The sequence below is a fragment of the Paenibacillus gyeongsangnamensis genome, from assembly GCF_027533625.1.
GTDB lineage: Bacteria > Bacillota > Bacilli > Paenibacillales > NBRC-103111 > Paenibacillus_G > Paenibacillus_G gyeongsangnamensis.
In genome coordinates this window covers 111,770-169,297 of record NZ_JAQAGZ010000019.1, presented here as the reverse complement: position 1 = coordinate 169,297, position 57,528 = coordinate 111,770, and the positions used below count along the sequence as shown (strand labels likewise).

Here is a 57,528-nt window from a genome sequence, read left to right as displayed (position 1 = left end):
CACGACAATCTGTTCTTCATCGGCCGCGGCGTAGACTATGCCGTTGTGCTGGAGGGCTCGCTGAAGCTGAAGGAAATCTCCTACATTCACTCGGAGGCTTATGCTGCGGGTGAGCTGAAGCACGGTACGCTTGCTCTGATCGAAGAAGGCATTCCGGTCATTGCGCTCGCGACCCAGCACGACCTGTTCGAGAAGACGGTCAGCAACATCAAGGAAGTGAAAGCCCGCGGCGCGCATGTGTTCGGCATTCACGAAGCAGGCAATGAAGAGATGGCGAAGGTCGTGGACCAAGTGTTCGCGGTACCTGCGACTCATCCGCTGCTGACTCCGGCTCTGTCCGTCATACCGCTGCAGCTCCTGAGTTATTACGCGTCTCTGGCGCGCGGCAATGATGTAGATAAGCCGAGAAACCTAGCGAAAAGTGTAACGGTAGAGTAATAGAGAGAGGCGAAAGCCTCTCTCTTTTTTGACTCATTACAATAAAGTATTGGTCTCAACAATAAAGTGTTGTTCTCCAAAAATAAATATAATAAAGAATTGTTCTGTTCAAAATAATGCGGTTCGGAAAGTTGTAAAATAACTTCTAAGAGAAGTCCCGGTGAAAATGGCCTCATCGGGACTTCTCTTATTTTTAGGGGGATATTTATGACATCTTCTTTAGGTGAACGAATCAGGCTGATAAGAAAAACAAATCGATTGAATCAAACCGAATACAAACGTGCTTTGTACCGATTCGTGGAGGGCATTCAGCTCATATGCGAATGAGAAAAGGTTTGGTTCATTACCGTTTCAAGTCCGATGGGAAACAGCGTGTGAAAGGCGTGTACCATAAAATGTCAACAGTTACCACAGCCGTTTGAAGAAATGGAATGACTGCTTTAACGGTGTTGCTACAAAGTATCTGCAACATTATTTGGCTTGATTTCGTTTTTTAGATAGCAAGGAATACGAAAATACCAAAGTAAATAAAAAGAACATGCTCGTAACTGCGTGTCTTTTCCACACGAAAGAAACAAATAACTCTCTTAGAGTCATACCAAATTGAATCAAAATGTAATATCGTCGAAATTCCGCAAAAGGCGCTGCTCCAGCCCTTTTTCGTTTGCTTTAAGTTCCTGCATGATCGGAATGCTCATATCGGTATTTGGGTTGTATTTAAGGCCCCAGTGCATAATGGCAAAGACGACCGGAAACAAATCAAGCGCCTTTTGCGTTGGCCGGTACATCGTTTTAGAGTTCACCGCCGATATCGTCGGCTTCCCCGACCCTGCCTAACGCCGTCTGCGAACCTATAAAGTCCCTTCTCCCCTGATTGTCCCTCAATGCGCCCCCGCCGAAATCTGTAGCGATCGCTCCCGGGGCAACCGCATTGACCCGAATGCCTCTGCGTCCCCATTCTTTGGCCATATACTTCGTCAATATTTCGATTGCGCCTTTCATGGCAGCATAAGCTCCGTAGCCTTCAATCGCAAACCGGTCAAGCTCGTCGAGGGATGAGCCACTGATGCCGGCTACCGACGAGGCTGCGCGCGATATGCGGCGCGATAAGGCCGATGAAGCCGATCGCGCCGACGGCCGATACGGAAATGCCGGCCAGCGCGACCGCAAGGAGGAGTAGCCAGAATCGCTGCCTTGCGAGGCTCACGCCGAGGGAGGCGGCCAGCTCGTCACCAAGCTGTAAGATATTCAACTTGGCGAAATACCGCCACGCCAGCGGCACGAGCACGGCGATCCACGGCAGGAGCGCGTAGACGTGGCTCCAGCGTCGGCTCCACAAGCTGCCGGACATCCAGAGCAGCGCCATGTTGATATCGCTGGGATTCCTGATGATCAAGTACTGCGTCCCGGCTTGAAAGACGGTGCCGACGGCAACGCCGACCAAGGCAAGAACAGCGGGGCGCAGCGTCATCCGCTTGCTCAGCAGCAGCAAGGCGATGAAAGCGGCGAACGCTCCGGCAAACGCGGCAACCGGCAGCAGGTAGCCGGGCGCTTTGGGAAATAAAAAGATGACGGCCGCCGCCGTAAATCCTGCGCCCTTGGTCATGCCGATGACGTCGGGACTGGCCAGCGGATTCCGCAAAATGCTCTGCAAAATGACGCCCCCGACAGCCAGGCCGAATCCGGCCAGAATGCCAATGACGATTCGGGGCAAACGAACCTCATGAACAATAAAAAAAGACTTGTTGCTCTGATTCAGCAAGCTGGCCCAAACGTCATGGAATGGAACCGGCACAGCGCCCACGCGAATGGACAGCATGGCTAAAGCAATCAGCACTAGGAAAGCGGCAGCTAGTGAGAGGCTCTTTCTCCTCATCGCGACGTTGCACCCCCTTGCTTATAAAGAAAGGGGCGCCGATCGCCGCCGTAATGATGCCTACGGGGGATTCGTAAGGAAAAGCGACGAACCGGCCGATGAAATCGGCATATACGAGAAGTGCGCCCCCAAGCAGCGCCGTGAGCGGCGCCAGAACGGCAAGATTGCTGCCGGCCAAAGCGCGTGCGATGTGGGGGACAATCAGGCAGACAAACCCGATAGGCCCGCACAGAGCGACTGCCGACCCGGCGAGAACGATAACGAGCAGTATGCTGACGGCGCGCACGAGCGCAACACGCTGACCTAGTCCGGCTGCGATTTCATCATCGACCAGCAATAAGCGAAATGAAGGGAGCATCAGCGCAAACAGCAGCAGCCCGCTGATGAAGAAAGGAAGGATGAAACCGATCTCCTTCCAAGTGATATGGCTCAGCGAGCCGACAAGCCAGAAGATCATGCTGTCGGTGGCCTGTTGATTGAAGATAATGAGCCCTTCCGTAAGGGAAGCGAGCAGGAAATGAATGGTGATGCCCGCTAAAGCTAAACGGATGTATTGCTGACGGCCATTTCCGGCAAGCGACCAGACCAGTGCAGCGCCTAACGCCACCCCTGCAAAAGCAAACAAAATGGAGCCCGTATTCGTAAACCCGGGCACGGCGATCAGGCCGAGCACGACGGCGAAGGCCGCTCCGGCATTGATGCCGAAGATGTGCGGCGAGGCGAGTGGGTTTTTGGTTGTCAGCTGGGTAAGAAGCCCTGCCAGCGCCAGCTGAGCCCCGGCAATACAAGCCATCAATGCGCGTGGCAGCCGCAGCGTTTGGATGTACAAGTGGGCTTTATCATGCCCCTGAAATGTCACGGCCTCGTATAACGTTGACCATGAAACAGGTGCTTGCCCCCATTTTAAGCTGCTGATGAGGCCAATGATCAATAACAGGCTAGATATAGAAAAAAGGAAGAGCAGAGACCGCTCTAGGCTCTGCTTTCCGTATCGATTGGGTTTCGTCATGCCGTTATTCTCCCAAATTTTTCACAATATCCTCAAGCATTTTCTCAGAACCGAGCAACCCGCGGGATAAAGACCAGTCGCGGCGTTCGACAGTGAACACTTTGTTGTTCGCGACAGCGTCGATCTTTTTCCAAACAGGGTTCGTTTCCCATTGCTTGATGATCGTTTCTTTATCCGTCGGCATCAGGAATAACACCTGCGGGTTCGTTTCGGCCAGCTGTTCCAGGGTTAGCTGTGGATAAGCCGTATTGTTTTTGACCGGATCGTTAAATCCAAGTGCAGCCAGGAACGAACCACTGTACGCGTGATCCGAGTGTGCGAAGAAGCCTTTTGGATTGACTACAGCCGGCAGAACGCTAAGGTTCGTGGACTTACCTTATAACCGCATTGCTGAAAAAATCATGATTCCTGCCATCGACATCTTGCAGTCAGTACCGGTGTTAGGTTTCCTTTCGGTAACCGTGTTGATGTTCATGGCTTTATTTCCCGGGAGTTTGCTTGGTGTTGAATGTGCTTCGATTTTTGCTATTTTTACGGGTCAGGTTTGGAACATGACATTCAGTTTTTATCACTCACTTGCGACGATTCCACGTCCTTTAAACGAAGCTGCAAATATTCATCGTCTCGGTGTATGGTCTCGATTTACAAAACTCGAAGTTCCTTTCTCCATGATCGGATTAGTTTGGAACAGCATGATGTCATTTGGCGGAGGTTGGTTCTTTCTCGCGGCAAGCGAATCGATCAGCGTGTTGAATCAAAATATTCATTTGCCTGGGATCGGCTCGTACATGGCAATGGCCGCTGACCAAGGTGATGTAAAGGCCATTGTATATTCTATTATCACCATTGTCATCTTGATATGCCTTGTAGATCAGTTGTTTTGGCGTCCCCTTGTCGCTTGGGCACAGAAGTTTAAGAATGAGCAATCAGAAGCAAATGAAGTGCCGAAATCTTGGGTTTATGACATTATTAAACGCGCGAGATTCATTCGGTATGTCAATCTTTCAGTAGGAACTTTCTTTCATGATTTAACAAGTAATTTCAGAAAAAGAAGTCCATCCATCCATTGGCCTAAACCGCCGTCTCTTGTGTCCAGATTGGTGATCTGGATCATTTGGCTCATTGTCATCGTGCTGGTTGCCAAGTATGTCTATGAAGCTGTTCTTGAAATCATGCAGCTAAGCTCGAATGAATTACTTAGGGTTGTTGTACTCGGATTGGAAACAGCCCTTCGGGTATTCGTATCAACAGTTTTCGCAGTACTATGGACGGTTCCTGAGGTGTTATTATCGGTATGAAACCTAGACTTTCTAGGTTTGCACAGCCCATTGTACAGGTACTGGCTTCTTTTCCGGCAAATATGGCATTCCCTTTGTTTACGATTCTATATCTGAAAATTGGAGTCAGCATGAACATAGGTGCCATTCCTCTCATGATGTTGGGTACACAATGGTACATCCTGTTCAACGTGATTGCCGGAGCGATGGCTATTCCTTCTGATTTGAAAGAAGCCGCCGCTATTTTGCGACTGACCCGCCCGCAAATATGGACGAAATTAATTTTACCCAGTATATTTCCGTTTCTCGTTACAGGATGTATTACAGCTAGTGGAGGAGCCTGGAATGCAAGTATCGTCTCCGAGCTTGTATCTTGGAAAGATGACACTTTAAAAGCGTCTGGATTAGGCTCGTTTATCGCCCAGGCAACAACAAATGGGGATTGGCCCCAAATCATATGGGGAATTATTGTTATGTGCTTGATAGTTGTGCTTTTAAACCGTTTAGTATGGCGGAAGTTGTATGCTATCTCAGAAAAAAAATATCATCTGGAATAGAGGTGTTATTACTGTCAGGCGGCATGAGACAACGCGTAGGCATTGGCCGCGCTCTCGTTATGGTGAACATGAAACTGCTGAGACGTCGGAATAATTTTAAGCAAGGATGGAAAATAACGAAAATCTAATGGATTTTCAATTGTTTTGCATGAATGTATGTCCTGTGGCGGTTATCTTGTTTATCAATAACCGGTCTGTTATCGCTTCCGCCGGTAGCGGTTTGCTGATGAAATATCCTTGCATTTCATTGCAACCCTTGCTGAGCAGAAACTCGAATTGCTTCTCCGTTTCCACTCCTTCAGCAATGACTTCCAGATTCAAGCTTCTGGCCATCGCAATAATGGATGCGGCTATGACGGCGTCACCGTCACTGGCGGTAATATCATTTACAAAAGACCTATCGATTTTCAACCGATGGATCGGAAAGTCCCGAAGATAACTGAGTGAAGAATAGCCGGTACCGAAGTCATCAATAGAAATTTGGATGCCAAGCCGGTTCAATTGATCAAGGGTTTCGATAACATAATCGGCATTTTGCATGGAGATGCTTTCCGTAATCTCAAGCTCCAGATATTCCGGCTTGAGTCCAGTCTCCTGCAAAATCTCGTCAACTTTCTGCACAATGTTAGATTGCTTGAATTGATAAGCAGACAGATTCACCGCTACACGCATCGGACCATAACCCGCATCCTGCCATGCTTTATTTTGCCGGCATGCCGTACGCAGCACCCACTCACCGATCGGCACGATCATCCCTGTTTCCTCGGCAAGAGGGATAAACTCGACAGGAGAAACCATGCCCCGTCTCGGGTGCTGCCAACGGACAAGCGCTTCCACACCTGTAATTTGTCCCGATTCGAAATGCAACTGAGGCTGGTAAACCAACACAAATTCATTTCTATCCAGCGCCTTGTGAAGCTCTTGTGCTACCTCGAGCCGTTCGGACGCTTGAACGCTCATGACGGGGTTAAAGAACTCATACGTGTTCCGGTTGATCTCTTTCGAACGATACATTGCAGCATCGGCGTTCATCATTAACGTTTGGGCGTCGCTCCCGTCATCGGGGTATAAACTAATGCCGATGCTCGTTGTGACGGAACACTCTCGGCCATCGATCAGAATAGGTTGGTTGATCGCTTCTATGATGCTTTCAGCTGTTTGCACAACGGTATTTTCATCGATAACGACAGGTAGCAGAATGGTGAATTCATCGCCGCCCATTCGAGCGATCATTCCAGTCGTACTGATACATTGATGCAGCCTGTCTGCAATGGTTTGCAGCAGACGATCGCCGAACGTATGCCCCAAAGAATCGTTAATATATTTGAAACGATCTAGATCAAGAAACATTACCGCAAGCTTGTAACTCCCTCGCTCAGCTTGCACCAATCCTAAAGTCAACTGCTCGATAAAGAGCCGTCTGTTGGGCAAATCTGTTAGTGCATCGTGGTAAGCCATGTGATTGATCGTTTCTTCCGCTTGTTTATGCTCTGTAATATCTTTACCGATGGCAAAGACGCCAACAACCTGATTATCGATAATAATAGGTACGAGCCGGATTTGCAAATCTACGTTATACCCGTGTTTATGCTGAACAGATATTTCGAAGCTGGAGGAAATGCCCCTCTTTGCCCGTACAAAATAACGAAGCATTCTGAGCTTACTGCCCGTACCCAGCAGATGGCTCCAAGTCCTGCCCATTAACTGGTTCGCCGAATATCCCGTTATTTTCTCTGTAGACGGGTTCATCGTGGTGAATGTTCCGTCGAATCCGATAGAACAGACTAGATCCGGATTATGGTCGAACAAAGATTTATAGCGGTACTGGCTCTCTTCAAGCATCCTTTCGGAATCTTTACGTTCTGTAATATCCCGGATAATGCCGCGGTAGCCTGTCGGTCTACCGCCCTCCGATTCACGAATCAGTACGATGGATCCTTCAACGGACTTACGTGTGCCGTCCCAGCGGATCACTTCCCACCCCACACAGTTGACCGCTGTTCCGGTATGGGATACCCACTGATTCGTTTGCTTCAACTTTCGAGCATCTTCCATACTCATAAATTCCGTAATATTACGTTCCCGCAGCTCGTCTTCAGGCAGACCCAATATGTCGACGAGAGCATGGTTGAAAAGCACCAAATTTCCTTCCATATTCGTTTCGTAATAACCGTCCTGGATGCTTTCCAGCGTGGAACGTAGCTTGTTCTCCTCGCGTTTCCAGAAAACTGCTTCCTTCCGGCTGAAGAGTTCCAGGTTACGACGAATCGCAAAATAAAGAAAACCAGCGGTAGTGAGGATGCCCGCGATGCTGAGCATAACATTAGAGACGCCGTCAATATAACCGATTTGAAACAAACAAGCCAGCAACAAATATATAGCTACGATCCGCAGCGCCAAAAGCTTTATCATGGTGGACCTCGATTCTGTGCAAAATCATTATAAACTTAGGAGCATATCGATCAGCTTGATTCCGATAAACGGAAAGATGATGCCCCCTAGGCCATAGATAACAATATTACGGAATAGGAGCCGATTCGCTTCCATAGGCTTGTATTTGACTCCTCGTAAAGCGAGAGGTATCAATAATGGGATGATCACCGCATTGAAAATGAGCGCAGACAGCACGCACTTGTCGGCGATTGCAACCGCATAATATTGAACGCTTGAAGTTCGGGGATAACCCCCGTGAACATGGCGGGGAGTATCGCAAAATATTTGGAGAAGTCATTAGCGATGCTGAAAGTCGTAATGGCACCGCGGGTAATCAGCAACTGCTTGCCGATCGAGATAACATCCAATATTTCGTGGCATCGGAATCCAAATCAACCATATTGGCTGCTTCTTTGGCCGCAGCCGTCCCGCTGTTCATAGCAATTCCCACATCGGCTTGGGCTAGCGCTGGAGCATCGTTCAAGCCGTCGCCGGTCATGGCGACGAGCTTCCCTTGCATTTGCTCAGAACGAACGATGCTGATCTTGTCCTCCGGCTTGATCGTATCTTTCAAATAGATTAGTCCGACAATCTGGTTGTTCAGGCTTACCGCAAGGGGGGTGCCGCCTAGTCGGGCGATCGCGTCGCTTTTCTCTTGAAGGTCGGCTGGGAGAATCCCGCCGCGGAGCATGACATAGTTGCAAATGGTACCGACGGCTTGGAATGAACCATCCTTGCAGACCCTCTTCGCTGTCAGCATATTTCTTTTTTTGATCAAGCTGTCTGCGTGCGCCTTGCCCCGTCCTTCGGCCAACGCTTCGGCAAAGTTAGCAAACAGAATCGTAAAAAGCAAAATCAAACAAACAATGATGTTGTAACCTATCTGATGCTCGGTACCGAAATGCAGGAAACATGATCATGAGTGCAATCAGTATCGTTACATTCTCCAATACGAACAGAACGGGTTTTTTTATCATTTGCTTTGGATTCAGCTTCATAAAGCTTTTCAGAAGCGCCTGAAGCAGTAGAGGGCCCAATGGTTTTTTCAATTCCTGATTCATAGATTCACCTTGTTATGCTTCAGTATTAGAATGAAAAATACGATTGGGAATGCTCCATTAAATAAGATCGCTCTACTGTCAATTCTTTGTGTTTTTGTGGGGAAATAAGTTTGGAAGCCAGATCTGTCAAAGCAGATTCGGCTAGTTCTCTTCTAATATTTCCCCATGCTGCGTCTTTGCTTTGAATGTATTGGAAGGCCTCGGGAATGGAGAGACCTTTGAGATTCGTAAAGACGGAAGCCCACTGGACGAGGTCGAACGATTTTGTATTATAAGGCAAAATATATTCTCCCCAGCCGTACACGCCTTTGCTCGATATTTTAAGTAGCCCGCAGTTGCAATCGCAGCTGTTCCCGGGGATACGGATTTTGATCAGTTCGCAATCAAATCGAAACACTTCCATTGAGCCGATCTTACCGTTTAGTAATCTTATATCCTTCAAAACGGGTAACGGATCCACTATTTCCAACATGCTTGCCACTCTCCTCATTTATATAAGGTAAACATAACAAAAGAAGCCCGAGAGCAGAGAAACTCTGCTCTTGGGCTTCTTGCACAGCTAATAAACGTCTGCAGAGGCCTAATTGCGGTTCTCTCTCAATACGATTACGAGGTTAGCTGTCGGATTCGGGCTTGAGAATGCCCTACCTGGCGCTTGTGATGCAAGCGTAAGGATTCACCCCGTGAAACCATCATATAGACCGGTTTCTGTCGGTTCCCCCGTTTCCCTGTACGGGAATTCAACGTTTTGAATAGAATATCAAGTTATTGAAATGAATCATACGCCGAACCGTAAGCAAAGTAAAACCGAAATCGGGAGTTTATTAACGATTTTTTGATGTTATTCTCTAATGGAAACGGATTCATCTAATAGAGACATATATTATCTATAATAATGCTGCTTGGATCTTTACTTTTCATAATTATATAGAAAACCAAAGAAATAGGGAGTATGATGTAGAAAATCGAAGTTAGAGATAAATCATTGTTTCCAAGGATTTTCGGCACCATGTCGCTGTCGTTCTATCTGTGGGTCATCGAATCGTTCGAAAGGACAGGCGAATGCAATCATTCGTCTGTCCTTTCGGAAATCCTAATGAGATATATCATCGATCTGCTTTTTCATTTCCCGCGAATGGTATCATTTTCAATCACGTTCGAACCCCTTTCCCAATACATCATGTACATTGCTAATAATGATAAACGCTTGGGGGTCAGCCTCCTTCACCTAAGCGTCCAATTTCCTGCCTGGAAACAATGCAATAAACGAGTTCTTTACTTTCCAAAGAGAATCCCCCTTTTGCGGGAATAAGAGTTGAACCCCGTTCGAGTTCCCGGGAGATCGCTTCGCAAACTGCCTGTCCCTTATGGGTGATAATCGAAAAGGCCCTCGCTTCATACGCCCCTTCCGTAATAAAATCGATCATTCGCGACGCAATAAACACTGCAACAATCGTGTAAAGCACCTTTTCCTTCGGAATATAGAGAAGGGAGAGACCGATAACCGAAGCATCCAGTGCTAAAATAATCTGGCCCATGCTCAGCTTCCACCACTTGCTGCCCAAATAAGCAATGATATCGACTCCGCCCGTCGTTCCTCCAAACCTGAATACGATACCTAAACCCAATCCTATTGTAACACCGGCATATAAAGTAACTAGAAAATAATCCTCGGGGTTCACTAGCGGTACTATCCAACCATGGCCGATCACCATCTCCATCAGCCATAAAAATACCGATAAGGAAAGAGTACCGTATATGGTATAAATCATTCTTTGGTGCCCCATATATTTCCATCCTAGAAGAAGAAGAGGGATATTCAACAAAAATGTTGTAACAGAAGGAGGCAGCGATAACGCATAAAAAAGCAGTAAAGATATCCCGGTAAGCCCCCCCTCCATCAATTTATTGGGGATAACAAAATAATGTAGGCCGAAAGCGAAAATAGCTGTTCCCAACATAATGGCGGCAAGCTGTTTTAGAGGAAACACCTGCTTGTTAATATACACTACAGAATACCTCCGGTTTGCGATGAAAATTTTCTGATCGTCGGTAACGCCAATGTGAGATGCTAACGGATCAGTAATTCCAAACCCAATAGACAGCAAGAAAAAATCAATCCGGATAAACACGCTATTTTAAAAGCTTGCTTGCTGTTCATAAGGAGAACACTGAAGCAAAGAATGATGACCAGCCCGTTTGCGGAAAAGGAACCGCCGGGAACCACACGGGCGCGACTGATGCTCAAAAGCAAAAAAACGGCGAACAGGAGGACGGCTCCAGACCTGTACGTCCGCTTTTTCAAGTGCTGCATGCTGCGAATTTCCGGCAATCGCGAAGTTAACCAGTAAATCCATTGGAGCACTTGCTTTCTAGATCGCAATCAAAGTGTATCATCTCTATGTTTTCTCCGGCATCGACTGATACGCCGGTTTGAACGGACGTAATCCGGCAGCCTGTAACCTCGGTTAATTTATGAATCAACATGCTGTAGAACTGCTTTCTTTCTACGCCGCTGAATGCTTTTCTGATGCCGTTCGTATCCTCGGCGGATCGGATAAGGTCGGACGTTTTCTGTCCCGTAGCCGGAATCCTTTTGACGATAATGAAGGCATGATTGCGGTTAATCCGCACGTCGATTTCCGTGGAACGCGGCTCCAAAAGCTCGGATTCGCATTGCAAGTAAGCATCGGCCATTAATTTTTGCATCTCAATCATCATTTTGACCACCCCTCGAATTGTTAGATTGATCCTTCTCAGAAGGAAAAATAAGCCTGGGACTGCTCAATCAAAAAGGAACGTTCCAATATAATGCCGTTTTCTATCCGGGGTTTTACCGTACCGGCGTTGTGAATTTGTTTCATCAGATCCTGCAAAGCAAACTGGTACATTTCCATCGAACCGATTTTAAAATGCTCCAGAGACAGAGGTTCGGCCGGAACCTCCAGAGGGTCTAACCGCATACGGGGTTAGCTGACGGATTCGGGCTTGAGAGCGCCCTAAGCCGCTGCAAAATGGGCGGCAACCGCGACTCACCCCTAAAGCTGTCGATCAAGATAAAGACAGCTTTCATAATGGGTCCCCCGTTTCCCTGTGCGGGAATTAAGCGTTGAAATAGTTCAAAATGAATGTTGTTGAGATGTATCATACGCCGCTTTGAATCGATTGTAAAACCTGAATCAAACGGTTAAATGAGAGGTTTTTGCTGTAACGCCATATGTAAGCGGCTTCAATGATGGTTGCCCTTGATTCTCTGCTATATTGCTTTCCATGTTGGCTTTTTGGGGCCACATCGCTTCAATAACCGATTATATACTGTGGAAATCCGTGTATTTTTGCATTTGATGGTGGCCCAGCCTGCCTGGCTCGCCGGTTCTTTTTACTTTTCTTTTTGCCAGCACTTTCGTTATTGGCACCTATTTACCGAGAGTTGTTTATGATGGAGAATGGATGTCGATACTGATGAACAGGAAAACACGTTATTCCTTATAGGACAAGCACTTTTTTCGACGTTCGAACTTTGCTCTTGGGGGAGAACGGCATGACGATGTCACCCATACCATCTTTTATTTTTTATCGAGCACTCCGCGTGAAAATAGTAGTAAAACAAACAAAGGCCTATTCATATAACTGTGCCGGCTAATCATATAAAAGCCTTTTAATAAGCGTCGCTTATTCAGCTCCTCGTGGGCGTGCTGATAGGGAAGTATTTTTTCATGTTCCATCCCGCTATTACGCTTGGAGCCTGTGCTGGCGCGCAGACAACGACGGCAGTGATCGGCGCCATCACGGAAGCCGCGAAGAGCCAGGTACCGGTGCTGGGTTATACCGGTTACGTATGCGGTCGGGATTATTCAATTGACGGTCTGGGGAGCCATTATCGTCGCTTATTATAGACACATCAGGATACGAAGGAGGAAGCTACGCATGACGGATAATTTGCAGCGTCGGAAATTGGAAGAAACCTATGGGAAGCTGAGTCCTTTTGAGCTTAAGGATAAATTAATCAGCTATGCGGAAGCGGGGGCGAAAAAAAGCACGAAAATCATGCTGAATGCGGGCCGTGGAAATCCGAATTGGATCGCAGCAACGCCGCGCGAAGCCTTCTTTACACTGGGCCAATATGCTATTGTGGAAGCGCGCCGTGTATGGAATGACGGTGATTTAGCAGGGATGGCGAAGAAGGAAGGCATCTATGAACGATTTAAGGCGTATTCTACGCAATATGCAGATTATCCGGGGATGGAGTTCTTGAAGAGGGCGGTTGAATACGGGATTACCTCCCAAGGTTTTGATCCAGATGCATGGGTGCATGAGCTGGTGGACGGGATTATCGGAGACAATTATCCTGTACCGGGCCGAATGCTCCGACATATGGAAGAGGCGGTGAATGATTACATCATTCAAGAAGTATACGGGGACGAAGATATTGGGAAATTCCATCTCTTTGCCGTGGAAGGCGCGACGGCGGCGATGTGCTATATATTCGATACCCTGATTGGGAATGCATTGCTTCGTCCGGGGGAAAAAATTGCGATCATGGTTCCGATATTTACGCCTTATCTGGAGATTCCTCACTTGCCGAGGTATCACTTTGATACGGTGGAGATCCATGCATCCGAGCTAAGGGAAGACGGATCGCACAGCTGGCAATATCCGCGCTCTGAGCTGGAGAAGTTGAAGGATCCCAATATCAAAGCGCTGTTCATTGTCAATCCGAGTAACCCCCCTTCGGTATCTATCAGATCGGAATCGGTCCATCATTTAAAAGATATCGTCACCCGGCATAATCCAGGGCTTATGATTATTTCTGATGATGTGTACTGTACGTTTGTCGATGAATTCCGCTCTTTGATGACGGATATGCCGTATAACACGATAGGCGTCTATTCGTTCTCGAAGTATTTTGGCGTGACAGGCTGGCGGCTTGGAATCGTTGCGGTGCATGAACATAATATTTTTGATGAAAAAATCAAGCATTTGCCACCCTGTGAAACAGAGCGTCTTGCGCGTCAATATGGCGCCTTAACGGAGCATCCGGAAGATATGAAATTCATTGATCGGATGGTTGCCGATAGTCGTCAAGTGGCATTGAATCATACGGCAGGACTGTCGACCCCTCAGCAAGTTCAGATGACATTGATGTCCATCTACGCTTTGCTGGATCGGGAGGATATCTATAAGAAGCAGACGATGGAGATCTGCAGGAGACGCCAGAAGTTGCTCTATGAAGGGCTCGGAATTGAGCTTCGGCATGATCCTTACGATGCCGCATATTATTCGGAGCTGGATATTAAGGAATGGGCTCAACTTACGTACGGGAAGGAATTTGCCGATTATCTGGAGAGGAATTATCTACCGATCGATATCCTCTTCCGTCTCGCGGAAGATCATTCCATCGTGCTGCTGAATGGCGGCGGATTCCGGGGTCCGGAATGGTCTGTTCGGTTTTCCCTAGCCAATCTGGACGATAAATCCTATCTTCATATTGGGCAGATGGTACGCCAAACGGTAGAATCCTATGTCACTTCATGGAAAGAATCCAAATAACGGGCAGTGGCGTCTGGCAATGGGGTCTGGCTGAAACAGCAGCGGCGGACTAAGACTTTATTTTCAAGTCTTAGTCCGCCGCTGTTTCTTTTATTGGATCAGTCTAAAACTTATTTTACGAAGGCTGCCGAACTGGCGTGAGTCTACGGCTTGCGGATTTTGGCGCATATATTTCTTTATAAGAATTATCCTTCATATTTTGATAACATTTTTTTAATATCTTGAACTTTTTTTGATCATAGAATGATCATTTTTTTATTGTATATTAATTTATGTGTTTGGAAAGCAAGTTTATCAAACACAACCACGAACGAATGCTGAAAGGAGACTAGAAATATGAAGAAAGCACTGGCATGGGTTTTAGGCACGATGTTGGTATTCGGATTAATGACGGGGTGCAGCAGCGGTAAAGGTGACGGCAGCACCGGCGCTTCCACTACTCCAAGCACGGGCGGCTCCGGTTCCAGCGGCTCTTCGTCAAGTAAGAGCGATAGCGGTTCTTCCACTACTCCAAGCACAGGCAGCACCGGCTCTACCGGTTCCAGCGGCTCTTCGTCAAGTAAGAGCGATAGCGGTTCTTCTACTGCTCCGAGCAAAGGCAGCACCGGCTCCAGCGGCTCTTCGTCAAGTAAGAGCGATAGCGGTTCTTCTACTGCTCCAAGCAAAGAGAGCACCGGTTCCACCGGCTCCTCTTCAAGCAAAAGCGATACCGGTGCTTCTACTACCCCGGGCGCAAGCTCTTCCGGCTCTACCGGCTCTACTGGAAAATAAACGAATCGGGCTGAAAACAACGCTCTAATTGCATAAAAAATCCAGCTCCTCTTTCAATTGGAAGAGGGGCTTGTTCCATTTTATCCGGTTTTGGCCTAAAATATAGGGAAGCCAAAAACGAAAGGATGGAACCTATGAACCCGTGGAAAGTCTTGGTTGTAGATGACGATCCTAACGTACGCGAGATCATTCGATTATATTTTGAAAAGCAGCATATCGAAATGATCGAGGCTCAAGACGGTTTAGCCGCGTTGAACCTGGTAGAAAAAGAAGCGCCCGATATTATTATTCTCGACGTGATGATGCCGGTGATGGACGGGTACGATGCTTGCCGGGAAATTGTAAAACGGTTCGATATTCCGATTATTATGCTTACGGCCAAAGGCGAAGAAATTGATCGGGTGCTTGGCCTCGAGCTTGGAGCCGACGACTATGTGACAAAACCGTTCAGCCCAAGAGAGCTCATCGCTAGAATTAAGGCGATCTTTCGCCGGATGCAGCCAAGAAAGCCGAATCATGAACCGGACGCTCAACAAAGCTATGAATTCAACGGATTAACCATTCATGTAGAACGACGTGAAGTGATCGCCGACAATGACAAAATCAACCTTCGCCCGAAGGAATTCGATCTGCTCTCCTATATGGCGAAATCGCCTGGAAATGTTTTTACGAGAGAACAGCTGTTGGAGCAGGTATGGGGATATGATTTTATAGGCGATATCCGCACGGTGGATGTCCATGTGAAAAAGCTTCGCGAAAAATTAAATCCATATATAAGCAACATCATCCATACCGTTTGGGGGATTGGTTATAAGTTCGAGGTTGAATCATGATACTCGGTATCAACAAAAGTATTTTTCGCCGGCTCGTGATCAGCTATATGTTAACGGTATTACTGGGACTTTGCGTTGTCGGCCTGGTGATTTCTTTTTTAACCAAAATCTATATCATGGATTCCAAGCAAAAGGAATTGCTGCGCGAAGCCAAGCGGGTCAATCTCGCGATACAAAACGCCACTGTAGTGGATGACAGGTTCAAGGAGTTATTGGTCTTTTTCGATCAATCGTATGACACGCGGATTTGGATCTTTGATCTTCAAGGTAAAATCGCAGCGACTTCGGCCAAAGATGAAGTATATGTGGGTAAATCGGTCGATGCCTCCATCGTCGACAAGGTGAAGAAAGGCGAAAATATCATATCCAACATGCAGTTTGCAGGGTTGAAGGAGTCGATGCTGTCTGTCGTAATCCCATGGGGTAAGGACAATCAGGTGTACGGAGGTATCGTCCTGCATGCGCCGGTCACCGGGATGAACGAGACCATTACGAACCTGAGAGAAACGATCCTGTGGGGTACGCTCTTCGGACTTCTCCTTTCCGCGATTATCGCATCGTATTTGTCACGGTCGATCTCGCAGCCATTGCAACAAATCGAACGTGTTGCCGCAACGATCGGCATGGGTGATTACAGAAAGCGCATTCGGATCCGGTCCAAGGACGAAATCGGCGATCTTGCGGCGACGATCAACCAAATGGTGGCGAAGCTCGAACAAATCGATGGGGAAAAGAAAAAGCTGGAGCAAATCCGGCACGATTTTCTTGCAAATGTTTCACATGAATTGAGAACGCCGCTTACGGCCATGCAAGGCTTTCTTGAGGCGCTGCAGGACGGTTTGATTGACGAAACGGCAAAGCCCCGATACTATGACATCATTTATAATGAAATTATGCTCATGAACCGGCTTGTCGATGATATGATGGACCTGATCAAGCTAGAGAATAACGATATTTCGTTGTCCAGAGCTCCGGTCGATGTTGAGAAGGTTCTGCAGCAAGTCGTATTCAAATTCGAGTCAGAGGCGTCGGAGAAGAACACGGGGATTGAACTGCATATCAGCGATAACTTGCCAAAAATTTATGCCGATCTTTCCCGCTTCGAACAAATTCTTAACAACCTCATAAAGAATGCGGTCAAATTTACTGAAAACGGCCTGATCTCCATTCAAGCTGACGAGGATGAACAGTACATTCATATAAGAATCGCCGATTCGGGAATCGGGATTTCCTCCGACGATCAAGAGATGATCTGGGAACGGTTTTTTAAAGCGGACCGCGGTCGTTCCAGAAAGAGTATGGGCACCGGACTCGGGCTTGCCATCGTCAGGGAATTGGTGAGTCTGCATCATGGGAAAATCGAGGTTCAAAGTGAACTTGAAAAAGGCACTACTTTCGATCTGTGGCTTCCCAGTGTGGAAATGGCGAAAAAGAACAACTATTGATAATCTATTCGTAAATAAAGCCTGTCCTTTGGACTGTTGGTCCGAAAGCAGGCTTTTATTATTATTTCGATTTTCTTCCATACACAAGATAGAGCGTTATCGCCGAAATCACCATTAAGATAACGGAATATACGAGGGCAAGTGCCATTACATCACCAGAAGCCTGTTCATCGGTACTATTTTTAATAACAATACCTAAGGGCTGAAACAAGGGGTGGTACAAAAATACCGTCATATCATAATCGGCTAAATGTCCGTTAAAGTTTAGCGCTAATACTGCCAAAGTCGAAGGCAATAAAATGGGAAGCAGCACTCTTCTGAACGTGTAAAATGTCCCTGCGCCTAAACTTTTGGCAGCATCCTCTAATGAATTATCGATCGTAAAAAACGCGGCTTTCAGCATTCTAAGCGTAAACGGAATTTGAACGATGACATAAGCAATTAATAAGATCCACCAAGTTCCTGTCAATACGTTATTCAAAATGATGAATCTTGGCGTATCGTATGAAACAATAAGCCCTAATGCAATAAGCGTGTGCGGCAGCAGCCACGGAATCAGCATACAATATTCCAATATTATTGTGAATTTATTCTTGTATTTATGCAGAATCCGGGCGACAATCAAGGTCAGAATAACGACCAGAACAGCCGCAGAAGCTGAATAGCTCATGCTTACGATATACGGCTTCAAAGCACTTGCCTGCATAAATAACTTCATGTAGTTGGCTAGCGTAAAATGATTCCATGACAATGTGGCTGTTGTGATGCTGTAAGTATCCGTAAACGAGTAAATAACGATCAGGCTAACCGGCAATACATAGATAACAAATAACAAGTACGCAACGACATGTACAATTATATTTAAAAGCTTGTTGTCAATTTTTTGCTTTTTCATTTCCGACTTCACTTTTGAGATCGATATATAGTTGCCGCTTTGCTCGATTCTTCTCATAAACGTTAGCAAAATCAACGTAGACGCGCCAAGAATGATGGCCAGAAGCGAGGCCATATCTCTAGAAGTAACGCTTTGAGCAAATGATAAGATCATTGGAGTAATGGTTTGAAAATCTTTGCCGCCTACAATTAGTGGGGCGGAAGTGGCGCCTAATCCTGTCAAGAACAGCAGAATCGTAACGGCAAGCAAAGTCGGCTTTAATACGGGCAGTACGACTCTTCTTAATATATATATTGGAGATGCGCCCATGTTTTTAGCGGCTTCAATGGTTTGAAAATCTATTTTTTTCATCGCGTTGGATAAAAAAATGACATGATTTGAAGTAACCGCAAAAGTCATAACAAATAAAACAGCCCAATACCCTTTAAACCATGAAACATTAAAGCCTGGAAATATGTTATGCAGCAATCGGGTTACAATGCCGAGGTCGCCATAAATAAATTTGTACCCGGATACTAATACGATTCCGCCGTAAATCAGCGTTGTGAGAAATCCAAGGCGTAAAATTCGGGACCCTTTAATATCGAAATAATCAGTGACGAGCACAATAAAGATCCCGACAATATTAACGGTAACGACAAGAGAAGCCGCTAAAACGAAGCTGTGAAGCAAGCTCATCAGCGCTCTTTTGGAATGCAGCAATTTTTGGAACGGTTCAAACGAGAAGCTGCCGTCTGAAAAAAAGATCGTTCTTAGAACATTAAGGTTTGGAAACAATAAAAATGCAACAATAAACCACACTAAAAAGATAGCGATAATGAAGCCGATCCATTTGCCGGAGAATAAAACTTCTTTTACTCTTTTTAGCTTTGACATAAGAAGTTTCCTCCTAAAATTGCATGATGTCATCAACGTGAATAAAAATGTCGACATGATCGCCCAATGAATGCTTCTTTATGCCATCTTCAATTTCAATGTTTTTAATTGCAGCCCCGTCGACATTGAACGTATATTTCGTATAAAGACCGTAATATTCAATATCGACAACTTTGGCACTTAAGCGGACTAAGTCAGATGCAGAAGGGCTAACTGTAGACCGCACTCTTTCCGTCCTCAAATAAGCAGTCTTTACCGGATCAAGCCGCTTATTGGATTGATCGTTCACTTTTTGCAAAATCGTGCTGTCTAATTTATTAATATCTCCGATAAAGTTGCAAACAAACTCAGTAGCGGAGCGGTTGTAAATTTCTGAAGGAGTCCCTACTTGCTCCACTACACCTTTGTTGAATACAGCGATTCGATCAGATAACGTCAGCGCTTCTTCTTGATCGTGAGTTACATAGATGGACGTAATTCCAAATTTCTTCTGCAGCTTTTTCAATTCGTTTCTGAGCTGTACACGCAAGCTGGCATCAAGGTTTGAAAGGGGTTCATCGAGGACAAGAATACTCGGCTTTAAAACTAATGCTCTTGCGATCGCAACCCGCTGCTGCTGTCCTCCGGAAAGCTCGGATACCTTTTTAAGCAATTGCTCATCGCTTAAATCCACTTTTTTTGCAATATCCCTTACTTCCATGTCCAGCTGCTGCTTCGGCATTTTTTTTACCTTTAAGCCAAATGCAATATTTTCATACACATTTAACGTTGGAAATAAAGCGTAATTTTGAAACACCATGCTGATGTCTCTTTTTTCCACGGGCAAGTTTGTAATATTTTTGCCGTTTACATAAATATCTCCGCTTGAAAGATTCACAAAACCGACCAAGCTTCGTAGTGTTGTTGTTTTGCCGCACCCCGAAGGACCTAACAATGTGAAAAATTCACCTTCCGCAATGGTCAGATTCAAATTGCTCAGTGCGACAAAATCGCCGTATTTGATTTCGACATTTTTAAATTCAATCACTATTTCGCACTCCTTACTTTAGCGGATAAAAACATGGCATCCTGCAGACTGAACCGATCTGCAGCGATGCCAATACTTCAAATGTTTAAGGGAGAAGTTGCAATTGGATTTTTTCTACCCATTTATTAATATTTTTCGATACGAACGCCCAATCGATATTTTGAACCTTCAAGGATGCATCGAGATCCTTAATGGCTTGCGGTGCGCTGGCGAGCGCTTTTTCGTTAGCCGGTAAACTGGAGAACTTCTTAGCCCATTCTCCTTGCACTTCCGCGCTTCCGAACCAATCGATAAATTCTTTTGCTGCTTGCAGGTTCTTTGTACCTTTAATGATGGCCACCTGTTCTACCGTATAAGGAACTCCGATGGCCGGCTTCACTACTCCCGCTCTTACGCCGTATTTTTCTTCGCGTGTTGCGATCCCGCTGGACCACATTGGGCCTAGCGGAGATTTGCCGCTTGCTAAGTTCGCATAGAAGTCTTCTCCTTGCGCCGCGTGATATCCGAACTTCAAATATTTTTTAAGCTCGTCCCAACCTTGCTGAGAAATGCCGTATTCTCCGTTCGGATCTTGATAACGAACCAAAATACCTGCAATGACCGCTCGTATTGTTCCTCCGCCAAACGAGGAAGGAGCATCGTATTTGTTATGGAATTCCGGCTTGTTCCACAAATCGGTCCAATCCTTCGGCGCGGTATTTTCATTGTATATATTTGAGTTGTAAATGAGCAAAATAGCTTGTTTCACGAGCGAATGGTAGTAGTCATCTTTATCGTTCAAACCTTTGGTTACTTCATCAGCCCAAACCGGTTTATATTTTTCGAGCAAGCTTTGAGCTTTAAAGTTTTCATAATCAATCGCGCTTAATCCAAAAACCACATCAGCTACGGGATTGTTTTTCTCTGCAGTTAAGCGATTGGCGATATCTCCGCCTCCGCCTTCTACAATTTCGACTTGAAATCCTTTTGCCCCGGCTTTCTCTTTCAGCCAATCTCCACGTCCATCAGATACAGAGTTGGAATAGATCACTAGTTTTTTGGGTTGATTCGGATTGACCGCCTCTCCGCCGGATGTGTTGTTTTTCGCGCAACCTGTCACTAAACCGATGGCCAACATGGATGTTAAAACAAAAACCGATGATTTCTTTAGAAACATTTGATTGTTCTCCTTTTTAACAACTTTTTAGTTTTTGATTCAACAACTAACGTGCCGTGCCTTTCCTTATAAAATTGGAACGTACCAATTTTATTTTTTCAGTTCTCATTATATTTTCTCCTTAAATGAGCGTCAATACGTTTTAATTAGTTTAACGAAATCTTTACACTGACTCTGCACTGAATTTACATTAGTTGAAACGTGTTTTTAAGCATAAAAAAAGCCGCCCCGAAGAGGCGGTAAAAAGAAGGAAAACTTATACCCATATGCTAGGTGATTGTTGCTAAATTGGCATTGATTTGTTCTATGGCATGATCTATATCCATCATGTTGTCCAATACGTTTTTGATTGAAAAACCGATGATTTGTTCCAGCTTTTTCGCATTAAATCCCTTGCCGTCGCCGAATTTAGTATCGCGAATCCCGTTTAGGTTTGTTTTATACGCTTCGCTAAGCCAAGGATATAAGGTATTGATCGTTTGGTTGTTACATACGTCGCGGTTTGCGGAAGTTCCTCCCAATAAACTAATTTGCTCGGCAATTTCAACATTGTTGACCCATTTCAAAAAACGAACGGCTTCATCTATTTTCTCGCTATGTTTGGATATGCCTGCGACTCCCCCTCCTAGAAGAGGCTTGCCGCCCGGTACTGACGCAGAACCGATAAAATTCCCAAAGTCGCTATGTGCTATTCTGGAAACATGGTTCATAAAGCCGATGATGATAGCCGTTTCTCCTCTGGCGAAGCTGTTTACAGCCTCGCCCCACCAAGCTTCATTTAAATTTTGCGCGACGCTGACGGTTTCTAAATAGTTTTTTAACGCTTTTTTCGCTTTTTTCGGATGCAAGCTCAGTCCATTATCATGAATTAATTTTCCGTCTTCCGCGTAATATCTCGTTAAAAATTCAGCAGCGACAATTTCAGATTTGCCCAAAGTAACGCTCGTGCCGAAGCTTGTTGGCGAATCGTTAAAATGCGATTTCGAAAAAAACTTGATTACCTCATTATAGGTTTCAAAGTCTTCAGGAATCGCCAGCTGCTTTTTATACTTCTCATAATATATACGTTTTATTTTCGGATCTTCAAACAAATCTTTTCGATAGAAAAGCATTTGAATACTGGGATCAAACGGGAGGGCATAAGCAGTCTCCTCAATTTCTGAGTAATTATGTTTCATATGCTGGGGCAATGTTTGTATGAGCTTGTCCAACTCGTTATCTAAATGACTCAAAGGGCGATAAACATCTTGTCCAAACCATGAAAGCCAAGCCATATCCATCCTAATAATATCGTAAAGCTTGTAGTTAGCGGAATTCGTCAATATTTCATAAATTTCCTCGTAGGATCTTATGGCCAATGTCGCCTCTATACCGGTAGTTTTGGCGAAATGAGGCAAGAGCTTTTTTAACGCATCCGTTGTTGGACTGGAAATCGTAAGTATCGTAATAGTGCCTTTATTGTTGGGTTGGACTGTGATTTGATTTGTCATTCCGTTGTTTTCAAAAATCACATTTTTATACTCTTCTTGAGCATGATTTACTTGATTATTTAGCAAATTAGCAATTTCGTTCCCTAACAAATGATAATTTTGACGGTATATGATCAAATTATCATCATAAGCGGTTTGAGTAAGTCCGAGACTTAATATTTTCGGGATCTCTTGTGTAGAGCCAAAAAAATGCGCTTGCTTCAGCAAATAGGCTCTGCTCAGATTCGAAGTAACAATAATTTCCGGAGACTCATTAGCAAAAAATTCGAATGATTGATTGTAAGACAAATTTAATGGTGCGTGAAGCAGCTTGATTGCGGTCCCTTTCAAGCCATTAAGTATGGAATCCACAAAATGCTTTTCATTGGAAAACTTAATTTCATCGCAAAAAATACCTACGGATTTATAATGATTAGCAGAAAGATAGGCTGCTATTTCAGATCCGGCTTGTTCGAAATCAAAGGAAACCAATCTCTCCGCATGTTTAATTTCTCTGTTAACAAAAATAATATTTTCTTTTGGAATCATAATCTCTTCGTAATATTCATTGGCGTCATCCAGGCAAGTAATCGTAACAATACCCGCAACACGTTCCGCGGCGATTTTTTTTAAAATATTTTTTTCATTTTGCGGCAAATCATAAGTGATATATAGATGAGTTTGATAACCGAGTTTAGTTAATGTTTTATCCAAGCCTTTATACATCTGGGCATATTCATCGGCTTCTATGCTCGGAATGATGATAGAGACCGAATTGGTTGCTCCAGATCTTAAAGACTTGGCTTTATAATTCATTTTGTATCCTAATTTTCTGGCAGCCTCTTCAACCAATTGAATTTTTTCGACACTGACAACGCCTTTCCCGTTTAATACATTGGAAGCCGTACCATGCGAAACCCCCGCCAGTTTGGCAATATCTTTAATTGTAGCCATTAGAACAATAAACCTCCTTCATATCCGCAACTACATTCTAACATTGTTTTTAAGTATTAGGAATATTGCAAGTAGATTATTGACACGTTCCAAATATCGGTGTTACTATGTCGGTATTCATAAAAAGAAGCGAGGACTGGAATCAATGATCGGTAAAGCGGAGTACAATGAAACGAATAGTTTATTAAGCCGTAAATTGGATAAACATGGAGTTCTAATAGCAGTTCATCGAGGAAGCTCGGGCGGCAATATCGTGGAAAATACAATTCCCGCTTATAAAGCTGCGCTGCAACAAGGCGGAGATATTCTTGAAATCGACGTAATCAAGTCTGTTGATGGAATTTTGTATACTTTCCATGACGGACAGGAAAAAAAACTTTTTCATCGCTCTGAAAATATAAAAACCATGTACTCGGCCGAAATCGAAAATTTAAACTTAATCAATAGCAATTACCTCAGGTCGAGCTTCAAGGCAGAACGTTTTGAAGAGGTTTTGTCCTATTTTAAGGGAGAAGTATTGATCAATGTTGATAGAGCTTGGGATATCTGGCCCGAATTGCTGGAAACCTTGGACAAACATAATATGCAAAAGCAAATCTTATTAAAAAGCCCGGTATTCAAAGAAAACCTGCAATTTTTAAATCAGTATGAGACAAAATATATGTTTATGCCGATCATTCATTCGTTAGAGGAAATAGAGATCGTCTTAAATTATGAAAATATAAATTTGGTAGGTATGGAATTGATAGCCGACTCGGAGTCTCATCCGCTATTTCAAGATGATGTCATCGAAAGGCTGCACAGCATGAATTTATTTGTGTGGGCTAATGCGATTAATTTGGATAACGATAAGGTGCTATTTGCCGGATTGGACGATGATACTTCTCTTATTCATAATCCAGATCAAGGCTGGGGCAGGCTGTTCGAAAAGAAAATCGATATCATTCAAACCGATTGGCCCTCCCTGTTGGCGACATATCGTAATCTGAGAAAACTATAGGGAGTTCTCACGATCGAGCCGGTGGAATATCGAAAACCAAGAGTGATTTCAAATAAAAATCGCTCTTGGTTTTTTCTTTTTCTATTTACGCCATCGTTTGGCAAGTTGATCATGGGGGCGAGGGGGTTGACGGGAATAAAAAATTTAATTATAGTATACACATACCCAAACGGGTATATGTATTGTGAAGGAAGGAGGATTTCAATTGATACAAGTTCTTGTTACAAATCAAAATTTTGATCATGATAGTTCCGATTCACCATGCTAAAAAGGTACCTAATAAAAGGGTAATTTTTTTTGCTCAATTATATACCCTAATGGGTATTTAGAATTTAGGCTTGTATAAAGCAGTTAATTGCAGAAAGGCAGGTGCCTAAATGGATTTGTCGTGGATATTGACCATATTCGCGATGGGCTTCTTGGGTTCATTTATCTCGGGCATGGTAGGGATCGGCGGATCGATTATCAACTATCCGATGCTGCTGTTTATTCCACCGTTATTAGGCTTTGCGGCATTTTCCGCTCAAGAGGTATCGGCTATTAGTGCGGTTCAGGTGTTCTTCGCCAGCTTGATGGGGATGCTTGTTTTCCGTAAAGGGGGACTCCTGCACAAGCAATTAGTTGCTTACATGGGTATCTCCATTATGATTGGCAGCTTTTTTGGAAGCTTTATTTCAAATTCCTTGCCAAGCGCAGTGATCAATATGGTTTATGCGGTATTGGCGTTAATTGCTGCAGTCATGATGTTTTTACCGAAAAAAGGCAGAGACGTGCAGGATACTAGTCAAGTTACCTTCAACAAGCCATTAGCAGTTATTCTTGCGCTAATTATAGGTACGGTGGCAGGGATTGTGGGCGCTGCCGGTGCTTTCATTACCGTGCCGGTGATGCTTGTTGTTCTCAAGATACCGACAAGAATAACGATCGCATCGTCCTTAGCCATTACATTCATATCCTCCATTGGTTCGACAACAGGCAAGCTGATGGGCGGACATATGCTATTGATTCCTTCCATCGTACTTGTAGTTGCCAGCTTAATCGCTTCGCCATTGGGAGCCAAGTTAAGCAAACAAATGAACACCAAAATTCTTCAATGGATTTTGGCTGTGCTGATCACAGCGACCGTAATAAAAATTTGGATTTCAATCTTGTTCTAGGAGGATCAGTATTTGCTGTCAGAGGATATTTTATTCGAAAAACCCATTGGGCGTCCTGACTTGGCGGCAAAGCTGATAAATCATATGGAGGAGGAACACAAACATGTATACAGAGCAAATGCCCGAAGAAGTTCTAGGAAGAATGAACCGGAAAGAAAATGTGGTTATTCTTGATGTTCGGGAGCCTGATGAATGGGAGTCCGGCCACATTCCAGGTGCCAAGCATATTCCGCTGGGGCAAATCGCAAGAGCGCTGAACGAATTGGATCCGAAGCAAGAAACGATCGTCGTCTGCCGCGGCGGTAACCGAAGCGGGCAAGCATGTGATTTCCTCTCTTCGATGGGTTATAACGTGATCAACATGTCAGGCGGCATGGCTAAATGGTCTGGGGATATCGCATACGGTAACTAGCATTTTATATAAATTGGAGGCTATGTCATGACAACATTACAAGTAAACCGCAGACTGGAATGTGAGGGGCTTGCCTGTCCGCTGCCCGTCGTTCGAACAAAAAAAGCAATTGATGAAATGAATGCAGGCGAAGTATTGGAAGTACGTGCAACAGATAAAGGCTCGGTTGCAGACCTTAAGGGTTGGTCCAGCCGAACAGGGCATCAGTACCTAGGTTTAAAAGAAGAAAGCGGAGTATACCATCACTTTATTCGCAAAGCCGAACCAGCTGATACGAAAGCGGAAAAAAAATACCCGCATACCGCTACAAATGAAGAGGTTCTCAGAAAAATTTCTTCGGGAGAAGCAATCCATATCATAGATGTTCGGGAACCCGCTGAGTACGCATTTGGACGTATCCCGGGAGCCATCTCGATTCCCCTAGGACAGCTTGAAGAAGCATTGACGGATCTTGACCCAAGCAAAGAATATTATGTTGTTTGCCGCACCGGATATCGAAGCGATGTGGCTTGCCAGATCCTATCGAACAAAGGGTTTCAAAACGTTAAAAATGTCATTCCCGGTATGTCTGAGTGGACAGATCATCAGGAGCAGGATTAACAACTGCTGCGCGCCGCGACATTCCTGGACTTTACTTTTGATGCTCAAGTGAATTTCTATTAGAAAAAGTGGAGGACAAACCATGTCTAAAGTTCCATTGATTACTGCCGAACAACTGTACGACAAGTTGAATTCCGGCAATGACGTGCAAATTCTGGATGTTCGCAACACCGAAGAATTCGACAGTTGGAAGATTGAAGGGAACAATGTAAAATCGATCAACGTTCCTTACTTCAATTTCTTGGAGGAGGATGACAATAATCTTAAAAATTTGCCAACCAACGAAGAAATGGTCGTGGTTTGTGCGAAAGGAGGATCTGCTCAGTTCGTTGCGGAAACTTTAGCTGAGAAAGGTTATAAAACTTCTGTCCTGGATGGTGGAATGCTGGCGTGGAGTCAATTTTATCATCCGACGGTTGTTGCATTGGATGAAAAGATGAAATTGATTCAAATCAATCGATTGTCCAAGGGCTGCCTTTCCTATGCTATTATTTCGGAAGGCAAAGGCATGATTGTAGATGCCAATCAAAAGATTGAATTTTATACCGAGCTGGCGAGCCAATACCATTTTACCATTGAACATGTTGTAGACTCCCATTTGCATGCTGATCACATTTCCGGCGGACTTGCACTTGCACAGCAGACGGGAGCTGCCTACTATATCTCCTCCGGTGAAGTGAAAGGAACGGATCTGACGTATACGCCGCTGGAGAAACACGAATCGATCCGCTTCGGCCAAGTCGAGGTGGAAGTGCTTGCGCTGCCGACACCGGGCCATACTCCAGGCTCCACGTCGTTCCTGCTGAATAACCGGTTCTTAATGTCCGGCGACACCATTTTCGTCAGTGGTTTGGGACGACCGGACTTGGGCGGTAAAGCGAAAGAATGGGCCCAAGATTTGTATGATACGGTATTTAATAAAGTAAATAATTTATCGGATGAAGTTCTGGTTCTGCCAGCGCATTATGCGGATATTAAAGAAATTAACGATAACGGTATTGTCGGAGCTGCGCTCGGCGAAATTCGAAAAAACAATGAGATTATGCGTAATGCAGATCGCGAAGCATTTACTGAACAAGTTGCGGGAGCGGCTTCTACCGAGAAACCGCCCAATTTTGAAGAAATTATCGCGATCAATCGCGGTGAACTTCATGTCGGGCACGAACGCGCTGTTGAACTGGAAATTGGGCCGAATCGCTGTGCCTTTCATCATCATGATTAATAAGGAGAGATATTAACATGGCTAACTTAGTTGTAGATGCAAAAGGACTTGCTTGTCCTATGCCGATTGTGAAAGCGAAAAAAGGGATGGATTCCCTGGAGCCAGGACAGATTATGGAGCTTCAAACGACGGATAAAGGTTCCATGAAGGATTTTCAGGCTTGGGTAAACCAAACCAATCACGAGCTCATGGAATCCAGAGAAGACAACGGCGTATTCACCTTTATTGTGAAAAAGGGATAACGGCATTTGAAAAGAGCTGCCACTTCATGTTCGGTGGCAGCTTTTTATTAAGTTGATAAGAACTTATAAGTTTTCGTAGCTTATAGCTTCGCATCAACCTTGGTAAACGCGCTGGTCCTTGTAAGACAAGGACGGCGTAGCCGTTTATCCTGGAATCTCAAGAAACGAGATAGATTGAAGAAATTTTTTGCTCCGAATTAATACCTATACATGTATAAGTAAAGAACGAGGGGATGGATTATAGTGGAAAATAAAGAGAAAACGACGATTGTGCTGTTTAGCGGGGAATTGGATAAGGCGATTGCCGCATTCATTATTGCAAATGGGGCAGCTGCTTACGATCATGAGGTGACCATTTTCTTCACGTTCTGGGGTCTTAATGCGCTGCGTAAGGACGAATCGGTTTCCGTGAAAAAAGGGTGGCTGGAGTCCATGTTCGCTAAAATGATGCCGCGCGGTGCGAACAAGCTGGGTTTATCCAAAATGAACTTCGGTGGGATCGGTCCCAAAATGATCAAGCACGTCATGAAAAAGCATAATGCTATGACTTTGCCTCAATTAATTGAACTAGCGCAAGAGCAAGGGGTAAAATTAGTCGCTTGTACGATGACGATGGATCTGCTTGGATTGCAGAAAGAAGAACTTCTCGACGGAATTGAGTATGCAGGAGTCGCTGCCTATTTGGGTGACGCCGCGGATGCTAAAGTGAATTTGTTTATTTAACGGCTGTCCTATTTTAACATTGTTATTGTATATTCATTCGGCAATAATATACCTATACCGGTATAACTGAAAAGGAGGTTATTCTATGCAATACGATGATGATGTGAAAAAAAGATTAAAGCGGGTCGAAGGCCAAATTCGCGGAGTGTTAAAGATGATGGAGGAAGAGCAGCCTTGTAAAGATGTCGTGAGCCAATTGTCAGCCGTAAGAAGCGCGGCGGATAAAGCAATTGCCTATATCGTTGCAGTAAATTTAGAGCAGTGCATTCTGGAAGAAAAAGAAGCGGGAAGAGATTCGAGTAAAGTGGTTCAGCAGGCGATTGATTTGTTGGTCAAAAGCCGTTAAGGACTGAGAAAGGAGGAGGTCTTAAAAATGGATTATAATCTCATATTAAATATCGCGATCATCATTCTCGTTGTCTGGTTTGTTTATTCCCGATTCGCCGGAGTAAAAGGTCTTAAAAATTTAATGCCTGATCAATTTCAAGATGAGTTAAAGGAAAACCGTAATAAAATATTGATTGATGTCCGTGAGCCCGGTGAAGTAAAGCAAGGCTATATTGCGGGAGCGATAAACATTCCCTTATCTCAAATCAAACAACGATTTGGTGAAATCCCGCCGGATAAACGTATATATTTGTATTGCCGCAGCGGCATGAGAAGCAAACAAGCGGCGCGCATTCTTCAAAAGAACGGCTTCCACGAGCTTGCACATTTGCAAGGCGGCATGATGTCTTGGAATGGGAAATTAGTGAAATGAAAACAGAAAAAATCATTAGCTCATCGATGAGGCTAATGATTTTTTTTGCCTGTACATAAGTTTCATTTGTTTGCCAATACTTATTTTGTTGCTACTTGTAATGTTCCACATACCCTTCCAGGGATGGTATGAATTCCTTTTCGTAATGATCCTTTGGGCAGGACTTAATGATATGCGAAAAAAGCGTATTTGATTTGTTAGTGATAAGCGTATCTTTGCAAATAGGGCACTTTTCTTGAGTAAGTTTACTTATTAAATCCATCCCGAATACCTCCTTAAATCCGATTGATATACTATGAATTATAATATGGAGTCGAATTCATTGTAAATAAGAAATTTATGAAAGGGTGGTAAGAGCTTATGTTTCATTACACCGTTGAGACCAGTCAAACGGTAGAACAAGTTATTGATAAACTCGAGCATAACCTGAAGGAAGAAAAATTCGGTGTATTGTGGCATTTAGACATGCAAGAGAAGCTGAAGGAGAAAGGAATAGAGTTTCATCAAAGGTATCACATTCTTGAAGTCTGTAATCCTGTCGAAGCCAAACGTGTGTTAAGTGAAAATGCGGTCGTCGGCTATTTCTTGCCGTGTAAAATAACCGTATACGAGGACCAAGGAAAAACAAAAATCGGACTTCCCAAACCGACGGCGTTAATTGGAATGGTCGATAACGGTGCGCTTCAAGGTATTGCCGAGGATGTTGAAAAAAGATTAATTTTTTGTATTGATAAAACGAAATCCGTATGATCTAGCCGGGAACCCAGCCTGGAGTCTGACAATAACATGACCTTGCATAAAATGGATTTTGACAGGGGATTTTAATTCGATCTGTATACCGAAGGAGCTGAAGCAAAGCATGATCCATCCTAAAGACGACTACGGGGTATTAGGTAATGAAGTCGAAGTTGATTCGGATGTGAACGAGGATCGTAATCGAGAGGAGCAATTGGATGACTCCTTTGAGGCCTGGTATGGGAATATGGATGATCAGGTGAAGCAAAAGCTGGATCTCACGAGCGTTCCGCAAGACAGGGTGCTTGATTCGGCCGTCGGCCTGGATGAGGATCAATAAGAGAGTGGCTCTATTCATGCAGCCACTCTTTTTGTTTTAGGATTTAATTAATTCGTAAAACGATTGGGTAATCGGGTGCCACAAGGTCGAGCCAGGCGTTGAACTCATCAATGGCCAGTCGGCCGTCTGATGCAAGTCTGTTTCCCATCCGATTCACCAGATCAAAGCCGAGGACCTCCGTGTAGAATCGGATGGAACGCTCGAGATCAGATACCTTCAGGTGAACATGGCCGATGCGGGTGGCCGGGTGAACACCACTCATACATCTGCTCCTTTCAAGTCTTGTTTTGATTCGGTTCAATTCGTGAAACTGTGGGTCATAGGTGCGACAGGCAATGTGGGATCGCTGGTGGGTTACCATGCGACTACTCCCAAATTATGTTAAAGGTGTCGTATCGGTACTAGTCATGCCCCGGACGTTAGACAATCACCATTTTTGAGAATGGTATCGCTGTCCCCCTATCCGTAATCGATCACATCAGCTAAGATGGGTTAGTACTCAAATAATTTGTGATGGGGGATCCAATACATCAAAAGCAAAGGAGCACATTGATGAATAAAGATTCATCAGGATTTCAACGCAATGCAGCATTTGCTGAGAAGAAAGTTACCTGGCTGGAACTATTTTATGATCTACTTTTTGTAGCGGCAGTTTCAAAAGCGAGTCATGTCTTGATACATGTCAAATATGGCTCAATTCCAGTAGAATACTTAACGAAATTTGTTCTAATATTTGTTCCGATTTGGTGGGCTTGGGTAGGACAATCGCTCTTTGTAAATCGGTTTGGACAAGATATCATATCTCACCGAATATTTCTGATTCTACAATTATTTTTTGTACTAATAATGACGGCAAGCCTATCAGTTAATTTTGATCAATATTATATTCCATTCTTAATAGGCTATATTGGTTTAAGAGCTATGACTGCCATTCAATATCTTTCGGTACACAAGAAAGAAGAAGCACATAGAAAGATCACTGCCCGTTATTTGGGGAGTCGCTTTTGGATTGGTTTGGTGATATCATCTTTATCGCTATTCTTTGACTCGTGGATTCGTTATGTAGTTTTGTATGCGGGAATTGCTGTAGACATATTGCTTCCATTAATTGGCCGGCAATACTTGGTGAAAAGCCCAATAAATACTCACCATTTATTAGAACGCTTCTCACTGTTTACACTTATTCTTCTTGGCGAAGCAGTAATAAGTATACTAACAGTATTGCAGTCTAGCTACTGGACATGGCAATCTATTTTATTTGCGTCAATGACTTTTTTGTTAATTATTGCTATGTGGTGGCAATATTTTGACAATGTCGAAAAGAAAGTGGACAAAACAATAGAGACGGCAGGGCAAACCATAATTTATGGTCATTTATTCATTTATTTATCCATGTGTATGATCGCAGCTTCGATTCAATTGTTATTTTTGGAACAATTAAATTATTTATTTATGTTAAGCTTTATTTTTGGATCCGTATTGCTTTACTTTTTTTCAACTTCATTGGTCTTCCATAAATATAGACATATACATCTTAGATTGGGGATATCTCATTTAGCGATATTGTTAGGATTCCTGGGAGTTTTTTTTACAGTGGATTTGTTTTTCTTTATACCAAATTACATAATTATTGGAGAAGTGATGGCGTTCTTTGTTGTATATGCTAAATTAACGACTTGAGCTTAAGAGAAAATTATTAAGACTAATTTAATTACTATCTTTTTTGATCCCTGAAGATTGAACTCCCTCAGAATAGATTAGGTTCTTGTCAATTGACGATGACAAGAACCTAATCCCATTCCCGACAGAGATCGGAGAAGTGCAGAAGGCGTGGGCACGAGAAAAATACGCTGCGTTGGTCTAGAGAGTTGTCTCCTTTACACTCTGTATGAACTGCTCAGCTTACCTCACGTTGCGTTCATTCGAACTCCTTTTTGGATCGCAGGTAACACTCAATTAAAGGAGAACAGAGAATTAACGGGCACGTTAGTAGAGGAGCTTGCTTGAGGAAGCTCCTCTTTTGGTTTATTTAAGTAATTAACAAGTATGCTACTCTAACACTTCGATTCGTCTGATTGTTCAACCAGTGGCTTTTGCACGTATGAGGTAGTAAAAATTCGTTGTGTGGACACCTTTGTCGCTGGCGTAATGTTCAAATTGCATTTGGATTCCGTCAAAACACGTTTCTTTGACGAATTGGGCGAAACGTTCGCTTTGGCCGAAGCACACCATTGTTAGAATGTCTTCGGGAGTCGGGATATAGATCGTTTCCCGTAAGATATGATTTTCTATGACGTGTAAACGGCTGTCTGCAAGATACGCATTGATTTTGTTCAATATCGGAGTTCCCTTCGTTGGAGGGAAGAACAAGCCTGGGAAATAAGTGCCGAGCTCGCAACCTTCCCCGTTCCCATCTGCGGGATGAAGGGACAAGACATCGGCTTCTGATTTAAGAATACGATTCACATCGGGATACCAACTACCCGGCCCCTTCTTCGTATACGCGACGTTGAAATACCGATCCGCAAACGGAAGACCATCGTTATGTGTATATCCAAGAACATAACGAACATTCGATTTACTGTTACGGTTAGCCGTCGCGAGAAAACCCTCTGTCATGTCATAGCCAATGACTTCATCGGCTTGATCCGCCCAACGGTTCGTATACTCCCCGTGGCCACACCCTACATCAAGTACATTTCCACGGATAAGCTTCGATAACTCCTCTGTAAAAACGTCTTCTGCCGCAACACCTTCGCATGTGTAGTTCCAAGTATATTCGTATTTTCCTGTTTGTGTTGCAAGCTGATTGCACCAAGCCCTTGTTTGTCCTTTTAAATACTCAGGATGCTGATATATATCCGGGAAAATAAGTCCCACCTCCGATCAAGTTTGCCGGCCGGCATTAATAAGTTTATACAAAAATTTACATAAAGTATAGACTTATAATGATCAGGCAGTAGAGTCTGCCGAAGATAATCGAACAACCTCATTAAGCTATTGGGCAGATTAGTGAAATTAACGACTAGTGTTTTATAGAATTATTGTTACTACTCAGGTACCTATATATGGTAATCAAGGGAGCGAACGAATCAAAATGTCGTAGTAATGATTTATTTAACATATTCGATCATTCGCTTCATTATTGAAATTTGTCCCAAATGGATGCCTTCGTGTAATAACACTAAGCTTGCGAATTCTCCGAAGGTTTCAAATGGATTTTCCAGTCTCTCATTTATCTTCCCAGAAGGAATTTGTTGTAAACGGACCAACTGATCCTTTAATTGCAAGATGAGTTTATCTACAGAAGGTATATCTCCTTTCCATTCAGTCGGCCTTGTGCCTGTGTCAAATAATTCGATATAGTTTTCCGGCAGATGGATTGTAGATTTGTGGGGATAGCTAATAACTCCTTCTGTAATCGTTAATACATGACCGATGTGCCAATGGATCGTATTGTTAAAGCCTTCCGGCTTTACATCGATTATCTCCTCTGGGATGGACTCTACTGTACCGATAAAAAACCTCTCGTCAACTCAAATTGTTTAAATACAAGGTGGTTCATCTTCTCTCACCTTTCTTCTACATGATTTTGTGTCGTAAGAGCCACTCATAAAGCAATGGGTTGTTATACGTTATTGTCCCAATGTCATGACCGGCATCCGGATAAACGGTTAATTCCACTTTTCCTCCGTGTTTTTTTAAAGCTTCTACCATGTTGAGCGTTTCCTTCAAAGGCACGATATCATCTTCAGCACCATGAAATGCCCACACTGGGACATTTTTTAAGATATAGGCTTGTTCGGGTGCCCATCCTCCACAGATCGGCACAACTGCAGCAAACCTCTCCGGAAATTTAATGGCCAAATCCCAAGCGCCATAACCTCCCATGCTTGCTCCAATCAGATACACTCTCTTTGGGTCCACAGGATTTTTCGAAATAATCTCGTCAAGTAGGGCCTTTATTGCGTCAGTAATCATATTCCAAAATAAACCGGCAGGGCACTGTGGGGAAAATATAATAAATGGTGTTTCAGTAATATTATGTAAACTTCGCGGAAAACCACTGCTCTTTAAAAGCTTAGTATCATTTCCCCTTTGATTCACACCATGGAGAAAAACAATAAGTGGATAATCTCGATTATTTTCTATGTTATTCGGTAATGAGAGGAAGTAATGTAATTTTAACTTGTCATTAATTTGATCCATTAGTTAATCTCTCCTTAGTTCACGTTTTAATTATTGTATCATCTGTTCAATTCACTGGTTTCTTATCGATTGCTTATTTTCATGGAGGCTTGGAAACCTTTCTTTTACCTCAGATGAGAAGAGAAATACATGTAAATAGAATTAAACCAGTAATTGAAATTATTGGATTGAGCGAAAGGGCGGAGATGTTGATACGACGGGTAACGCTAGTGAATGATTTCAATTTGAGTAGGTGCCGCGGCGACCTGCTCTTGGTCATTGAAGTAACGGGCAGTTTACGTCCGCCGAGTTTTATTTGACTACTCTAAGTTAATGTATCTCGCATTGCTACGTCCCATAAGAGCAAAGGTGTCGGCTGGCGTTACGAATATAAGAACAAGGAAGAAACATCAGGGTCACCGATTAGTATTTAAGTTCCGAAACTTTCGTACCAATTGATACGTCTTTAAGATACAAGTGAATTAGGGGGGACATGGTTGAGGACGACTACATCGATTTGGGCTACAACGTTGACTCTTCTTGCACTCACCTTATTAATAAATCAATCAGGTTTAAAACAGAAACTGGTTCCTAAAAAGGTTCCTATACTATCTGCTGCTGATATTAACTTAGTGAGAATTGCCTTCCCTCTGCCAAATATCAACGTAAATCAGCCACTTTTCGCTGGACTCGACGACGGCAAAATAGAACAACTAGCTCAGTGGTATGACGAAGCGCGGACGGTTGCGGATACTTCACTGTCAGCGCCTCACCGGGGTTGGCATTTGCAGTTTGTACGCAAGAATAACACGGTTGTAGATATTACGCCTGCGTCCCATTGCAACCGAAGTACCGATAAAACCGGATCTATTACAATCGCTTGTTCAGCGGCGGAAGACCGGGTGATCGTAATGGATTCAGCAAATAAACAACATAAATCGGTTTTTGCTATGGCCCCGTCACTTTATCGTTTTGATTGTGAAGGATCATGAGATATGGATGCCAACTGTTTCGATGTATGATTATCCAAAAACCGTTCAGGCAGGTGGGAGTTTTGAATTAAAAGGAAACGGGTGGACTGACGGAAATGTAAAGTTGGAGCTGAGGGAAGGGAATAAAGTATTGTTGCGGAAGGAAGCTATCCCCCAATATGGCCGCTTCTCTATTATATTGACCATTCCCTCTGACTTATTGCCGGGAGACTATTACATATACTTCGTGAATCCAGACGGGTCTTCGCGCGGAAGCCCAATTCACGTTGAATAAGCTTTTAAATCCTCTAAGAAGTTACCCAATCGCTCAACTAACGGAGACAATAGTTCATTAAATTAAATCACGAGGCTGCCGCAGACATTGATCGGCAGCCTCGCTGTGCTAACTGGCAGATATCTTAAGTGAATTTATTATGGTAAAATAAAGAAAAATCTGGGGGTAGATGCGAAATGGAAAGACTAGCATTAGCCAACGAGATATATAAAACAGCACATTTGACGGGTACTTTTAAGTTAAGGTCGGGAAAGGTGTCAAATGATTACTTTGACAAATATTTGTTCGAATCAAACCCTGGTTTGTTAAATGAAATTGCCGAGCTTTTATCAGAATTAATTCCAAAAGACACTGAGATATTGGCGGGTCTTGAAATGGGCGGAATTCCTATTGCAACAGCCTTATCGTTAAAGACAGGCATTCCAGTCGTTTTTGTAAGAAAAAAAGCTAAAGAATATGGAACCTGCAAACTGGCTGAGGGAACTGATATCCGGGCCAAAAATGTTTGCATCATCGAGGATGTTGTTACGACAGGCGGACAAATATTGTTAAGTGCCCAAGATTTGAAAAATTTTGGTGCCATTGTGAAAAACGTATTATGTGTCATCGAACGTGAACAACAAGGCAGGGATAATCTTGAGGCTTCAGGGCTTATATTCTTGTCCTTATTTAAGATGGAGGAACTCGTTGAGGCAAGTCTTAACAATGCTTTAAGGTAATTGAGACAAAAGCAGATTATACCTCACAATGGAGCTGCCGCTGAACAATGCTGGCAGCTCCGTTCAGCTATTCATCGGGCAGGAATATGCAAAAAGCTGTAGTACAAGTAGTTAGTAAACATATTGAGGGGAGAGTTATATGGGTTCAAGTGTAATAGTCGTACAATATGATCCCGATTGGGTTCGATTGTTTGGAAAGTTACAAGACTTTGTGCTTCCAGTTTTAAGCGACCTTGTACTCACGATAGAACACGTAGGGAGTACATCTGTTCCAGGGTTAGCAGCTAAACCGATTGTTGATATGGATGTGGTCGTGTCTACGCAAGCTGATGTTCATACTGCCATTCAAAGGCTCGCCACCCTAGGCTATGTTCATGAAGGTGATTTAGGCACTTCCGGACGGGAAGCTTTTATTCCCCCCGACAATGTCCCTTGGCATCACCTGTATGTGTGCACGGTAGAAACCGCCGAATATAAACGTCATATCCTGTTTCGAGATTATTTGAGAAGTCATCCGGAGGACTCCAAAATGTACGGTTTCTTGAAGTTAGAACTTGCACAACGATTTCACAATGACCGTGCGGCATATACAAATGCAAAGAGCGAATTTGTGAATGAGATACTGAAACGTACCGGATGGAAATGACAATATTCTAGTGTACTGTTGCACTAACGGAGACGATAGCAGAATTGCGGTTGCCCTTTGGCAGTCGTTGTTATCCGCTCAGTTAACAGGATTATCTTAAGGAGGAAACTTTTTATGAGTAACATTGATATCTTATCGAATGCATATAAAGAATCTTCCTGGTTCCATTTCTTAGGTTACTGCAAGAACCAAATACAATACTTGCCTATTGAAGTAAGGGATAGTCTTTCAGACATTGATATCGACAAGGAGATTAGATTGTGTTAATTGTTAGACTACAACGCAATGCTAAAAATTGGCTTTATCAAAAAGTGCCTGTTCTAGACGAACAAACACCATTTGAATTAAAACAATGAGGCTGCCGATATCAATGATATCGGTGGCCTCTTTTTATGGGCTGCAAATGATACATCGGCAACCGTCGCTCCAGAGAATCAAGAAAGATTTTTCGAGCTGCTTACCAGTAAGTCCTTTTATTTATGTTCTGGAAGTTAATCGCGATTTCGCCTATTTACTCTTAAGCCTGTATGCTCTAGGCGTCATCCCGGTGAGGAGCTTGAAGGTACGATTAAAGTGACTGATATCTTCAAAGCCGGTTTCATGGGCGATGGCAATGATTTTGTCCGCCGTCTGCGCCAGCAGACGCTTCGCCAGGCGGATACGCATTTCGTTGCGGTACTCCAGGAAAGTGCAGCCTGTCTGCTGCTTGAACTTTAAGGAGAAGGACGTGCTGCCCAGTCCGCACATCCGGCTGACCTGTTCCAGAGTCAGCGGCTTCTCACAATGGGCGGCGATAAAATCACAGACTCTTCCGATCAGAGCCTTATCGTCCGGTTGGGTGCCGAGCGAGTTGGTCTGTTTGGCGGCATAGCACCGGCTCAAGAAGACCAGCGTCTCGATTAACTTCGTCTTGACCAGCAAACGGTAGCCGATCTGTTTGCCTGAGAATTCCGCCAGCATCTGCTGCAGCAAAAATTTGGCTTCGGATTGCTGAGCCGTCGTCAGCGACAGTCGTGTCTGAAACAAGGTTGAATTGCGGGTAAACGGCTCCAAATAAAAGAAGTCGATGAAGGATTCGACTTGCCCCAGAGCTTTGAGTTCCTCCGCTAAGAAGGAAGGGTGGAACAGGACATTATATACATCAAAGCAAAAGCCGGGCTCTAACTCGTATGCGTGCTGCGCTTCCGGCTCGATGATGAATACATCCCCTTCCTGGATGACGTATTGTTCACCTCGGTACGTATGCAGCCCGCGGCCGCTTCTCACGTAGACCAGCTCGACGAACTCATGAGAGTGTGTCGGAACGGCATGCGGAACCGGAAATACATCAATAAAGAAAGGGAATCCATCAATTTCGAAAAATTGCTCATTCTTATAACGTGTCATCATGCCCCCCCCTTATTCCCCAGTATAAGTAAAATTCCTTATTAGAGTCCATTCAAAGATGCAGGTCAAACAGATAAACTCCAAATGAAGAATTTGCATAGTTTTTTGAAAAAATCTCCAAGTTTCTCGAGTTCCCGGGTGGTAAGGTAAATTCAGGATGAGAAACGGAGGTATAGATTATGGCAAATGCAGATGTAAAGCGGCAGGAGGTTAGCGAGGAGCAGATGGCGTTCTTCCAAGAGTACGGCTTCGTCCAGGTCGATAACGTATTGACCGCAGAAGAGATTAAAGAGTTAACCATGTTTATAGAGGAGTCCATGAGTGAGGAAGAAGGGCTGTCCGTAAGGACGTCCAATCCAGAGGCGAGGCTGAACTACTACCGCGTGCTGAACCAAAAGGTCAATGTATGGCGCGACCACGCCGGCATGGCGAGATATACGACGCATCCGAAACTTGCCAGCATCGCCTTAAAGCTCTCCGGAGCCAGCGGAATTCGGCTGTTTCACGATCATGCGCTGTGGAAGATGCCCCAGGATTCCAAGGCAACACCTTGGCATCAAGATTTCCCTTATTGGCCCATGAAGGATCAGTTTGCTCATCAGACCTTGTCCGCATGGATTCCACTGGATGATGTGGACGAACAAAACGGCTGCATGATGTTCATACCGGGCTCGCATAAGATCGGCAAGCTCCGCGGCATTAATCTGTCGGATCCGCAGGATATATTTCAATATGTACAAGGCACGGGACTGGACAATACCCAACCGGTCAATGTACCGCTCCGCAAAGGCAGCTGCACATTTCACACGGGACTCACCTTTCATTACTCCCACCCGAACAAAACGGACAAACCCAGGCGGGTGCTCGCTATTATATTCATGCCGGATGGCGTGGTGTATGACGGCAAAGACCATGTCGTGACGAAGCCGCTTAAGCTTGCTCCAGGCACCAGACTGCAAGGGGGAGTGTTCCCGCTGTTAGCCGGAAAGTGAGGCGATAGGAATTCGCATATGCAATAATTGATTGATGCAGTGCCGGCCTGCCCCAGGCTCGGTACTGTTTTTACTTTTTCATGAGAGCGGTTTGTGCCACGCTTTTGTTTTTTCCCTAGAAGAGAGGCAGAGAGGATTGCCTGAATTTGACACCGATCAGAAGCGGCTGGGCGGCGGTTCCCATTCCACAGTTATGTGGCTGATGACGATGCTGAGGATGACGATCCAGGAGACGAAACCGATGAGGCGAAACTGAAATAACCAACTGCCGGTGAGGTAACTCTTTCTAATTATTTTACACCAGGTTCTTGTTAGTATAATCATCGAGAGGTGCCTTCTTCCGAAGAAGAACCTGATTTTTGTTTAGTGGCAAGGCATTCTAATTTAACTGGTGAGTTGAACTGATTACGAGAGATGATAGCGTCATGACGAACAGTCAGTCGGCATTATTGGCTGCCTGTTGAACTAAAGGGCAGTTATGCGCAGAAAAAGTGGTATAAAATCACAAAAAAACATGGGGACTCCAATTCCATGTTATGGTAATATCGACGTATTAAATCAAACTTAGATAAATTAAAAGAGGGGAATTATGCTATGACCACTGTTGGAATCTTAGGGACGATACATAATAATGAATTAAGAGATAGGTATCAATGTCCTCTCGATCTTTATAAGGAGATTATTTTGGAGTTTAAGCCGGATATTATATGTGGCGAAGTTCATCCGAGAAGCTGGGAAAAGTACTTAAATAACAAAAAAGAAAAAGGTTATTGGGGAGAACCCGCTAGTGAATATTGGGAACTGATTTTCCCTTTATGTGAAGAGCACAGTATTGAGTTTGTCCCCATTGACTGGTTTGAACCGGATGTCTGGAACAATTTTTCGCCATTCGAAGATTATTCAAAAGAGGAACAGACTGAGCTTGAGAAAATTGATGACGAATGGTTTTCAAAGCAAATGAATGCTCACTCTTATGGAACTATTCCTTTTAATTCGAAGGAGTTTGATAATTTAGCCAAGCAAAAATATGATTGGTTGTTTCAGATCAATCCAGTATCGCAAAATTTTCGGTGGATAGTCAGGAACCATATTATGATTAAACGGGTAGTAAACACATTTAAAGCCAATCCCGATAAAAGGATTCTTTGTATTGTTGGCGCAGACCATAATTATTTCTTTTATGAGGAATTAAGAAAGGAAGCAATTACACTTAAATATCCTTTAAGATAATAACTTCATCCCAGCATGGCAGAATTGCGCTAACGGAGTACGATAGCATGGTGATGGGTTTGAATAATTCGAGTATAATGGGTTTAAGAAGGGAAGCCCTTCGAACCCGCTGAGGCAGTGGACGAGGGGCTATCGCAGTTATCTAATTCGAGCGTCAAGGAGAACACAATTTCATGCCAGATCGTACAGTACTGCTTAAATTATGGGGCGTCTCCCTGCTCTGGGGAGGCAACTACGTGGCGAGCGCGTACATGTTGCGCGATTTCTCTCCGATTTTTCTTTCTTTTGCGCGCTTGGTTGTCATGTCGTTCTTCCTCATTTCGGTGGCAATCATCAATAAATCGATGCGGTGGCCGAAGATTCGCGAGTGGGGCTTGCTGCTGATGGCCGGCATCACTGGCACGCTGATCAACCAGTTGTTTTATTTTACCGGTCTGCAGGAGTCAACGGCGGGCAACGCTGCGCTAATCATCGCGCTGGCCCCAATCGCGACGACGCTGATGTCGCGTATGTTCCTCAAGGAGGTCATCACTGGGCAGAAGTTGGTCGGAGCCATGGTGGCTCTCATCGGCGTCGTCTGCATCGTCCTGTACGGAGGCAAGCAGCTAGGCATCTCCCACGGCGATGTGTATTTGCTTGTTGCGATGCTTGGCATGTCAGTCAGCCTGCTGTTCATCAACAAGCTGACGAAGGCGATGACTTCGTACGAGGTGACGATCTACTCCACGGTGATCGGCACGATCCTCATGTCGCCGGCCGTCGCGGTAGAAGCGCTGAACGGCGACATGCACGCCAGCCATCGGGTGTTCACATGGGCGCTGCTCGTCTGCGTTGCCGTCATCGGCCAAGGGCTTGCAGGCTTCTGGTGGAACCAGGGCATCGCGGTCGCTGGTGCATCCATGAGTGCCATGTTCATGAACATCCCGCCTTTTATCGCCATCATCGTCAGCCATTTTGTGCTGGGTGACCCGATCCTGCTCGCGCAGCTCAGTGGCGGGGTGCTGATCCTGGCCGGCGTCGCTATCACGAACATGAAGCAGCGGCTGCCGCACGAGCCAAAAGCTGGATTGGGCGCAAAGGGTGCCTAATGGCCGAGTCAGCGGATAAGGAGCGAAACATTGGATCTGCCCGGCTGCAAATACGGCTCACGAATCACGCCGGGCGGGTCTTTTCGTTGTCACGGGGACACAACACCTTCTTTGTGGATGAACGGCTCATCGGCCAGACGTGGGGGTACGATCGTTCAGCCCCGGCTACCGATAAATACACCTCTAGCTAACAGAGGTCAACCAGTAAAAACTGGCTGACCTCATAATACGACGGGTACGTTAGCATAACGATACCAGACTGACGACAACAACGGCAGCCCGTTCTAATGGAGAACGATTACAGCAACATCGTCGTGAAGAAATCTGTAATAAAAATGCAACCTGATTTTTAAACTGTGTTAATGAACTAAGATTATAATAAAACTTGACCCCCTTTTTAATATATAAACCTTTTAGACCCGCAGCATGAGCTGTGGGTCTCTTTCTGTAGTTTGAACCGAGGGAAGGGCAGATTACTTTAATGGTACGGTAGTTGAACGAACCAAGGAGCAGTTTACCACGGTGGCAGCTGCTCCTTGATTTTATTAAAACTATGATAGGTTACTGTCTAATAAAATCCCCACTTGTTTTTCCATGACCAGAGGCGGATATGGCATTCTATTAGCAAACCACCATTACATGTCATTAAGATTCATTCTCCTTATCATGGATTCACTATTAAATTATGCTAGGAAACTTAATATGTATGGACGTTGGGCAATGGGGAAATGCCTTATTTTGCTGGGAAGCATGTTATTCGTTTATGATTTAGTCACCAAATCTCCAGCGCGTAAAGAGAAGTTAAACCTATATAAGATTATTTCAATAGCTATGGGTTTTATGGGAACAATTCTTCTCATAACAAAAGGCGATTTAGCAAATATAAATTTCCGAACTTCAAGGGGGACATATTCGCGGTTTTAGCTGCAGTAAGTTGGGGGCTGTTTACGAACCTTATTAAGAAGAATCAGAAAGATATTCTGGTTAGCACTTTTTTTATAACAATTGTTGCTTTTGTTTTATCGGTCGGAGCTAATCTTGCGTCATCCCGCTTTATAATTCCTCAAAAAACAGACTTTTACGGTGTATTATGGTTGAGTATGAGCAATATTGTACTTGGATTTTTCTTATATTTTCGGGCATTGAAATACTCTTCGGCATCATTAATTGCAAGCTTTACATTCTTTACCCCATTTGTCACTCTTATCTTTATCGTTTTATTATTGGGTGAAAAACTGACCGTTACGGACTGTCTTGCGGCAATACTAATCATTTTCAGTGTTCCGATTCAGAAGGTTGGAAATTTAGTCAGTAAAAAAGATGAGCAATTGCTAAACTGAGGGACGGGTACGATAGTTCAACCACGAATAGGCTGTCGGTATGATCGGCAGCCTATTCAGCTATCAAGCGTTAGTCGACTGAACACGCAAAAAAGTACAATTGCCGGAAAGGCTGTGCTTTGTTAATGTTAGTCGTACAGCGCTATAGAGCGAGACGGGGTTGTGATTTTATTAGGAAGGCGGAGTTGCCGTCGTTCCCGTAAATACCGGAGGAGATGAAGCATATGAAGCCAAATATTATTTTTCTGATGACAGACCAGCAGCGCTGGGACTGCATAGGACGATACAATAGGCATATTCTGACGCCGAATATCGACCGGCTGGCGGATGAGGGCATCCTCTACAATCAGGCGGTGTGCCAGGCGCCGATGTGCGTGCCCAGCCGATATTCGATGATGTACGGCCTCTATCCCTCGCAGCTAGGTGTACGCACGAATTATGGCGGCATTACGAAGGAGGAGCTGCTGCCTTCCGCTCCGCTTCCTGAGCTTATGCGCAGAGCCGGCTATCAAACCGCAGGCTTCGGAAAGACGCATTGGAATCACAATGCACAGGGTAAGGCGGAGCCGTCGGCCCGGGGATTCGAGCACCGCGCTGTCGGATTGGCGCGCGAGAGCGGCCATTACGAGCAAGGTGCCGTCATGATGGGCGATATCCATCCCGAGCGGCTGCAAGCTTATATGGACGAGACGAAGGACTACGGCGCGGGCGAAGAGAACGCGAGCGGCTATATCGGCCGAACCAGCGGCATACCGATGAACCATCACCGCGACGGCTGGGTTGCCGAGCAATGCTTGCATTTCATCGAGGAAGGCGGTATTGACTCGACGAGACCGCTGTTCTTATATTTGTCGTTTCTGAAGCCGCATGCAGGCTTCAATGTGCCTAAGGAATTTGAAGATCTTTACCGGCTGGAGGATATACCCGAATTACCGCAGCCGCCTTGGGAGACGGAAGTGGAGACGCACCTTGCTGCCACGGATATGATTAATCAAGGAAGCCGCAAGGCATATCTGGATAAGCGGGCCGTTTGGGAGAGCATGACAGCGTTGGAGCGCCGGCGGACAACCCTTCGCTATTGGGCGAATTGCACGTGGCTGGATCATTACTTCGGTCAGGTGCTGGACAGGCTGCGGATTAGGGGCGTGCTCGACAATGCCATGATTGTGTTCGTATCGGATCACGGGGAGATGCTGGGCGAGCGTCGTTTCCGGTTTTCGAAATATTGCTTGTACGATAGCAGCGTACGTGTTCCGTTGATCTTATCGGGCTCCTTCATCGCACCGGAGAAGCGAGGCACCGTCGACGACAGACCGGCCGAGCTAGTCGATTTGGTCCCTACGCTGTCCAAAGTTGCCTGCTTGCCGCGGAATCCGATGCTGCCTGGGCTCGATCTGCTCGGTGATGCGGTGCGAAGAGGGTCGTTCTGCGAATTCCATGGCAAGGGAGCGCCCGTACACTCTGCGCCTGCTTATATGTGGAGGACAAAAGAGTGGAAGCTGATTCTGTACTTGGAGGGAGCTGCAGGAAACGAAGCTCCGGGCAGCCAGGAAACGCGCGGGGAGCTATACCATCTCCAGAGTGATCCGCACGAGTGGACGAATCTGTATGGGGACGAGGCGCATGCCAAGGTCCGAGAACGGCTGAAGACGGAGCTGCTGATGCAGTTGGCGGTGGCATGGGCCAAAGCCCCGGTCTTTTATGACAAGCGGGGGTTGGCGGGGCTGGAAGCTTATTATGACCAGGCATGAGGTCGGGCTGATGACTTCCATGATGAGCTGATAGACGAGAGGATTTATGCACGATCTGGAATACAAAGGCTGCTTTCGCTGCAATGACGATTTTTTCAACCGGAATTGGGATGCGGGTGCTTATACCGTTCATTTGAATATGCAGGATTATTTGTGAGACGGTATCAAGCGGGATCGCCTAGTCTGGACGGGTGACATGCATCCGGAGAAATTTATATTAACATATAAAGTCAAAGCCACTCCTAACAATGGAGTGGTTTCTTTGTTATACCTAAGTAAAATATAAAAATGGATGTATCACCCTAAATGTACGTCCAAACAAATCAGAGATTACAGGAATATATTGTATCCTATTATACCTTTAATAGCAGGAGGTAATGAAAATGGGAAGGTTTCTTGATTTGAGAGTTTCTGAGAATTCCAACACTTTCGGTTCCCCCGGTACAGTCATAACTACAGTTCCTGCATTGTTTGGTGTTATCGGTCTGCAAACGCAAGGCGTAGCGGGCACAGGAACGAATGGCCTTATTGTTAATCTTACGGGAACCGTAGGTGTAAATGTTTCAGCTGAGACAACCACAACCGTATTCTTAATATACAAAGGGGTTCCGCTATATTCGGCAGCGGCACCATCATCTATACAGCTGAGCATGTAATTGAATCTATTAATATTTCTGTAACTAACTTGATTACGTTCAATGCTGTTGACCTTAACGCTCCTGCAGCCTTAGAAACTGTTTATGCAGTGTTTATAAGCGCCACTGGTTCAACGGGGGTTGTTACCTGTACCGGCCCTGAATCTTTTTCCGGTATTGCCCAGAACGGTTTAGCACCTACTCCGTAAATTCGGGTTCGCAGTACCGAGGACAGGCTTACGAGCTTGTCCTTTTTTCTTTAGTTGAAATATCGAGAGAGCTTTCGTCCAAACGTAAATTTGATTCCATTATCATCATAAGTTAGAATTTTTAAGTGGAATATCTAATTTATCTAACGGAGGACGATACAAAATGGCTTCCCATGCGATATTAAACACGTTTAACATTGTTCGACAAATGACACTTGGAAAAATTGAATCCATCCATGAAGATCTTTTCGATGTTCAACCACCAATTCAACAATACGATAAGATGGAAATCATATGATTTCAACCCTGAATTCCTTGGTGTTTACGCGTATTGATGGAAAATCATTAATTCCACAGGAATTCACGGATCTCTTTAAAGGCGGCACAAGACCTTCCGACTGGTCTACAACCCCACCTTCTAAAGCAGAACTGGTTGATTTGTTAAAGAAACAATTGAATGATCTTAATGAAACTTTCGGGAATAGAATAGACGAACAATTAGGATCTCCACTTCAAATTCGTGATTTTAAATTTGAAACCGCTGGCGAAGTTATAGGTTTCGCAATGTATCACGAAGGTTTGCATGTAAGTACAATTAATGATTTGCTTAAAGTAATTAATCATCAAAAATAATGATCAAAAAAAGCGATCGGTGATTATTATTAATCACCTGATCGCTTTTTAAATGCTGAAGTCAACGACTATTTCCATTTCAAATGCTGCTTTCTAATGCTCTCAAAATGGAGCCTTCTTTTTAGCGATAAAGTATAAAATGCCCAAGCTTTTTATACCCTGTTCACATATAATTGTGGTGTACGTTGCTTATACCTTTTCGAACGACTTTCTGTTATGGAAGGTCGTTTTTTTTATGGAATATATACCGTTTTTAAATGATGTGTTCCCAAGAGCACCTCATCTCCACTGGCATTTACAAGTTTCATGAACTGGATGCCTGCCTTTTGAAGCACGCCTATTTTATTGGGATGATCTCCAAGATCAAAAACAACTAAATTTCCTTCGAGTCGTTTACATTGTTCTTCAAACGTTCGGGATAAAGGAATATGGACAGGATTTACAGGCAGGGATTGGTTGCTAAGGGAATAGGGGACTTGGTCAGGATGATATGGAATCAACCATTTCAAATGGTTCATGGAGACAAACGTACCTTTGTAAACAGGGGAGTAGAAGACGAAGTAGTCATTCATAACACTGGTTATATAGCCATGGATGGATTTGTTTCCCGTTACATAAATCTCTGCAAAAAGTCCTTTCGCATGGTCTAAGATATTTCGGAGTGTGATGCTCTCGTTATGAGAATCAATCGGTCCTTTCGTTAGATTGGCGGTTTCATCATTCGACTGCGAATTGCTTTTTTTCAGGTTCTGTACATGGACCAATGGAATATAAAGGTACCGCTGTTCATGAAAAAGAACCATCAGATCCAATCCCAGATCGATTAATTTTCCAGTGAAGACATTGTTCCCTGAAAGCTCTACTTTCACTTGTTGATCAATAAGCTCGCGAGGATCACTCATATTTTAACCTCCCTGTGTTGATTTAAATGGAGTTAAAAAATCCATTGAACCCAGTATGCCAGAAGGACTAATGTGAAAATTACAGTGATCGGGATGACGGTGGAAGTTACTTTCAAGTATTCTTTCCAGCTTATTTTGACTTTACCTTTCTTAAGAATGTGCATCCACATCAAGGTAGCCAGTGTTCCGATGGGTAAAAGAAGGGAACCGACGTCGCTGCCAATAACACTTGCCAGGTAAGAAATTTTCAAGGTAAGAGGATCCAGCCCCATGTTCGTTAGGGTAAGAGTTCCGACCATCAAGGCAGGATGGTTGTTGAAAAAATTCGACAGAATGGACAAGAGAATACCCATCATGACACTCGCGTGAAGTATGCTGCCAGAGACAAGCGGCTGCATGAAATGGATAAGCCAATGAGTTAATCCGATGTTATTTAAACCGTAGATAATCACGTACATGCTGAAGGCAAATATGAGGATATACCATGGTGTTTTTTTAATCATATCGGCAGGAGAAATTTTCAAATGATACCAGCGCCACGCTAATAAGAATAGGGAGCCGAAAACAGCCATTAACGGAACCGGAAAGTGGATGTAGGAAGCTGCGAAGAGGCTTACCCGCACGCAAAAAACAAATATCAAAATATTACGCATGAATTTGGTTCGATTTTCTCTGGGGATGAGTGTAGTGTCTGCATCTTTTAACGGGTGATATCCCGATTTGGGGGAATGATTCCAGATTCCTTGCTTAACCTCGGGGAGTCGACGCGGGAGGGTCTTATAGAATGTGGCAAACAGCAGGAACGTTAGGAACACCAGCCCGAGCGAAGCGGGAACGAACATCATCGCCGTGTGCATGTACAAGTCCATGTGAACAATTTTTAAGGCAATCAAGTTCACAATATTGCTTACTCCAATGGGGGCGCTTGAAGCTGTTGCGATTAGGGCGCCGGATAGTAAATAAGGGATCTTTTGATGGTTTTTAAGCCCCAGGTGTTGAAGCAGCATTAACAGAATCGGTGTTGTGATAAGAATGCTGCCATCGTTGTTAACGAAAAGGGTCATGAGAAAACAAAATAAGTTTGTGAGCCAGAATAATCGGATGCCGGATCCTCTAGCTCGTTCCAACAATTGTTCGGCTGCCCAATTAAAGAAACCGAAGCTTTCCAATACAATCGCCATGACGATCGTTGCCATAATGGTGATGGCAGCTCCGCCTATGGTTTCGGTTATGACTCCTAAATCCGTTAAAGAAACACTTCCGCTAAGAAGAACCACAATTGCACCCATCGTTGCAGGTATGGCTTCATTCACATGAGGACGCCAGAAAATAAAAGATATGGTGCATAAAAAAGCCAATACCGTAATGGGTATCATTAAATCATGTAGCATTTACTTAACCTCTCTTCTATTAAGGTAGAAGCCTGTTTGTCTAGTAAATCTAGTATTTCTACCTGTGTAAGCCAAGTAAAACTAAGCTAATCCATGGTGTGTGTCCCTCCTTTATATATATCTAGTTGGTTATTTTAAGTGGTACAGTATATTTATATGTCTCGGAGATTAAGCGTGTAATAGATATTTCCCCAATTCTAGTATTTTCAACTATTTGATATAAATGATATGTTTCTCTCGTTGACATTCTATTCCCACTGATATTTATCTTTTAATGTCATACATGCGGGAAGGACAACCAATGGCCTCGTCGTCCAAATTTTGGTATGATAATTTTGTAACCATGAACGGGGTGGAGAAACATGCAGGTTCGGGGCAGGAGATTTCGGCCCGTTTGGATGGGTATCGGGGCTATTATTATAGGCATGGTGTTACTTTTTGCCATTTCGATGGCTGATGAACTGCCTGGAGGATTCGCAGACTGGCGGATGTCGCATGCCATAGGGCTGAACGAAACGATTCGCATTCCACTGGGCAGGACTCCAGATGAAGCCGTTCAAAAGTTCCGGCATTTTCCATTCATGCAGGTCATTCATCGAGAACCATTGGAAGGAGGCGTCCTTCTATTCATCAAGCGCTTTACCGGGCAAGAAGGAAGCGATCTTCAAGTAGAGTACGTACGGAAAGCGTGGTTTGGATGGAAATGGGTTTGGGGCGGAGGATATGGAATCGGTGGAAACAAGAATCCTAAATCACCCAAGTCAGCGTTAAATTATATGATAATGCCGAGAGTGAACAATTCCCCTTTCCCTATGGTGTTCGGTGATATTCTGGATGCATCCGTTAAGAGTATCATCGTTACCGCAGGTGGTGCAGGATCCGGACAATACACCGCCAAACTTGCCGGTGCGGAAGCTGGGCATGCGATTTGGTTCGCATTTCTTCCTTCTTCAGCGGAACCTCCCTACGATATCCAAGGTTTTAATCCAATGGGAGCCCCCGTGGCTCATTTAACAACTAACGATCCGCATGGCAGCGGTTCAATAGATCTCCGAGATTAATTAAAAACCAGCATTTTTTGAAAAAATGCTGGTTTTTTGTTCGTTGATAAGACTTTATAAGTTTCCGTAACTTATAGCTTCGCATCAACCTTGGTAAACGCGCTGGTCCTCATAATACAAGGACGGCGTAGCCGTTTATCCTGGCATACTACTTCTTCAAGCGGGTCCAGCTCTCGTAATCGTGTACGGCATACCCCGTGTAGGAGGCGCGGCTTTGGAGAGTATCGATTACTTTCCCGAGCTCCTGCATCATTAGCGTCTGTCCTTTATTATAAAAGGTAATGGGCCCTTCGCTGCTCGGCTTCGTTTCAACAGAGACAATAATGGATTTGCCGTCTTTGTCCGCCTCATCCATTTTAGTTGCGACACTGCTGAGAATATCGTTCGAATTGTCCCGATAAGCCATCAGGGTCGTTTGATCAAGCTCTTGAATCATCCATTCGGATAAGGTCGTACGTCCGCCATGTCCATCCGGCACATTGAACTTGTCGAGCCATACCGGTAAATCGGCCCCTACGGTTAAATGAGGGGAATCTTTTTTGATCTCATCAACGAAGCCGCTTACCGTATCTCTCCATAACCCAAGCATCGTATCCGTGTTCTGATACCATACCGGCATAACGAACGGCTCCACGTCGAGATGGATTCCTTTGAACTGTTGATTGGCCTGGACTTTGTTATTGTAGTTTTTGACCCAATCGATCAGCTTGTACATTTTAATCTGGTTTTCAGGCAATATCCAATTGGGTGCTCCCCCCAAGGCATGAACCTCAATGCCAAGAGCACCGGCTTTCGAAATAAAATCCGCGTATTCGTTTGAAGACATATCCGGATCAATCTGCAGAAAAACGAGGTTGATTTTGTTTTGCTGGAGAAACTGGAACACCTCGTCTTTTTTCTGCAGAAGCGAATCGCTATTCCAAAGCCAGGTGGCATTATACTTCGGTTTTCCCGCGGCTGCAGCGGTTTTGTTCGGACTGCCGGGTACCGTCTTGATCGATAAATCGAGCAATGCGGCCATTTCCTGGCGTGTCATCAGTTCCTGCGGCCGATAGGACCATACATCACCGGTTTGCGAAACGTCCGCACCGTACCATCCGCGGGCAATCACACTGCTAATCGCTTCTACCGCCCAGTTGTCGGGTTTTTCACGGAAGTTCAGAACAGGACCGGGGGACTGTCCGCTTTTTTTGGCATAACGCCAGACCATGGCAGAGGCTTCTTCGCGTTTAACGGGTTTATCGGGTGAAAATATCGTATCCGAGGTGCCGTCTATGATCCCGGCTTGATAAGCGGCGCGTACATAAGGTGCAGACCAATGCCCTTGAATGTCCGTAAACGGCACCGGATTGCCGTTATCTTTTAATTGAAAAGCAGCTGACAGAAATTTTGCAAACTGGGCGCGGGTCAACGTCTGTTCCGGACCAAATAAACCTTGACCTATCCCGTCGACGATACCGAATTTCTTTAAATCATCAATATAGGGGAGATATGAACTGGAAGGCGGTATGTCTGTGAAGGATTCCGCTAATACAGGAGCTTCCGTACATGAAAGTGTGGTGGCGAGAGCAACGGACAAAATGAGCGTCATTTTTTTCATTCTTATTCCTCGCTTGTTGTGTTTTTTCTATGCAGCAGCACGCAAACTAAATCACAGAAGTTTTGCAGCATTTTCCATACTGGCAACAAGTTCACTCTGTTATGTATTCGTAAGCGGCTGCCGTTTTCCGTCTGTCCATGAGATTTGTGGTTATCCTAAAGGTGTAGCTTTCTCGCATCAACAATCCAAATTTGTTGGGGGATATCATGATGAACACGAATCAAACTAAGGATTCAAAATATATTCAGCAGCACTTAGCAAATGAAAGAACATTTCTTGCGTGGGTAAGGACCGGAATTGCGATTGTAGGGCTCGGTTTTTTAGCGGCCGGTGTAGTATTTCGGTCAACGCCTTATGATCATATGGGACATACCATTGCGCTGATTGTTGGGGTGGGATCTGTTATCATCGGCGGATTGGTTTTAGCCTTGGCCACCAGGGATTACTTCGCAAAACGGGAAGGAATAAACAACGAAGCGTTCCGAGCATCTTCGTTGACGATATGGATTGTTTTTTTGAGTCTAGGTTTAATTGATTTATCTTTAGTGATTTTAGTTTTGGTTTTGTTGCTTTTTTAAAAGAGGATTGGAATGAGCATCATTGGGATGCCGATATCATCGCGTTTGAATTATGCGCTCTGCCTTCATAGGCAGGGCGTTTTTTTTGCCCCGTTCAATCTTAAAAAATTTTAATAAAAACGGATTGATGCCCTTTCAAGAGAGACAGGGCCTGAATAAAATTATTAAAAACATGAAAAGTGGGATAAATTTGACAATTGGAAAAATGATCAAACACAAAGAGCTGCTTGGGCGTCCGACACTCAGGAAATATTTGCCTGAAACGCATTGGATTACACCGGCAAGGACCTTGCGGATGATGAGATCGTATTCGACCATTTTCATCAAGCCCAATAAGGGCAGCGGAGGAACAGGTATCATCCGGGCGAAAAGAATACGAAATGGCTACGAGGTTCGCAGTGGACAAAGTCGCAAGGTGGTCGGTTCCGGTTCCTTATACAGAGCGATTCAATCCTTCCAGAAGCCGTCCCAACGATACCTTGTGCAGAGAGGGCTCCAATTGGGCCGCTACAAGGGCGCGATCTTCGATGCCAGGATTTATATGCAGAAACCCGTATCGGGATGGGTTATTTCCGGAATGGCTGCCCGCGTGGCCGCTCCCCAGCGTTTTGTTACCAATTACCATAAAGGAGGGCACGCAGCGCCGCTGCACAAAGTGCTTTTGAGTCTGTTTGGGAAACGAAGAAAAGCGAATGACCGCTTGAGTAAAATAGCCGCCTTATCCTATAGCATTGCGGCAACCATCAATAAGCACCATCCCATTCGAGAGCTGGGGATTGATCTTGGTATAGAGAAGAGCGGCCGCATTTGGTTCATTGAAGCCAATTCGAGGCCCGGCCATATGTTATTCAAACAATTGCCCGACAAAACCATGCTGAATACGATTATGAAAAACAAGCGTCTGATTCGGAGGCTGCACTCCTGATATTTATAAAATAAGGAGAATTTCAATGAAAAAAACACAGCAACTAAAACAAATGATCGGCTCGAAACATCTGGAGTTTATCATGGAGGCCCATAACGGCCTGTCAGCAAAAATCGTCGAAGAGGCCGGGTTTAAAGGAATTTGGGCCAGCGGATTATCGATATCTGCTGCCATGGGCGTGAGAGATAATAACGAGGCTTCCTGGACGCAGGTGCTGGAAGTTCTGGAATTTATGAGCGATGCAACGTCCATCCCGATTTTGCTTGACGGGGATACGGGCTATGGAAACTTCAACAATGCCAGGCGGTTGGTTAAAAAGCTGGAGCAGCGCGGAATCGCAGGCGTTTGCATTGAAGATAAGCTGTTTCCGAAAACGAACTCGTTCATTAATGCGAAGGCCCAGCCGCTGGCCGACATGGATGAATTTTGCGGGAAAATTAAAGCAATGAAGGATACACAAACCGATGAAGATTTTATGCTTGTGGCAAGAGTGGAAGCGTTTATTACAGGGTGGGGGATTGAAGAGGCTCTTAGGCGCGCGGAGGCTTACCGTCTGGCGGGGGCCGATGCCGTGCTGATTCACAGCAAAAGATCGGACAGCTCGGAAATCGAAGCGTTTATGAAAGAATGGGGGGGAAGATTGCCGGTCGTGATTGTGCCTACCAAATATTATTCCACACCGACCGTCAGGTTCCAGGAGCTCGGAATCAGCCTCGTGATCTGGGCAAACCATAATCTCAGGGCTTCGATAGACGCTATGAAAAAAGTTACCGGGCAAATTTTTCAGGATAACGGGCTGGTTCAAGTGGAAGGCAAGATCGCTACCGTAGAGGAAGTGTTCAGACTTCAAGGGGCGGAGGAGCTTAAGAAGGCCGAAAAAAAATATCTTCCCTGAGGCGAAGAAAGATTAGGGTGAATCACGGATGCTTAATACAAGAAGGTTTGGAGATGAACTGAAAAAATTAGGGTTTACGCTCTTTAGCGGCGTTCCGTGCTCCTTTTTGAAAAGCTTAATCAATTATGCGATCAATGAGTGCGAATATATTGCAGCGGCCAACGAAGGGGATGCCGTCGCCATTGCTTCAGGTGCTTATATGGGGGGGAAAAAGCCGGTCGTTCTGATGCAAAATTCGGGACTGACCAATGCCGTTTCACCCTTAACCTCTCTTATTTACCCGTTTCGGATTCCGCTTCTTGGCTTTGTCAGTCTCCGCGGAGAGCCTGGCATTCCCGATGAACCCCAGCACGAACTGATGGGCCGAATCACAACGCATATGCTCGATTTGATGCAAGTGGAGTGGCAGTATCTTTCCGGCGATTTGGAGGAGGCCAAAAGTCAATTGCAGCAGGCGGATCAGCATTTGGAACAAAACAGGTCCTTTTTCTTTGTCGTCCGGAAAGGAACGTTCGGTGAAGAAGCTCTGCAAAAACGACAATCCGCCGTTCATTTGAATCAAATCAAAGTGCCGGCTCATGCGGAGGATCAACTCCCGGCACGGCACGAAGCACTGAGAGTCATCAATGCCATGAAGGACGATAACACCCTGCAGCTGGCCACAACCGGAAAGACCGGGAGGGAATTATACGAAACCCAGGATTCCGATCATAACCTGTACATGGTAGGCTCGATGGGATGTATAAGCTCGTTTGGGCTTGGTTTAGCGTTAACCCAAACAAGTAAGGATATTATAGTCATTGACGGGGACGGCTCCTTGCTTATGCGTATGGGAAGTCTGGCCACATCCGGTTATTACCAGCCGGGCAATATGCTCCATATTTTGCTTGACAACAATGCTCATGATTCGACGGGAGGGCAAAGCACGGTATCTCACAATACCGATTTCGTAACGATTGCCGCTTCCTGCGGCTACGCGAAGTCTCTATACGTTCATAGCTTGGAAGAATTAGAGGCTTCCTACAAGGAATGGAAACATACAAAAGGCTTGACCTTCCTCTATTTGAAAATATCCAGAAGCTCCATGGATCAGCTGGGCCGGCCGGGTATCAAGCCTTATGAGGTAAAGGAACGGCTGCGGCGGTTTATAGCAAACCAGCCGTCAGCGTATAAGGAAGAGGGAGAGATATGCGGGCAATCAAGAGAATGATTTTGCTTAATCCCGGACCGGCAACGACCACGGACAGCGTGAAATGGTCTCAGGTAGTTCCGGATATTTGCCCCCGTGAAACGGAATTCGGCCTATTGATGGCCTATGTATCCGAAGAGCTGACCCGTTTGGCTGCCGATCCGAATCATTACACGACGGTTTTGTTCGGCGGCTCCGGTACCGCAGCGGTAGAATCGATGCTAAGCTCCGCTGTGGATAACGGGATGACGATCATCATCAATAACGGCGCGTATGGGAAGCGGATGTGTGAAATTGCCGAAGCGTACGGGCTGAATTACCTGGAATTTAAGAGTCCTCCCGATGATGCCGTGGATTTGAATGCTTTGGAACAAGCTATTCAATCCTCTGAGCAACCCGTCTCCCATCTTGCTGTCGTTCACCATGAAACGACAACAGGCCTATTGAACGATATTAAGGCAATCGGGGACATATGCTGGCGGCACCAAATCGACATGATCGTGGATGCCATGAGCTCGTTTGCGGCCATCCCAATTCAAATGAAAGAAATGAATATTTCCTACCTCGCATCCAGCTCTAACAAAAACCTTCAAGGCATGCCCGGAGTTTCCTTCGTCATAGCGGAAAAAAGGAAATTGGAGCTCTTGAAGCACAAGAAACAGAGGAATTATTATTTGAATTTATTCGCTCAATATCAATATTTTTCGGAGCATCTGCAAATGCGCTTTACCCCGCCTGTGCAGACCTTATATGCCCTAAAACAAGCAATAGACGAATTAAAACAAGAAGGGATGGCGAGGAGATACGAGAGGTATGTAAAATCATGGGAAACCCTCATTAACGGACTCTCCCGATTAGGGTTAACCTATATCGTCCCCGAACTCTACCATTCCAAATTGATTACCGCCATTGCGGAACCGGATTGTGCCGGGTACTCCTTCCAAGAGATGCACGATTATTTTTACAAGCAAGACATCATGATTTATCCCGGCAAACTCAGTGGGTTAAACACCTTCAGGATCGCCAATATAGGGGACATTACTTACAAGGATATAGAAACATTTCTGGTGCTTCTTGAACGGTATCTTATAAGTATTGGTTTTATCAGGGGTGAGGAGGTGAACATAGATGTCGGCGACAAAAAATAAATGGTTGAAATATAAGCTTCTGAGAAACTACAAACCGCTCGCGTCCCATGTCCCCGAAACGAAAAGGATGACAAGAGATGCCTTATGGCGTCTGGTCAGAAAGTATACTCATGTCATCATTAAACCGGTTTGGGGAAGCAGGGGACGCGGCGTTATTCAAATCTCTTCGCTAGGGAACAACCATTATGCGGTGCATTATGAGAATGTAAGAACTACGATACACGGCAAGGAACAGACTTATCGCTATATCAAAGGAATAATCGGTTCAACCAGCTATATGGTTCAACGCAGAATTTCCCGTCCGACCATCGGCGGCCGTCCTTTCGATCTAAGGGTCATTATACAACGCAAAAGAAACTCCGCAGCATGGGTAGTCACCGGAAAAGTGGCCAAAGTCGCAGGAAGAGGCTATATCGTCTCGAATAATGGGAGAAGCAAAGGAACCTTGCTTCCGGTTCCAACCGCCTTGCATCATTCTACAATCAGACATCATTCCGCGATGAACCTGCTGTCCAAGATCCATCGCGTTTCCATACGATCGTCAAAGCACCTGGCTTCTTATTTTCCGGGCCATCGTATATACGGATTGGATGTAGGAGTGGATATCAACGGAAAGGTTTGGATTATCGAAGCGAATCTTTATCCTTCCATGTCCCATTTTCTTAAATTGAAGGATAGAACGATGTATCGCCGGATTATGTCATACAAAAAGAGCTGAAAAGTTAAAGCTTGCGGCTATTTTAGAAAAAGCCTTACCCAAAGGACGGGTGAGGCTTTTTGCATTTATGAAATGATTTTATTGTAGGTTTCGAATAACTTTCATTCGAATATAATGGAAAAAAAATGAAGGGTTTTGGATATGAAAGAAAACATTTTGATCATTGAAGACGAAGACAAAATCGCACGCCTTCTGGAAATGGAGCTGACCTATGCAGGCT

At 44.6% G+C, this 57,528-nt stretch carries 60 protein-coding genes, 3 pseudogenes and 2 riboswitches (2 of these 65 only partly in view); of the genes and pseudogenes, 38 read left to right on the top strand and 25 right to left on the bottom strand.

Annotated features, from left to right (window positions below):
• Together glmS and O9H85_RS26185 are read left to right on the top strand one after the other, a co-directional pair.
• Positions 1-438, top strand: partial view of a glutamine--fructose-6-phosphate transaminase (isomerizing) gene (gene glmS / locus O9H85_RS26190; RefSeq protein WP_269884360.1) — the 3' end only. 1,392 nt of this gene lie to the left of the window's left edge; the window shows 438 of its 1,830 coding nt (coding positions 1,393-1,830); its start codon lies beyond the left edge, outside the window; its stop codon occupies positions 436-438.
• A gap of 274 nt (positions 439-712) precedes the next feature.
• Positions 713-1,045 (top strand): annotated as a pseudogene (locus O9H85_RS26185) (transposase); the annotation flags it as partial.
• Between the two features lies 1 nt (position 1,046).
• Here O9H85_RS26185 and O9H85_RS26180 read toward each other — a convergent pair.
• Genes O9H85_RS26180 through O9H85_RS26160 form a run of 5 tightly spaced genes read right to left on the bottom strand, consistent with a single transcriptional unit; the run spans position 1,047 to position 3,675 of the window.
• Positions 1,047-1,226: a hypothetical protein gene (locus O9H85_RS26180; RefSeq protein ID WP_269884359.1), complete on the bottom strand. Its 180-nt coding sequence runs from the start codon at positions 1,224-1,226 to the stop codon at positions 1,047-1,049.
• A 4-nt stretch (positions 1,227-1,230) separates the two neighbouring features.
• Entirely contained in the window at positions 1,231-1,467 is a 237-nt protein-coding gene (locus tag O9H85_RS26175) for an SDR family oxidoreductase (RefSeq protein WP_269884385.1), read from the bottom strand.
• A 10-nt stretch (positions 1,468-1,477) separates the two neighbouring features.
• Positions 1,478-2,275, bottom strand: a complete 798-nt coding sequence (locus O9H85_RS26170) for a FecCD family ABC transporter permease (protein WP_269884358.1) — start codon at positions 2,273-2,275, stop codon at positions 1,478-1,480.
• Positions 2,214-3,323, bottom strand: coding sequence for a FecCD family ABC transporter permease (locus O9H85_RS26165; RefSeq protein ID WP_269884357.1), 1,110 nt, complete (start codon positions 3,321-3,323; stop codon positions 2,214-2,216). The genes O9H85_RS26170 and O9H85_RS26165 overlap by 62 nt, the downstream gene beginning before the upstream one ends.
• A 4-nt stretch (positions 3,324-3,327) precedes the next feature.
• The gene (locus O9H85_RS26160; protein WP_269884384.1) at positions 3,328-3,675 is read right to left on the bottom strand and encodes an ABC transporter substrate-binding protein; all 348 of its coding nucleotides are present in this window, start codon (positions 3,673-3,675) and stop codon (positions 3,328-3,330) included.
• A gap of 13 nt (positions 3,676-3,688) precedes the next feature.
• Here O9H85_RS26160 and O9H85_RS26155 point away from each other — a divergent pair, with 13 nt between their 5' ends.
• Positions 3,689-4,621, top strand: a complete 933-nt coding sequence (locus O9H85_RS26155) for an ABC transporter permease subunit (RefSeq protein ID WP_269884356.1) — start codon at positions 3,689-3,691, stop codon at positions 4,619-4,621.
• Entirely contained in the window at positions 4,618-5,157 is a 540-nt protein-coding gene (locus O9H85_RS26150; protein ID WP_269884355.1) for an ABC transporter permease subunit, read from the top strand. Before O9H85_RS26155 ends, O9H85_RS26150 begins: the two co-directional genes overlap by 4 nt.
• 135 nt (positions 5,158-5,292) lie before the next feature.
• Here O9H85_RS26150 and O9H85_RS26145 read toward each other — a convergent pair whose 3' ends face one another.
• The 7 genes and pseudogenes from O9H85_RS26145 to O9H85_RS26120 form a co-directional block, all read right to left on the bottom strand.
• Entirely contained in the window at positions 5,293-7,569 is a 2,277-nt protein-coding gene (locus tag O9H85_RS26145; protein ID WP_269884354.1) for a sensor domain-containing protein, read from the bottom strand.
• A gap of 27 nt (positions 7,570-7,596) precedes the next feature.
• Positions 7,597-8,308: pseudogene (locus O9H85_RS26140) on the bottom strand (HAD-IC family P-type ATPase); the annotation flags it as partial.
• Between the two features lie 368 nt (positions 8,309-8,676).
• Positions 8,677-9,123, bottom strand: coding sequence for a hypothetical protein (locus O9H85_RS26135; RefSeq protein WP_269884353.1), 447 nt, complete (start codon positions 9,121-9,123; stop codon positions 8,677-8,679).
• A 115-nt stretch (positions 9,124-9,238) separates the two neighbouring features.
• Positions 9,239-9,407: riboswitch (cyclic di-AMP (ydaO/yuaA leader) on the bottom strand.
• A 391-nt stretch (positions 9,408-9,798) separates the two neighbouring features.
• Entirely contained in the window at positions 9,799-9,879 is an 81-nt protein-coding gene (locus O9H85_RS37550; RefSeq protein ID WP_333474272.1) for a DUF2179 domain-containing protein, read from the bottom strand.
• Positions 9,866-10,660, bottom strand: a complete 795-nt coding sequence (locus O9H85_RS26130; RefSeq protein ID WP_333474268.1) for a YitT family protein — start codon at positions 10,658-10,660, stop codon at positions 9,866-9,868. Before O9H85_RS26130 ends, O9H85_RS37550 begins: the two co-directional genes overlap by 14 nt.
• 129 nt (positions 10,661-10,789) lie before the next feature.
• On the bottom strand, positions 10,790-11,008 hold the full coding sequence (locus O9H85_RS26125; RefSeq protein ID WP_269884352.1) for a hypothetical protein: 219 nt from the start codon (positions 11,006-11,008) through the stop codon (positions 10,790-10,792).
• Positions 10,992-11,372, bottom strand: a complete 381-nt coding sequence (locus tag O9H85_RS26120; protein WP_269884351.1) for a hypothetical protein — start codon at positions 11,370-11,372, stop codon at positions 10,992-10,994. The genes O9H85_RS26125 and O9H85_RS26120 overlap by 17 nt, the downstream gene beginning before the upstream one ends.
• A gap of 223 nt (positions 11,373-11,595) precedes the next feature.
• A riboswitch (cyclic di-AMP (ydaO/yuaA leader) is annotated at positions 11,596-11,770 on the bottom strand.
• 597 nt (positions 11,771-12,367) lie between these two features.
• On the opposite strand from O9H85_RS26120, the gene O9H85_RS26115 reads away from it, so the two are divergent.
• A complete protein-coding gene (locus O9H85_RS26115; protein ID WP_269884350.1) occupies positions 12,368-12,547 on the top strand; it encodes an aspartate-alanine antiporter-like transporter in 180 nt (59 codons plus the stop codon).
• Positions 12,548-12,578: 31 nt separating this feature from the next.
• The gene (aspD, locus tag O9H85_RS26110; RefSeq protein WP_269884349.1) at positions 12,579-14,201 is read left to right on the top strand and encodes an aspartate 4-decarboxylase; all 1,623 of its coding nucleotides are present in this window, start codon (positions 12,579-12,581) and stop codon (positions 14,199-14,201) included.
• Positions 14,202-14,437: 236 nt separating this feature from the next.
• Here aspD and O9H85_RS26105 read toward each other — a convergent pair whose 3' ends face one another.
• Complete coding sequence (locus O9H85_RS26105; RefSeq protein WP_269884348.1) at positions 14,438-14,992, bottom strand: hypothetical protein; 555 nt, start codon at positions 14,990-14,992, stop codon at positions 14,438-14,440.
• 114 nt (positions 14,993-15,106) lie between these two features.
• On the opposite strand from O9H85_RS26105, the gene O9H85_RS26100 reads away from it, so the two are divergent.
• The gene (locus O9H85_RS26100) at positions 15,107-15,805 is read left to right on the top strand and encodes a response regulator transcription factor (RefSeq protein ID WP_269884347.1); all 699 of its coding nucleotides are present in this window, start codon (positions 15,107-15,109) and stop codon (positions 15,803-15,805) included.
• Complete coding sequence (locus tag O9H85_RS26095) at positions 15,802-17,250, top strand: sensor histidine kinase (protein WP_333474267.1); 1,449 nt, start codon at positions 15,802-15,804, stop codon at positions 17,248-17,250. Before O9H85_RS26100 ends, O9H85_RS26095 begins: the two co-directional genes overlap by 4 nt.
• Before the next feature lie 61 nt (positions 17,251-17,311).
• Here the strand turns inward: O9H85_RS26095 and O9H85_RS26090 are convergent, their stop codons facing one another.
• The 4 genes from O9H85_RS26090 to O9H85_RS26075 all read right to left on the bottom strand — a co-directional run bounded on the left by O9H85_RS26090 (position 17,312) and on the right by O9H85_RS26075 (position 23,627).
• Positions 17,312-19,021 (bottom strand): ABC transporter permease, encoded by a 1,710-nt coding sequence (locus O9H85_RS26090; RefSeq protein ID WP_269884346.1) that lies wholly within the window; start codon positions 19,019-19,021, stop codon positions 17,312-17,314.
• Positions 19,022-19,034: 13 nt separating this feature from the next.
• Positions 19,035-20,048, bottom strand: a complete 1,014-nt coding sequence (locus tag O9H85_RS26085; RefSeq protein ID WP_269884345.1) for an ABC transporter ATP-binding protein — start codon at positions 20,046-20,048, stop codon at positions 19,035-19,037.
• An 85-nt stretch (positions 20,049-20,133) separates the two neighbouring features.
• On the bottom strand, positions 20,134-21,204 hold the full coding sequence (locus O9H85_RS26080; RefSeq protein WP_269884344.1) for an extracellular solute-binding protein: 1,071 nt from the start codon (positions 21,202-21,204) through the stop codon (positions 20,134-20,136).
• A gap of 269 nt (positions 21,205-21,473) precedes the next feature.
• Positions 21,474-23,627 carry an extracellular solute-binding protein gene (locus O9H85_RS26075; RefSeq protein ID WP_269884343.1) on the bottom strand — a complete coding sequence of 718 codons (2,154 nt, stop codon included), beginning with the start codon at positions 23,625-23,627 and terminating at the stop codon, positions 21,474-21,476.
• Between the two features lie 145 nt (positions 23,628-23,772).
• Here O9H85_RS26075 and O9H85_RS26070 point away from each other — a divergent pair, with 145 nt between their 5' ends.
• The 11 genes from O9H85_RS26070 (at position 23,773) to O9H85_RS26020 (ending at position 30,818) form a co-directional block, all read left to right on the top strand.
• Entirely contained in the window at positions 23,773-24,627 is an 855-nt protein-coding gene (locus O9H85_RS26070; protein WP_269884342.1) for a glycerophosphodiester phosphodiesterase family protein, read from the top strand.
• Positions 24,628-25,004: 377 nt separating this feature from the next.
• A complete protein-coding gene (locus tag O9H85_RS26065; RefSeq protein WP_269884341.1) occupies positions 25,005-25,784 on the top strand; it encodes a sulfite exporter TauE/SafE family protein in 780 nt (259 codons plus the stop codon).
• Between the two features lie 103 nt (positions 25,785-25,887).
• Entirely contained in the window at positions 25,888-26,196 is a 309-nt protein-coding gene (locus tag O9H85_RS26060) for a rhodanese-like domain-containing protein (RefSeq protein ID WP_269884340.1), read from the top strand.
• Between the two features lie 27 nt (positions 26,197-26,223).
• A complete protein-coding gene (locus O9H85_RS26055) occupies positions 26,224-26,796 on the top strand; it encodes a sulfurtransferase TusA family protein (RefSeq protein WP_269884339.1) in 573 nt (190 codons plus the stop codon).
• Positions 26,797-26,878: 82 nt separating this feature from the next.
• Positions 26,879-28,018 (top strand): MBL fold metallo-hydrolase, encoded by a 1,140-nt coding sequence (locus O9H85_RS26050; RefSeq protein ID WP_269884338.1) that lies wholly within the window; start codon positions 26,879-26,881, stop codon positions 28,016-28,018.
• 17 nt (positions 28,019-28,035) lie between these two features.
• Positions 28,036-28,260: a sulfurtransferase TusA family protein gene (locus O9H85_RS26045; RefSeq protein WP_269884337.1), complete on the top strand. Its 225-nt coding sequence runs from the start codon at positions 28,036-28,038 to the stop codon at positions 28,258-28,260.
• Positions 28,261-28,500: 240 nt separating this feature from the next.
• A complete protein-coding gene (locus O9H85_RS26040; RefSeq protein WP_269884382.1) occupies positions 28,501-28,983 on the top strand; it encodes a DsrE/DsrF/DrsH-like family protein in 483 nt (160 codons plus the stop codon).
• 85 nt (positions 28,984-29,068) lie between these two features.
• Positions 29,069-29,329 carry a metal-sensitive transcriptional regulator gene (locus O9H85_RS26035; protein WP_269884336.1) on the top strand — a complete coding sequence of 87 codons (261 nt, stop codon included), beginning with the start codon at positions 29,069-29,071 and terminating at the stop codon, positions 29,327-29,329.
• A 27-nt stretch (positions 29,330-29,356) separates the two neighbouring features.
• Positions 29,357-29,743 carry a rhodanese-like domain-containing protein gene (locus tag O9H85_RS26030; protein ID WP_269884335.1) on the top strand — a complete coding sequence of 129 codons (387 nt, stop codon included), beginning with the start codon at positions 29,357-29,359 and terminating at the stop codon, positions 29,741-29,743.
• 360 nt (positions 29,744-30,103) lie between these two features.
• Positions 30,104-30,493: a DUF302 domain-containing protein gene (locus O9H85_RS26025; RefSeq protein WP_269884334.1), complete on the top strand. Its 390-nt coding sequence runs from the start codon at positions 30,104-30,106 to the stop codon at positions 30,491-30,493.
• 109 nt (positions 30,494-30,602) lie between these two features.
• The gene (locus O9H85_RS26020) at positions 30,603-30,818 is read left to right on the top strand and encodes a hypothetical protein (protein ID WP_269884333.1); all 216 of its coding nucleotides are present in this window, start codon (positions 30,603-30,605) and stop codon (positions 30,816-30,818) included.
• A 43-nt stretch (positions 30,819-30,861) separates the two neighbouring features.
• Here the strand turns inward: O9H85_RS26020 and O9H85_RS26015 are convergent, their stop codons facing one another.
• Positions 30,862-31,080 (bottom strand): VOC family protein, encoded by a 219-nt coding sequence (locus tag O9H85_RS26015; protein ID WP_269884332.1) that lies wholly within the window; start codon positions 31,078-31,080, stop codon positions 30,862-30,864.
• 290 nt (positions 31,081-31,370) lie between these two features.
• Here O9H85_RS26015 and O9H85_RS26010 point away from each other — a divergent pair, with 290 nt between their 5' ends.
• Positions 31,371-32,498 (top strand): low temperature requirement protein A, encoded by a 1,128-nt coding sequence (locus O9H85_RS26010; protein ID WP_269884331.1) that lies wholly within the window; start codon positions 31,371-31,373, stop codon positions 32,496-32,498.
• A 399-nt stretch (positions 32,499-32,897) separates the two neighbouring features.
• Here the strand turns inward: O9H85_RS26010 and O9H85_RS26005 are convergent, their stop codons facing one another.
• The 3 genes and pseudogenes from O9H85_RS26005 to O9H85_RS25995 form a co-directional block, all read right to left on the bottom strand.
• Positions 32,898-33,698: a class I SAM-dependent methyltransferase gene (locus O9H85_RS26005; RefSeq protein WP_269884330.1), complete on the bottom strand. Its 801-nt coding sequence runs from the start codon at positions 33,696-33,698 to the stop codon at positions 32,898-32,900.
• 233 nt (positions 33,699-33,931) lie between these two features.
• Positions 33,932-34,383: pseudogene (locus O9H85_RS26000) on the bottom strand (DinB family protein).
• A gap of 17 nt (positions 34,384-34,400) precedes the next feature.
• On the bottom strand, positions 34,401-35,027 hold the full coding sequence (locus O9H85_RS25995; protein ID WP_269884329.1) for a carboxylesterase family protein: 627 nt from the start codon (positions 35,025-35,027) through the stop codon (positions 34,401-34,403).
• A gap of 476 nt (positions 35,028-35,503) precedes the next feature.
• On the opposite strand from O9H85_RS25995, the gene O9H85_RS25990 reads away from it, so the two are divergent.
• From O9H85_RS25990 to O9H85_RS25980, 3 genes are all read left to right on the top strand, one after another.
• Complete coding sequence (locus O9H85_RS25990; RefSeq protein ID WP_269884328.1) at positions 35,504-35,998, top strand: hypothetical protein; 495 nt, start codon at positions 35,504-35,506, stop codon at positions 35,996-35,998.
• A 450-nt stretch (positions 35,999-36,448) separates the two neighbouring features.
• Complete coding sequence (gene pyrE, locus O9H85_RS25985; protein ID WP_269884327.1) at positions 36,449-36,991, top strand: orotate phosphoribosyltransferase; 543 nt, start codon at positions 36,449-36,451, stop codon at positions 36,989-36,991.
• Positions 36,992-37,130: 139 nt separating this feature from the next.
• The gene (locus O9H85_RS25980) at positions 37,131-37,637 is read left to right on the top strand and encodes a GrpB family protein (RefSeq protein ID WP_269884326.1); all 507 of its coding nucleotides are present in this window, start codon (positions 37,131-37,133) and stop codon (positions 37,635-37,637) included.
• A 507-nt stretch (positions 37,638-38,144) separates the two neighbouring features.
• Here the strand turns inward: O9H85_RS25980 and O9H85_RS25975 are convergent.
• A complete protein-coding gene (locus O9H85_RS25975; RefSeq protein WP_269884325.1) occupies positions 38,145-39,023 on the bottom strand; it encodes a helix-turn-helix domain-containing protein in 879 nt (292 codons plus the stop codon).
• A 179-nt stretch (positions 39,024-39,202) separates the two neighbouring features.
• Between O9H85_RS25975 and O9H85_RS25970 the strand changes: the two genes are divergently transcribed.
• The 7 genes from O9H85_RS25970 (at position 39,203) to O9H85_RS25940 (ending at position 46,901) form a co-directional block, all read left to right on the top strand.
• Positions 39,203-40,015 (top strand): phytanoyl-CoA dioxygenase family protein, encoded by an 813-nt coding sequence (locus O9H85_RS25970; RefSeq protein WP_269884324.1) that lies wholly within the window; start codon positions 39,203-39,205, stop codon positions 40,013-40,015.
• 594 nt (positions 40,016-40,609) lie between these two features.
• The gene (locus O9H85_RS25965; protein WP_269884323.1) at positions 40,610-41,245 is read left to right on the top strand and encodes a hypothetical protein; all 636 of its coding nucleotides are present in this window, start codon (positions 40,610-40,612) and stop codon (positions 41,243-41,245) included.
• Positions 41,246-41,418: 173 nt separating this feature from the next.
• On the top strand, positions 41,419-42,333 hold the full coding sequence (locus tag O9H85_RS25960; protein WP_269884322.1) for a DMT family transporter: 915 nt from the start codon (positions 41,419-41,421) through the stop codon (positions 42,331-42,333).
• Between the two features lie 908 nt (positions 42,334-43,241).
• On the top strand, positions 43,242-43,673 hold the full coding sequence (locus O9H85_RS25955; protein WP_333474270.1) for a DMT family transporter: 432 nt from the start codon (positions 43,242-43,244) through the stop codon (positions 43,671-43,673).
• A 224-nt stretch (positions 43,674-43,897) separates the two neighbouring features.
• Positions 43,898-45,424 carry a sulfatase family protein gene (locus tag O9H85_RS25950; RefSeq protein WP_269884321.1) on the top strand — a complete coding sequence of 509 codons (1,527 nt, stop codon included), beginning with the start codon at positions 43,898-43,900 and terminating at the stop codon, positions 45,422-45,424.
• Between the two features lie 383 nt (positions 45,425-45,807).
• Complete coding sequence (locus tag O9H85_RS25945) at positions 45,808-46,080, top strand: hypothetical protein (protein ID WP_269884320.1); 273 nt, start codon at positions 45,808-45,810, stop codon at positions 46,078-46,080.
• Positions 46,081-46,562: 482 nt separating this feature from the next.
• Positions 46,563-46,901, top strand: a complete 339-nt coding sequence (locus tag O9H85_RS25940; protein WP_269884319.1) for a DinB family protein — start codon at positions 46,563-46,565, stop codon at positions 46,899-46,901.
• A 233-nt stretch (positions 46,902-47,134) separates the two neighbouring features.
• Here the strand turns inward: O9H85_RS25940 and O9H85_RS25935 are convergent, their stop codons facing one another.
• A complete protein-coding gene (locus O9H85_RS25935; RefSeq protein ID WP_269884318.1) occupies positions 47,135-47,803 on the bottom strand; it encodes a DUF2642 domain-containing protein in 669 nt (222 codons plus the stop codon).
• Positions 47,804-47,835: 32 nt separating this feature from the next.
• Entirely contained in the window at positions 47,836-49,194 is a 1,359-nt protein-coding gene (locus tag O9H85_RS25930) for an arsenic transporter (RefSeq protein WP_269884317.1), read from the bottom strand.
• Between the two features lie 362 nt (positions 49,195-49,556).
• Here O9H85_RS25930 and O9H85_RS25925 point away from each other — a divergent pair, with 362 nt between their 5' ends.
• Entirely contained in the window at positions 49,557-50,255 is a 699-nt protein-coding gene (locus O9H85_RS25925) for a hypothetical protein (RefSeq protein WP_269884316.1), read from the top strand.
• A 148-nt stretch (positions 50,256-50,403) separates the two neighbouring features.
• Here the strand turns inward: O9H85_RS25925 and O9H85_RS25920 are convergent, their stop codons facing one another.
• On the bottom strand, positions 50,404-51,855 hold the full coding sequence (locus O9H85_RS25920; protein WP_269884315.1) for an S-layer homology domain-containing protein: 1,452 nt from the start codon (positions 51,853-51,855) through the stop codon (positions 50,404-50,406).
• 209 nt (positions 51,856-52,064) lie between these two features.
• On the opposite strand from O9H85_RS25920, the gene O9H85_RS25915 reads away from it, so the two are divergent.
• The 7 genes from O9H85_RS25915 to O9H85_RS25885 all read left to right on the top strand — a co-directional run.
• Positions 52,065-52,433 (top strand): YidH family protein, encoded by a 369-nt coding sequence (locus O9H85_RS25915; RefSeq protein WP_269884314.1) that lies wholly within the window; start codon positions 52,065-52,067, stop codon positions 52,431-52,433.
• 190 nt (positions 52,434-52,623) lie between these two features.
• Positions 52,624-53,358: a YheC/YheD family protein gene (locus O9H85_RS25910; protein WP_269884313.1), complete on the top strand. Its 735-nt coding sequence runs from the start codon at positions 52,624-52,626 to the stop codon at positions 53,356-53,358.
• Positions 53,359-53,383: 25 nt separating this feature from the next.
• A complete protein-coding gene (aepX, locus tag O9H85_RS25905) occupies positions 53,384-54,253 on the top strand; it encodes a phosphoenolpyruvate mutase (RefSeq protein ID WP_269884312.1) in 870 nt (289 codons plus the stop codon).
• A 28-nt stretch (positions 54,254-54,281) separates the two neighbouring features.
• Positions 54,282-55,463, top strand: a complete 1,182-nt coding sequence (gene aepY, locus O9H85_RS25900; RefSeq protein ID WP_269884311.1) for a phosphonopyruvate decarboxylase — start codon at positions 54,282-54,284, stop codon at positions 55,461-55,463.
• Positions 55,442-56,590 carry a 2-aminoethylphosphonate aminotransferase gene (locus tag O9H85_RS25895; RefSeq protein ID WP_269884310.1) on the top strand — a complete coding sequence of 383 codons (1,149 nt, stop codon included), beginning with the start codon at positions 55,442-55,444 and terminating at the stop codon, positions 56,588-56,590. The genes aepY and O9H85_RS25895 overlap by 22 nt, the downstream gene beginning before the upstream one ends.
• Positions 56,571-57,308: a YheC/YheD family protein gene (locus O9H85_RS25890; RefSeq protein ID WP_269884309.1), complete on the top strand. Its 738-nt coding sequence runs from the start codon at positions 56,571-56,573 to the stop codon at positions 57,306-57,308. The genes O9H85_RS25895 and O9H85_RS25890 overlap by 20 nt, the downstream gene beginning before the upstream one ends.
• A 141-nt stretch (positions 57,309-57,449) precedes the next feature.
• Positions 57,450-57,528, top strand: partial view of a response regulator transcription factor gene (locus tag O9H85_RS25885; RefSeq protein ID WP_269884308.1) — the start only. The gene runs 629 nt beyond the window's last position; 79 of the gene's 708 nt are visible here — the first part of the coding sequence; it begins with the start codon at positions 57,450-57,452; its stop codon lies off the right edge, out of view.

What these genes read in the sequence shown, in the direction of transcription:
- O9H85_RS25980 (WP_269884326.1), top strand. Translation starts at nt 37,131, where the DNA reads ATGGGTTCAAGTGTAATAGTCGTACAATATGATCCCGATTGGGTTCGA.
- O9H85_RS26020 (WP_269884333.1), top strand. Translation starts at nt 30,603, where the DNA reads ATGATCCATCCTAAAGACGACTACGGGGTATTAGGTAATGAAGTCGAA.
- O9H85_RS25915 (WP_269884314.1), top strand. Translation starts at nt 52,065, where the DNA reads ATGAACACGAATCAAACTAAGGATTCAAAATATATTCAGCAGCACTTA.
- O9H85_RS25995 (WP_269884329.1), bottom strand. Translation starts at nt 35,027, where the DNA reads ATGGATCAAATTAATGACAAGTTAAAATTACATTACTTCCTCTCATTA.
- O9H85_RS26065 (WP_269884341.1), top strand. Translation starts at nt 25,005, where the DNA reads ATGGATTTGTCGTGGATATTGACCATATTCGCGATGGGCTTCTTGGGT.
- O9H85_RS26095 (WP_333474267.1), top strand. Translation starts at nt 15,802, where the DNA reads ATGATACTCGGTATCAACAAAAGTATTTTTCGCCGGCTCGTGATCAGC.
- aepY (WP_269884311.1), top strand. Translation starts at nt 54,282, where the DNA reads ATGCTTAATACAAGAAGGTTTGGAGATGAACTGAAAAAATTAGGGTTT.
- O9H85_RS26015 (WP_269884332.1), bottom strand. Translation starts at nt 31,080, where the DNA reads ATGAGTGGTGTTCACCCGGCCACCCGCATCGGCCATGTTCACCTGAAG.
- O9H85_RS25965 (WP_269884323.1), top strand. Translation starts at nt 40,610, where the DNA reads ATGACCACTGTTGGAATCTTAGGGACGATACATAATAATGAATTAAGA.
- O9H85_RS26145 (WP_269884354.1), bottom strand. Translation starts at nt 7,569, where the DNA reads ATGATAAAGCTTTTGGCGCTGCGGATCGTAGCTATATATTTGTTGCTG.
- O9H85_RS25975 (WP_269884325.1), bottom strand. Translation starts at nt 39,023, where the DNA reads ATGACACGTTATAAGAATGAGCAATTTTTCGAAATTGATGGATTCCCT.
- O9H85_RS25895 (WP_269884310.1), top strand. Translation starts at nt 55,442, where the DNA reads ATGCGGGCAATCAAGAGAATGATTTTGCTTAATCCCGGACCGGCAACG.
- O9H85_RS26180 (WP_269884359.1), bottom strand. Translation starts at nt 1,226, where the DNA reads ATGTACCGGCCAACGCAAAAGGCGCTTGATTTGTTTCCGGTCGTCTTT.
- O9H85_RS25945 (WP_269884320.1), top strand. Translation starts at nt 45,808, where the DNA reads ATGGGAAGGTTTCTTGATTTGAGAGTTTCTGAGAATTCCAACACTTTC.
- aepX (WP_269884312.1), top strand. Translation starts at nt 53,384, where the DNA reads ATGAAAAAAACACAGCAACTAAAACAAATGATCGGCTCGAAACATCTG.
- O9H85_RS25940 (WP_269884319.1), top strand. Translation starts at nt 46,563, where the DNA reads ATGATTTCAACCCTGAATTCCTTGGTGTTTACGCGTATTGATGGAAAA.
- O9H85_RS26100 (WP_269884347.1), top strand. Translation starts at nt 15,107, where the DNA reads ATGAACCCGTGGAAAGTCTTGGTTGTAGATGACGATCCTAACGTACGC.
- aspD (WP_269884349.1), top strand. Translation starts at nt 12,579, where the DNA reads ATGACGGATAATTTGCAGCGTCGGAAATTGGAAGAAACCTATGGGAAG.
- O9H85_RS26025 (WP_269884334.1), top strand. Translation starts at nt 30,104, where the DNA reads ATGTTTCATTACACCGTTGAGACCAGTCAAACGGTAGAACAAGTTATT.
- O9H85_RS25920 (WP_269884315.1), bottom strand. Translation starts at nt 51,855, where the DNA reads ATGAAAAAAATGACGCTCATTTTGTCCGTTGCTCTCGCCACCACACTT.
- O9H85_RS25950 (WP_269884321.1), top strand. Translation starts at nt 43,898, where the DNA reads ATGAAGCCAAATATTATTTTTCTGATGACAGACCAGCAGCGCTGGGAC.
- pyrE (WP_269884327.1), top strand. Translation starts at nt 36,449, where the DNA reads ATGGAAAGACTAGCATTAGCCAACGAGATATATAAAACAGCACATTTG.
- O9H85_RS26060 (WP_269884340.1), top strand. Translation starts at nt 25,888, where the DNA reads ATGTATACAGAGCAAATGCCCGAAGAAGTTCTAGGAAGAATGAACCGG.
- O9H85_RS26055 (WP_269884339.1), top strand. Translation starts at nt 26,224, where the DNA reads ATGACAACATTACAAGTAAACCGCAGACTGGAATGTGAGGGGCTTGCC.
- O9H85_RS25935 (WP_269884318.1), bottom strand. Translation starts at nt 47,803, where the DNA reads ATGAGTGATCCTCGCGAGCTTATTGATCAACAAGTGAAAGTAGAGCTT.
- O9H85_RS25890 (WP_269884309.1), top strand. Translation starts at nt 56,571, where the DNA reads ATGTCGGCGACAAAAAATAAATGGTTGAAATATAAGCTTCTGAGAAAC.
- O9H85_RS25970 (WP_269884324.1), top strand. Translation starts at nt 39,203, where the DNA reads ATGGCAAATGCAGATGTAAAGCGGCAGGAGGTTAGCGAGGAGCAGATG.
- O9H85_RS26090 (WP_269884346.1), bottom strand. Translation starts at nt 19,021, where the DNA reads ATGTCAAAGCTAAAAAGAGTAAAAGAAGTTTTATTCTCCGGCAAATGG.
- O9H85_RS26165 (WP_269884357.1), bottom strand. Translation starts at nt 3,323, where the DNA reads ATGACGAAACCCAATCGATACGGAAAGCAGAGCCTAGAGCGGTCTCTG.
- O9H85_RS26150 (WP_269884355.1), top strand. Translation starts at nt 4,618, where the DNA reads ATGAAACCTAGACTTTCTAGGTTTGCACAGCCCATTGTACAGGTACTG.
- O9H85_RS26035 (WP_269884336.1), top strand. Translation starts at nt 29,069, where the DNA reads ATGCAATACGATGATGATGTGAAAAAAAGATTAAAGCGGGTCGAAGGC.
- O9H85_RS26120 (WP_269884351.1), bottom strand. Translation starts at nt 11,372, where the DNA reads ATGATGATTGAGATGCAAAAATTAATGGCCGATGCTTACTTGCAATGC.
- O9H85_RS26050 (WP_269884338.1), top strand. Translation starts at nt 26,879, where the DNA reads ATGTCTAAAGTTCCATTGATTACTGCCGAACAACTGTACGACAAGTTG.
- O9H85_RS25930 (WP_269884317.1), bottom strand. Translation starts at nt 49,194, where the DNA reads ATGCTACATGATTTAATGATACCCATTACGGTATTGGCTTTTTTATGC.
- O9H85_RS26115 (WP_269884350.1), top strand. Translation starts at nt 12,368, where the DNA reads ATGTTCCATCCCGCTATTACGCTTGGAGCCTGTGCTGGCGCGCAGACA.
- O9H85_RS26010 (WP_269884331.1), top strand. Translation starts at nt 31,371, where the DNA reads ATGAATAAAGATTCATCAGGATTTCAACGCAATGCAGCATTTGCTGAG.
- O9H85_RS26135 (WP_269884353.1), bottom strand. Translation starts at nt 9,123, where the DNA reads ATGTTGGAAATAGTGGATCCGTTACCCGTTTTGAAGGATATAAGATTA.
- O9H85_RS26125 (WP_269884352.1), bottom strand. Translation starts at nt 11,008, where the DNA reads ATGGATTTACTGGTTAACTTCGCGATTGCCGGAAATTCGCAGCATGCA.
- O9H85_RS26070 (WP_269884342.1), top strand. Translation starts at nt 23,773, where the DNA reads ATGATCGGTAAAGCGGAGTACAATGAAACGAATAGTTTATTAAGCCGT.
- O9H85_RS25960 (WP_269884322.1), top strand. Translation starts at nt 41,419, where the DNA reads ATGCCAGATCGTACAGTACTGCTTAAATTATGGGGCGTCTCCCTGCTC.
- O9H85_RS26075 (WP_269884343.1), bottom strand. Translation starts at nt 23,627, where the DNA reads ATGGCTACAATTAAAGATATTGCCAAACTGGCGGGGGTTTCGCATGGT.
- O9H85_RS25925 (WP_269884316.1), top strand. Translation starts at nt 49,557, where the DNA reads ATGCAGGTTCGGGGCAGGAGATTTCGGCCCGTTTGGATGGGTATCGGG.
- O9H85_RS26030 (WP_269884335.1), top strand. Translation starts at nt 29,357, where the DNA reads ATGGATTATAATCTCATATTAAATATCGCGATCATCATTCTCGTTGTC.
- O9H85_RS26080 (WP_269884344.1), bottom strand. Translation starts at nt 21,204, where the DNA reads ATGTTTCTAAAGAAATCATCGGTTTTTGTTTTAACATCCATGTTGGCC.
- O9H85_RS26045 (WP_269884337.1), top strand. Translation starts at nt 28,036, where the DNA reads ATGGCTAACTTAGTTGTAGATGCAAAAGGACTTGCTTGTCCTATGCCG.